At 72.4% G+C, this 56,021-nt stretch carries 53 protein-coding genes and 4 tRNA genes (1 of these 57 running past the window's edge); 48 read left to right on the top strand and 9 right to left on the bottom strand.

From position 1 onward, the window contains the following. The 10 genes from ACIGXM_RS01350 to ACIGXM_RS01305 all read left to right on the top strand — a co-directional run. Nucleotides 1-75, top strand: the end of a protein-coding gene (locus ACIGXM_RS01350) for a 4Fe-4S binding protein (RefSeq protein ID WP_396557320.1). The gene continues 411 nt to the left of window position 1, outside the view; only the last 75 of its 486 coding nucleotides appear in the window; the start codon falls outside the window, past its left edge; it ends in the stop codon at nt 73-75. Between the two features lie 5 nt (nt 76-80). Further along, nucleotides 81-728 carry an NADH-quinone oxidoreductase subunit J gene (locus ACIGXM_RS01345; RefSeq protein WP_396557318.1) on the top strand — a complete coding sequence of 216 codons (648 nt, stop codon included), beginning with the start codon at nt 81-83 and terminating at the stop codon, nt 726-728. 6 nt (nt 729-734) lie between these two features. Then, nucleotides 735-1,106 (top strand): NADH-quinone oxidoreductase subunit NuoK, encoded by a 372-nt coding sequence (gene nuoK, locus ACIGXM_RS01340; protein WP_396555580.1) that lies wholly within the window; start codon nt 735-737, stop codon nt 1,104-1,106. Then, nucleotides 1,103-3,076 (top strand): NADH-quinone oxidoreductase subunit L, encoded by a 1,974-nt coding sequence (locus ACIGXM_RS01335; protein WP_396555578.1) that lies wholly within the window; start codon nt 1,103-1,105, stop codon nt 3,074-3,076. The genes nuoK and ACIGXM_RS01335 overlap by 4 nt, the downstream gene beginning before the upstream one ends. 61 nt (nt 3,077-3,137) lie before the next feature. Next, on the top strand, nt 3,138-4,700 hold the full coding sequence (locus ACIGXM_RS01330) for a NuoM family protein (RefSeq protein WP_396555576.1): 1,563 nt from the start codon (nt 3,138-3,140) through the stop codon (nt 4,698-4,700). A 12-nt stretch (nt 4,701-4,712) separates the two neighbouring features. Then, entirely contained in the window at nt 4,713-6,302 is a 1,590-nt protein-coding gene (locus ACIGXM_RS01325) for an NADH-quinone oxidoreductase subunit N (RefSeq protein ID WP_396557316.1), read from the top strand. Nucleotides 6,303-6,439: 137 nt separating this feature from the next. Continuing rightward, nucleotides 6,440-7,300, top strand: coding sequence for a zinc metalloprotease HtpX (htpX, locus tag ACIGXM_RS01320; protein ID WP_396555574.1), 861 nt, complete (start codon nt 6,440-6,442; stop codon nt 7,298-7,300). Between the two features lie 63 nt (nt 7,301-7,363). Continuing rightward, nucleotides 7,364-7,660, top strand: a complete 297-nt coding sequence (locus ACIGXM_RS01315) for a YciI family protein (RefSeq protein ID WP_396555572.1) — start codon at nt 7,364-7,366, stop codon at nt 7,658-7,660. A 137-nt stretch (nt 7,661-7,797) separates the two neighbouring features. Then, on the top strand, nt 7,798-9,387 hold the full coding sequence (locus tag ACIGXM_RS01310) for a CehA/McbA family metallohydrolase (protein WP_396555570.1): 1,590 nt from the start codon (nt 7,798-7,800) through the stop codon (nt 9,385-9,387). A gap of 172 nt (nt 9,388-9,559) precedes the next feature. Beyond that, nucleotides 9,560-11,755 carry an alpha-N-acetylglucosaminidase gene (locus ACIGXM_RS01305; protein WP_396555568.1) on the top strand — a complete coding sequence of 732 codons (2,196 nt, stop codon included), beginning with the start codon at nt 9,560-9,562 and terminating at the stop codon, nt 11,753-11,755. A 64-nt stretch (nt 11,756-11,819) separates the two neighbouring features. Here ACIGXM_RS01305 and ACIGXM_RS01300 read toward each other — a convergent pair whose 3' ends face one another. Beyond that, nucleotides 11,820-12,221: a YccF domain-containing protein gene (locus ACIGXM_RS01300; RefSeq protein WP_396555566.1), complete on the bottom strand. Its 402-nt coding sequence runs from the start codon at nt 12,219-12,221 to the stop codon at nt 11,820-11,822. 231 nt (nt 12,222-12,452) lie between these two features. On the opposite strand from ACIGXM_RS01300, the gene ACIGXM_RS01295 reads away from it, so the two are divergent. From ACIGXM_RS01295 to ACIGXM_RS01270, 6 genes are all read left to right on the top strand, one after another. Next, a complete protein-coding gene (locus ACIGXM_RS01295; RefSeq protein ID WP_396555564.1) occupies nt 12,453-12,632 on the top strand; it encodes a hypothetical protein in 180 nt (59 codons plus the stop codon). A gap of 260 nt (nt 12,633-12,892) precedes the next feature. Next, complete coding sequence (locus ACIGXM_RS01290; RefSeq protein ID WP_396555562.1) at nt 12,893-13,777, top strand: helix-turn-helix transcriptional regulator; 885 nt, start codon at nt 12,893-12,895, stop codon at nt 13,775-13,777. A 251-nt stretch (nt 13,778-14,028) separates the two neighbouring features. Continuing rightward, entirely contained in the window at nt 14,029-14,778 is a 750-nt protein-coding gene (locus ACIGXM_RS01285; RefSeq protein WP_396555560.1) for an AAA family ATPase, read from the top strand. Then, on the top strand, nt 14,775-15,788 hold the full coding sequence (locus ACIGXM_RS01280) for an AvrD family protein (protein WP_396555558.1): 1,014 nt from the start codon (nt 14,775-14,777) through the stop codon (nt 15,786-15,788). The genes ACIGXM_RS01285 and ACIGXM_RS01280 overlap by 4 nt, the downstream gene beginning before the upstream one ends. Then, nucleotides 15,785-16,804 carry a beta-ketoacyl-ACP synthase 3 gene (locus ACIGXM_RS01275; protein WP_396555556.1) on the top strand — a complete coding sequence of 340 codons (1,020 nt, stop codon included), beginning with the start codon at nt 15,785-15,787 and terminating at the stop codon, nt 16,802-16,804. Before ACIGXM_RS01280 ends, ACIGXM_RS01275 begins: the two co-directional genes overlap by 4 nt. A gap of 48 nt (nt 16,805-16,852) precedes the next feature. Then, nucleotides 16,853-17,080, top strand: coding sequence for an acyl carrier protein (locus ACIGXM_RS01270; protein ID WP_396555554.1), 228 nt, complete (start codon nt 16,853-16,855; stop codon nt 17,078-17,080). A 35-nt stretch (nt 17,081-17,115) separates the two neighbouring features. Here ACIGXM_RS01270 and ACIGXM_RS01265 read toward each other — a convergent pair whose 3' ends face one another. Continuing rightward, complete coding sequence (locus ACIGXM_RS01265; protein WP_396555552.1) at nt 17,116-17,556, bottom strand: nuclear transport factor 2 family protein; 441 nt, start codon at nt 17,554-17,556, stop codon at nt 17,116-17,118. 94 nt (nt 17,557-17,650) lie between these two features. Between ACIGXM_RS01265 and ACIGXM_RS01260 the strand changes: the two genes are divergently transcribed. Further along, nucleotides 17,651-18,634 (top strand): GlxA family transcriptional regulator, encoded by a 984-nt coding sequence (locus ACIGXM_RS01260; RefSeq protein WP_396555550.1) that lies wholly within the window; start codon nt 17,651-17,653, stop codon nt 18,632-18,634. Nucleotides 18,635-18,717: 83 nt separating this feature from the next. Here the strand turns inward: ACIGXM_RS01260 and mug are convergent, their stop codons facing one another. The 3 genes from mug to ACIGXM_RS01245 all read right to left on the bottom strand — a co-directional run bounded on the left by mug (nt 18,718) and on the right by ACIGXM_RS01245 (nt 21,383). After that, nucleotides 18,718-19,302 (bottom strand): G/U mismatch-specific DNA glycosylase, encoded by a 585-nt coding sequence (mug, locus tag ACIGXM_RS01255; protein ID WP_396555548.1) that lies wholly within the window; start codon nt 19,300-19,302, stop codon nt 18,718-18,720. A 64-nt stretch (nt 19,303-19,366) separates the two neighbouring features. After that, entirely contained in the window at nt 19,367-20,560 is a 1,194-nt protein-coding gene (locus ACIGXM_RS01250) for a phosphatase PAP2 family protein (protein ID WP_396555546.1), read from the bottom strand. A gap of 334 nt (nt 20,561-20,894) precedes the next feature. Then, nucleotides 20,895-21,383: a YajQ family cyclic di-GMP-binding protein gene (locus ACIGXM_RS01245; protein ID WP_396555544.1), complete on the bottom strand. Its 489-nt coding sequence runs from the start codon at nt 21,381-21,383 to the stop codon at nt 20,895-20,897. A 195-nt stretch (nt 21,384-21,578) separates the two neighbouring features. On the opposite strand from ACIGXM_RS01245, the gene ACIGXM_RS01240 reads away from it, so the two are divergent. Beyond that, a tRNA-Tyr gene (locus ACIGXM_RS01240) sits at nt 21,579-21,659 on the top strand. Nucleotides 21,660-22,134: 475 nt separating this feature from the next. On the opposite strand, the gene ACIGXM_RS01235 is transcribed toward ACIGXM_RS01240, so the two are convergent. Next, a complete protein-coding gene (locus ACIGXM_RS01235) occupies nt 22,135-23,487 on the bottom strand; it encodes a hypothetical protein (RefSeq protein ID WP_396555542.1) in 1,353 nt (450 codons plus the stop codon). A 466-nt stretch (nt 23,488-23,953) separates the two neighbouring features. On the opposite strand from ACIGXM_RS01235, the gene ACIGXM_RS01230 reads away from it, so the two are divergent. From ACIGXM_RS01230 to ACIGXM_RS01170, 13 genes are all read left to right on the top strand, one after another. Then, nucleotides 23,954-24,472: a universal stress protein gene (locus ACIGXM_RS01230; RefSeq protein WP_396555540.1), complete on the top strand. Its 519-nt coding sequence runs from the start codon at nt 23,954-23,956 to the stop codon at nt 24,470-24,472. A gap of 11 nt (nt 24,473-24,483) precedes the next feature. Further along, nucleotides 24,484-24,708, top strand: coding sequence for a hypothetical protein (locus ACIGXM_RS01225; protein ID WP_396555538.1), 225 nt, complete (start codon nt 24,484-24,486; stop codon nt 24,706-24,708). Between the two features lie 346 nt (nt 24,709-25,054). Next, entirely contained in the window at nt 25,055-25,879 is an 825-nt protein-coding gene (locus ACIGXM_RS01220; protein WP_396555536.1) for an SDR family NAD(P)-dependent oxidoreductase, read from the top strand. Nucleotides 25,880-25,941: 62 nt separating this feature from the next. Further along, nucleotides 25,942-26,019: a 50S ribosomal protein bL37 gene (locus ACIGXM_RS01215; RefSeq protein WP_396557314.1), complete on the top strand. Its 78-nt coding sequence runs from the start codon at nt 25,942-25,944 to the stop codon at nt 26,017-26,019. Between the two features lie 209 nt (nt 26,020-26,228). Then, on the top strand, nt 26,229-28,109 hold the full coding sequence (locus ACIGXM_RS01210; protein ID WP_396555534.1) for an APC family permease: 1,881 nt from the start codon (nt 26,229-26,231) through the stop codon (nt 28,107-28,109). Nucleotides 28,110-28,236: 127 nt separating this feature from the next. Then, nucleotides 28,237-30,228: an APC family permease gene (locus tag ACIGXM_RS01205; RefSeq protein WP_396557312.1), complete on the top strand. Its 1,992-nt coding sequence runs from the start codon at nt 28,237-28,239 to the stop codon at nt 30,226-30,228. 339 nt (nt 30,229-30,567) lie between these two features. Further along, the gene (gene kdpF / locus ACIGXM_RS01200) at nt 30,568-30,657 is read left to right on the top strand and encodes a K(+)-transporting ATPase subunit F (protein WP_396555532.1); all 90 of its coding nucleotides are present in this window, start codon (nt 30,568-30,570) and stop codon (nt 30,655-30,657) included. A 1-nt stretch (nt 30,658) separates the two neighbouring features. Beyond that, on the top strand, nt 30,659-32,320 hold the full coding sequence (kdpA, locus tag ACIGXM_RS01195; RefSeq protein ID WP_396555530.1) for a potassium-transporting ATPase subunit KdpA: 1,662 nt from the start codon (nt 30,659-30,661) through the stop codon (nt 32,318-32,320). After that, a complete protein-coding gene (gene kdpB, locus ACIGXM_RS01190) occupies nt 32,320-34,428 on the top strand; it encodes a potassium-transporting ATPase subunit KdpB (RefSeq protein WP_396555528.1) in 2,109 nt (702 codons plus the stop codon). Before kdpA ends, kdpB begins: the two co-directional genes overlap by 1 nt. A 19-nt stretch (nt 34,429-34,447) precedes the next feature. After that, nucleotides 34,448-35,086 (top strand): K(+)-transporting ATPase subunit C, encoded by a 639-nt coding sequence (gene kdpC / locus ACIGXM_RS01185; RefSeq protein ID WP_396555526.1) that lies wholly within the window; start codon nt 34,448-34,450, stop codon nt 35,084-35,086. 109 nt (nt 35,087-35,195) lie between these two features. After that, a complete protein-coding gene (locus ACIGXM_RS01180; protein WP_396555524.1) occupies nt 35,196-37,760 on the top strand; it encodes an ATP-binding protein in 2,565 nt (854 codons plus the stop codon). A gap of 43 nt (nt 37,761-37,803) precedes the next feature. After that, nucleotides 37,804-38,487, top strand: a complete 684-nt coding sequence (locus ACIGXM_RS01175; RefSeq protein ID WP_396555522.1) for a response regulator — start codon at nt 37,804-37,806, stop codon at nt 38,485-38,487. A 239-nt stretch (nt 38,488-38,726) separates the two neighbouring features. Further along, on the top strand, nt 38,727-40,274 hold the full coding sequence (locus ACIGXM_RS01170; protein ID WP_396555520.1) for a hypothetical protein: 1,548 nt from the start codon (nt 38,727-38,729) through the stop codon (nt 40,272-40,274). A 6-nt stretch (nt 40,275-40,280) separates the two neighbouring features. Here the strand turns inward: ACIGXM_RS01170 and ACIGXM_RS01165 are convergent, their stop codons facing one another. Continuing rightward, a complete protein-coding gene (locus ACIGXM_RS01165) occupies nt 40,281-41,636 on the bottom strand; it encodes a hydrolase (protein WP_396555518.1) in 1,356 nt (451 codons plus the stop codon). A gap of 268 nt (nt 41,637-41,904) precedes the next feature. On the opposite strand from ACIGXM_RS01165, the gene ACIGXM_RS01160 reads away from it, so the two are divergent. From ACIGXM_RS01160 to ACIGXM_RS01125, 8 genes are all read left to right on the top strand, one after another. Next, nucleotides 41,905-41,977: transfer RNA gene (locus ACIGXM_RS01160), tRNA-Thr, on the top strand. 44 nt (nt 41,978-42,021) lie between these two features. Continuing rightward, nucleotides 42,022-42,094, top strand: a tRNA-Met gene (locus tag ACIGXM_RS01155). Between the two features lie 83 nt (nt 42,095-42,177). After that, nucleotides 42,178-42,342 (top strand): 50S ribosomal protein L33, encoded by a 165-nt coding sequence (gene rpmG, locus ACIGXM_RS01150; protein ID WP_006604855.1) that lies wholly within the window; start codon nt 42,178-42,180, stop codon nt 42,340-42,342. Between the two features lie 113 nt (nt 42,343-42,455). Beyond that, nucleotides 42,456-42,917 carry a MaoC family dehydratase N-terminal domain-containing protein gene (locus ACIGXM_RS01145; RefSeq protein ID WP_396555516.1) on the top strand — a complete coding sequence of 154 codons (462 nt, stop codon included), beginning with the start codon at nt 42,456-42,458 and terminating at the stop codon, nt 42,915-42,917. A 2-nt stretch (nt 42,918-42,919) separates the two neighbouring features. After that, complete coding sequence (locus tag ACIGXM_RS01140) at nt 42,920-43,342, top strand: MaoC family dehydratase (RefSeq protein WP_396555514.1); 423 nt, start codon at nt 42,920-42,922, stop codon at nt 43,340-43,342. A gap of 83 nt (nt 43,343-43,425) precedes the next feature. Then, the gene (locus ACIGXM_RS01135; protein ID WP_396555512.1) at nt 43,426-44,007 is read left to right on the top strand and encodes a TetR/AcrR family transcriptional regulator; all 582 of its coding nucleotides are present in this window, start codon (nt 43,426-43,428) and stop codon (nt 44,005-44,007) included. An 84-nt stretch (nt 44,008-44,091) separates the two neighbouring features. Further along, nucleotides 44,092-45,534, top strand: a complete 1,443-nt coding sequence (locus ACIGXM_RS01130) for a DHA2 family efflux MFS transporter permease subunit (RefSeq protein WP_396555510.1) — start codon at nt 44,092-44,094, stop codon at nt 45,532-45,534. A gap of 74 nt (nt 45,535-45,608) precedes the next feature. Further along, nucleotides 45,609-46,649, top strand: a complete 1,041-nt coding sequence (locus tag ACIGXM_RS01125; protein WP_396555508.1) for a UDP-N-acetylmuramate dehydrogenase — start codon at nt 45,609-45,611, stop codon at nt 46,647-46,649. Nucleotides 46,650-46,682: 33 nt separating this feature from the next. Here the strand turns inward: ACIGXM_RS01125 and ACIGXM_RS01120 are convergent, their stop codons facing one another. Together ACIGXM_RS01120 and ACIGXM_RS01115 are read right to left on the bottom strand one after the other, a co-directional pair. Further along, nucleotides 46,683-47,714 carry an adenosine deaminase gene (locus ACIGXM_RS01120; protein WP_396555506.1) on the bottom strand — a complete coding sequence of 344 codons (1,032 nt, stop codon included), beginning with the start codon at nt 47,712-47,714 and terminating at the stop codon, nt 46,683-46,685. Nucleotides 47,715-47,812: 98 nt separating this feature from the next. Continuing rightward, the gene (locus ACIGXM_RS01115) at nt 47,813-49,051 is read right to left on the bottom strand and encodes a pyridoxal phosphate-dependent aminotransferase (protein WP_396555504.1); all 1,239 of its coding nucleotides are present in this window, start codon (nt 49,049-49,051) and stop codon (nt 47,813-47,815) included. A gap of 223 nt (nt 49,052-49,274) precedes the next feature. Between ACIGXM_RS01115 and ACIGXM_RS01110 the strand changes: the two genes are divergently transcribed. From ACIGXM_RS01110 to rplL, 9 genes are all read left to right on the top strand, one after another. Beyond that, a tRNA-Trp gene (locus ACIGXM_RS01110) sits at nt 49,275-49,347 on the top strand. Nucleotides 49,348-49,499: 152 nt separating this feature from the next. After that, nucleotides 49,500-49,853: a preprotein translocase subunit SecE gene (gene secE / locus ACIGXM_RS01105; RefSeq protein ID WP_396555502.1), complete on the top strand. Its 354-nt coding sequence runs from the start codon at nt 49,500-49,502 to the stop codon at nt 49,851-49,853. Between the two features lie 211 nt (nt 49,854-50,064). Next, the gene (gene nusG / locus ACIGXM_RS01100) at nt 50,065-50,967 is read left to right on the top strand and encodes a transcription termination/antitermination protein NusG (protein WP_396555500.1); all 903 of its coding nucleotides are present in this window, start codon (nt 50,065-50,067) and stop codon (nt 50,965-50,967) included. Between the two features lie 157 nt (nt 50,968-51,124). Continuing rightward, nucleotides 51,125-51,559 carry a 50S ribosomal protein L11 gene (gene rplK, locus ACIGXM_RS01095; protein ID WP_396555498.1) on the top strand — a complete coding sequence of 145 codons (435 nt, stop codon included), beginning with the start codon at nt 51,125-51,127 and terminating at the stop codon, nt 51,557-51,559. Nucleotides 51,560-51,654: 95 nt separating this feature from the next. Beyond that, nucleotides 51,655-52,377, top strand: coding sequence for a 50S ribosomal protein L1 (gene rplA, locus ACIGXM_RS01090; RefSeq protein WP_396555496.1), 723 nt, complete (start codon nt 51,655-51,657; stop codon nt 52,375-52,377). A 299-nt stretch (nt 52,378-52,676) separates the two neighbouring features. Further along, on the top strand, nt 52,677-53,522 hold the full coding sequence (locus tag ACIGXM_RS01085) for a hypothetical protein (protein WP_396555494.1): 846 nt from the start codon (nt 52,677-52,679) through the stop codon (nt 53,520-53,522). 71 nt (nt 53,523-53,593) lie between these two features. Beyond that, complete coding sequence (locus tag ACIGXM_RS01080) at nt 53,594-54,433, top strand: hypothetical protein (protein WP_396555492.1); 840 nt, start codon at nt 53,594-53,596, stop codon at nt 54,431-54,433. A 379-nt stretch (nt 54,434-54,812) separates the two neighbouring features. Continuing rightward, nucleotides 54,813-55,385 carry a 50S ribosomal protein L10 gene (gene rplJ, locus ACIGXM_RS01075; RefSeq protein WP_396555490.1) on the top strand — a complete coding sequence of 191 codons (573 nt, stop codon included), beginning with the start codon at nt 54,813-54,815 and terminating at the stop codon, nt 55,383-55,385. 109 nt (nt 55,386-55,494) lie between these two features. Continuing rightward, nucleotides 55,495-55,878 (top strand): 50S ribosomal protein L7/L12, encoded by a 384-nt coding sequence (rplL, locus tag ACIGXM_RS01070; protein WP_396555488.1) that lies wholly within the window; start codon nt 55,495-55,497, stop codon nt 55,876-55,878. The last annotated feature ends 143 nt before the right edge of the window (nt 55,879-56,021 follow it).

Below are 56,021 nucleotides of genomic sequence, written 5' to 3'. Positions count from 1 at the left end.
GAGCCCAAGGAGATCGCGGTCGCCCGCAAGGCCGCCGACAAGCTGGCCGCCGCCGCGGGAGGTGACGCCGCGTGAGCGCGCTGCTGCTCGCCACCGGCTCGCTCGCGCCCGCGAGCCGGGGATTCCTCTCACCGACCGGTGTCGAGATCGTCTTCGTCCTGGTCGGCCTGGCCGTGCTGGGCTCGGCGCTGATCTCGGTGACCACCCGCCAGCTGGTGCACGCCGCGCTCTGGCTGGTGGTCGCGCTGGGCGGCCTGGCCGTCGAGTTCCTGCTGCTCACCGCCGAGTTCGTGGCCTGGGTCCAGGTGCTGATCTACCTGGGCTCGGTGGTCGTCCTGGTGCTGTTCGGGCTGATGCTCACCAAGGCGCCGATCGGGCGCTCGCCGGACGCCGACTCGGGCAACCGCTGGGTCGCCCTCGGTGTGGCGCTGGCCGCCGCCGGGACGTTGGTCACCGTGGTGGTGGACGCCTTCCGGACGTCCTGGATCGACCTCGGCGCGGGCGGCGGCAGCGCCCAGGCGACCGGGACCGCCCTGTTCCGGACCTGGGTGCTGCCGTTCGAGGCGCTCTCGGTGCTGCTGCTGGCCGCCCTGGTCGGCGCGATCGTGCTCTCCCGGAGCGGGAAGTCCGACACCTCCGGGCCCCGCCCCGGCCGGCTGCGGACCAGCCGTCCGATCGGCGCCCCCCGCCCCGGCAGCCAGCGGCAGCCTCAGAAGCAGGAGAGCTGACCGCCGATGCATCTCGCCTACCCCGCCGTCCTCGCCGCGCTGCTGTTCAGCATCGGCGTCTACGGCGTGCTCGCCCGGCGCAACGCCGTCCTCGTCCTGATGTCCGTCGAGCTGATGCTCAACGCGGTCAACCTCAACCTGGTCGCCTTCGACGCCTGGCTGCGCGACTCGCTGCACGCCGGCCAGGCGCTCACCCTCTTCACCATCACCATCGCCGCCGCCGAGATCGGCCTCGGGCTGGCCATCGTGCTGCTGCTCTTCCGGGCCCGCGGCACGGCCGACGTCGACCGGATCACCGCGCTCGGCGACCGGGCCGCGGAGGTCCCGGCGGTGGATCCGGAACCCGCCGCAGCGTCGAAGGGCCAGGACGTCTCGTGAACATCGCGCTCCCCGCGCTGGTCCCGGCGCTGCCCGCGCTCGGCGCCGCCGCCATCCTGGCCACCGGCCGCCGGGCGCCCGGCTTCGCCCGTCCGCTGGCCATCCTGCCGGTCGCCGCGGCGGCCGTGCTGGCGCTGGCCACCGCGCTGCAGCTGGGTACCGGCCACACCCTGGACGCGGCCACCCGGCTCGCCCCGACCGGCGGCCCGGACCTCTCGCTCGGCCTCCACCTGGACGGCTACAGCACGCTGATCGCGGTGCTGGTCGGCCTGGTCGCCACCTGCGTGCAGGTCTACTCGACCGCCTACCTGCGCGAGGACCCGCGCTACCCGTCGTACGCGGCGCTGGTCTCGCTCTTCACCGCCGCGATGTTCCTGGTGGTCTACTCGGGCGACCTGATCGTGCTGCTGGTCGGCTGGGAGATCATGGGCATCTGCTCGTACTTCCTGGTCGGCCACCACTGGGAGACCGCGGACGCCCGGGCCGCCTCGCTGAAGGCCTTCCTGGTCACCAAGCTCGGCGACGTGCCGTTCCTGTTCGGCCTCTTCCTGCTGGGCAAGGACGCCGGGACGTTCCGGATCAGCGGCGTGCTGGCCGCCGCGGCGCACGGGCAGCTGGCCCACCCGACGCTGATCGCGCTGCTGCTGCTGGCCGGGGTGGCCGGCAAGAGCGCCCAGTTCCCGCTGCACACCTGGCTGCCGGACGCGATGGCCGGCCCGACCCCGGTCTCCGCGCTGATCCACGCCGCCACCATGGTCGCGGCCGGCATCTACCTGGTGGCCCGGCTGCTCCCGGTCTTCCTGCTCTCCGGCGCCGCGCTGATGGTGCTCGCCGTCATGGCGGCGGTCACCATGATCGGCTCGGCGCTCTGCGCGCTGGCCCAGGACGACATCAAGCGGGTGCTCGCCTACTCCACCGTCGGTCAGCTCGGCTACATGGCCGGCGCGCTGGCCTGCGGCGACCGCGAGGCGGCGGTGTTCCACCTGGTCAGCCACGGTGCGTTCAAGGCGCTGCTGTTCCTCTCGGCCGGCGTGCTGATCCACGCCGCGCACACCAACTCGCTCTCCGCGATGTCCCGGTTGCCCGGCCTGCGCGACCGGGTGCCGGACGCCCGCTGGACGCTCGGCATCGGCCTGGTCGCGCTGGCCGGCCTGCCGCCGTTCTCCGGCTTCTTCAGCAAGGAGGCGGTCTTCGGCGCGGCCGAGCACGCGGCCCGGCACGACGCCCTGACCAACGGCGTCGGCCCGGCCGGCGCGGTGCCGGTCGCGGCCGGCTGGACGGTGCTGATCGCGGCCGGCCTCACCGCGCTGCTCACCGCGGCCTACGCGACCCGGCTCTGGCTGCTCGCGTTCCCGGCCCGGACCGCCGCGCGGCCCACCGTGGAGGTCGCCGCCGAGCCGGGCGCGCCCTACTCGCCCGAGCTCGACGAGGTCTCCGCCGGGCAGGCCGAGCCGCACGCCATGCGCTGGCCGCTCTGGGTGCTGGCGGTGCCGACCATCGGCTTCGGCGTCGCCGGCCTGCGCCCGGACTGGCTGCCCGCGCTGCTGGACGGCGGTTCGCTGCGACCCTCGCTCGCCACCGCGCTGGCCGGCACCGGCCTGGCGCTGGCCGGCGGGCTGGTCACGTACGCCGTCCACCGCTCGGCCAGCGCCCGGGCCGCCGCCGGAGCCACGGTGACCACCGACCCCGGCCGGCTGCTGCTCGGCCCGCTCTACCGCCCGGCGCAGCACGGCTTCGCCGTCGACCGGCTGTACCACCTGCTCTTCGTCCGGCCCGTCGCCGGCGCCGCGCAGCTGGTGACGTTCCTGGACCGCGAGGTGGTCGAGGGCTACGTGCAGGCCTCCGGCGTGGCGGCCAGGATGCTCGGCTGGCTGGTCCGGCGCAGCCAGACCGGCAACGCGCAGACCTATCTGAGCGCGCTGCTGGCCGGCGTCGTCCTGCTCGCGGTCTTCGTGGCGGTCGGCACATGACCCGCCCACCGAACCGCCGTCCCGTCCGTCCGTCCACCGCAGCAAGCCCAGGGAGTCCCCGATGAACGCGGTCCTCATCGCCCTGCTGCTGCTGCCGCTGCTCGGCGCCGCCGTCACGCTCGCCCCGGCCACCGCGTTCGGGCCGGACCGGGAGACCCAGGAGCGTCGCGCGCTGGGCTTCAACGCGCTGGTCACCGGCCTGGTGCTGGTGCTGGCCGTGGTGCTGGCGGCCGGCTTCGACCACGCCCACCCGTCCCGGATGCAGGCGGTCACCGACGTCTCGTGGATCCCGGCCATCGGGGTCCGCTTCCACCTCGGAGTGGACGGCATCTCGCTGCCGCTGGTGGTGCTCACCGCGCTGCTGACCTTCCTCTGCGCGGTCTACTCGCTGCGGCGCCGGCCGGGCGGTCCGGACGCCCCCTCGGCCCGGACCTTCGCCGGTCTCTTCCTGCTGCTGGAAGTCGGCATGCTGGCCACCTTCACGGTGCTCGACCTGCTGCTCTTCTTCCTGGCCTTCGAGATCGTGCTGATCCCGATGTACTTCCTGATCGCCCGCTGGGGGAGCGGTGCCCGGGTGGCCTCGGCCAACCGGTTCATCCTCTACACGCTGCTCGGCTCGGCGCTGATGCTGCTCGGCTTCCTGCTGGTCGGCCTGAAGGCGGGCACCTTCGACATGACCGCGCTGGCCGCCGTGCACGGCCACGGCCTGTCGCACACCACCCAGGTGCTGGCCGCGCTGGCGATCGGCCTGGGCCTGGCGGTCAAGGCGCCGGCCTGGCCGCTGCACAGCTGGCTGCCGGACGCGCACACCTCGGCCCCGACCGTCGGCTCGGTGCTGCTGGCCGGCGTGCTGCTGAAGATGGGCACGTACGGGCTGGTCCGGGTGCTGCTGCCGGTGGTCCCGGGCGGCGCCGCGACCCTCGCGCCCTACCTCGGCGCGCTCGCCGCGGTCGGCATCCTGTACGGCTCGCTGGCCTGCCTGGCGCTGGCCCGGCCGGGCGGCGGGGGCGACCTCAAGCGCCTGATCGCCTACTCCTCGGTCGGCCACATGGGCTTCGTGCTGCTGGGCATCGCCTCGCTGACCCCGGTCGGGGTGAACGGCGCGCTGTTCGCCAACATCGCCCACGGTCTGGTCACCGGCCTGCTCTTCTTCCTGGTCGGCGCGCTCAAGGACCGGTACGGGACGGCCGACCTGGACACCCTGGCCGGCCGCAGCGGCGGCGCGCTGTACGGGCGGGCGCCGCGGTTCGGCGCGCTGCTCGCCTTCGCCGCGGTCGCCAGCCTGGGGCTGCCCGGGCTGGCCGGCTTCTGGGGCGAGGTGCTGGCGATGTTCGGCGCCTTCGACCCGGCCGCCGGGCTCTCCCGGCCGGCCTTCGTCACCTTCATGGTCTGCGCGGGCCTGGGCACCCTGCTGACCGCGGCCTACCTGCTGGTCATGGTCCGCCGGGTCTGCATGGGCGATCCGACCGAGCCGGCCGCCGTCCCCGAGGTCGCCGACCTGCGCGGCTACGAGGCGGTCAGCTGGACCCCGCTGGCCGCGCTGACCCTGCTGGCCGGGCTCTGGCCGGCCCTGCTGCTGGGCCTGTCCGACCCGGCCGTGCGCAGCCTGCTGGGGAGCGGCTGACCGATGACGTCCATGACCCTTGGCCACCAACTCCTGGGGCAGCCCGCCGTGAACTCCACCACCCTCCTCGCCGCCGCGCACCAGGGCTCGCTGATCCAGTCGGTCGACTGGGTGGCGATCGCCCCGCCGCTGATCGCCGCGCTGGCCGCGCTGGTGGTGCTGGTCGCCGACCTGTTCCTGCCGGCCGCCCGCAAGCGGCTGCTCGGCCCGCTCACCGCGGCCGGGCTGGTGCTGGCGCTGCTCGCCCTGCTGCCGCTGACCGGCCGGACCCGGGCCACCTTCTGCGTGTCCGGTGTACCCGGCCCGGCCGGCACCGCGGGCTGCAGCTACGTCGCCGACCACTTCGCGCTGGTCTTCCAGCTGCTGGCGCTCGGCGGCGCGCTGATCGCCGCACTGCTGTCGGTGCACACCGTGGACGAGCAGCGGCTGCCCTCGGGGGAGTACTGGTTCCTGCTGCTCAGCAGCGCCACCGGGGCCGCGCTGCTGCCCGCCTCGCGGGACCTGGCCACCCTGGTGGTGGCGCTGGAGGTGGTCTCGCTGCCCTCGTTCGCGCTGGTCGCCCTGAAGCGGGACGGGCGCGGCGGCGAGGCGGCGCTGAAGTTCTTCCTCTCCTCGGTCACCGCGACCGCGGTGATGCTGCTCGGCGTCAGCTTCGTCTACGCGGCCACCGGCAGCCTGCACCTGTCCGCGATCGCCGACGGGCTCGGGCACGTCCCCGGGCAGCTGAAGCCGCTGGCCGAGGCGGGCGCCATGCTGACCCTGGTCGGCTTCGCCTTCAAGGTCGCGGCGGTGCCGTTCCACTTCTGGGTGCCGGACACCTACACCGGCGCGCCGCTGCCGGTGGCCGGCTACCTGTCGGTGGTCGGCAAGGCGGCGGGCTTCGCGGGGCTGGCGCTGATCACCAACCTGGCGTTCCGTCCGTACGGGCACACCTGGGGCCTGCTGCTGGCGGTGCTGGCGGCGGTCACCATGACGGCCGGCAACGTGGCCGCGCTGCGGCAGCGGTCCGACTCGGCGCAGGGCGCGGTCCGACTGCTCGCCTGGTCCTCGGTCGCCCAGGCGGGTTACCTGCTGGTGCCGCTGGCGGCGGCCGGGTACGCCGGGACGGACCACCCGCTCGGCGCCACCGTCGCGTACGCGCTGATCTACGGGCTGGTCAACCTGGGGGCGTTCGGGGTCGCCGCGCTGGTCGGACGGACCAGTGCGGCCAACCGGTTGGACGACTACCGGGGGCTCTTCGCCCGGGACCGCTGGGCGGCGCTGGCGCTGGCCTTCTTCCTGCTCTGCCTGGCCGGGCTGCCGCCGGGCGTGGTGGGCCTGTTCGGCAAGGTGGTGGTCTTCCGGGCCGCGGTGGACGCCGGACTGGGCTGGTTGGCCGTGGTCATGGCCGTCAATGTGGTGATCGCGCTGTACTACTACCTGCTGTGGTTGGCGAAGCTCTTCACCCCGGCGGAGCAGCCGACCGCCGAGGCGACGCCGGTCACCACGGGACGGCTGCCGGTCTCGCTGAGCGGCACGTTGGCGCTCACCGCGGCCGTGGCGGTGGTGCTCTCGGTCGCCCCGCAGCTGGTCCTGCGGGTGGTGAGCGGCAGCCTGTTCTGAGCCCGGACGGCCGCCCGCCGGGCTGCGGGTCGCCCGGCCGCGTGCGACAAGGGAACCAGGACCCGGCATCCCACCGTTGACCAGGACAGAGGGATGTGAGCAGAGGGCTTCCCACCGCACCACTTGGAGGGGCTGCCGTGCACCGCCAGCACAACGGTTTGAGGACCGCCGTACTCCTCGGTGGGCTGTCGGCACTGATCCTCGTGATCGGCAGCTTCTTCGGCCGGACCGGGCTGCTGGTCGCCCTGGTGGTCGCACTCGCCACCAACGGCTACGCCTACTGGAACAGCGACAAGCTGGCGCTGCGGGCCATGCGGGCCCGCCCGGTCAGCGAGATCGAGGCGCCCTGGCTCTACCGGATCGTCCGCGAGCTCTCCACCTCGGCCCGGCAGCCGATGCCCCGGCTCTACCTCTCCCCGACGCCCGCGCCCAACGCCTTCGCGACCGGCCGCAACCCGCGCAACGCCGCGGTCTGCTGCACCGACGGCATCCTGCAGCTGCTGGACGAGCGCGAGCTGCGCGGCGTCATCGGCCATGAGCTGAGCCATGTCTACAACCGCGACATCCTGATCTCGTCGGTGGCCGGAGCGCTGGCCTCGGTGATCATGTTCCTGGTGAACTTCGCCTGGCTGATCCCGTTCGGCCGCAACGAGGACGACGACGGACCCGGGCTCTTCGGCATGCTTGCCATCATGATCCTGGGCCCGCTCGCCGCCACGCTCATCCAGCTGGCCGTCAGCCGCTCCCGGGAGTACCAGGCGGACGCCGACGGCGCGCGGATCACCGGGGATCCGCTCGCCCTGGCCAGCGCGCTGCGCAAGCTGGAGGACGGCACCCAGCGGCTGCCGCTGCCACCCGAGCCGCAGTTGCAGACGGCCAGTCATATGATGATCGCCAGCCCGTTCCGCCGTGGTGAGGCGGGCACCCGACTCTTCTCCACCCACCCGCCGATGGCCGAGCGGATCGCCCGCCTGGAGCGGATGGCGGGCCGCCGGTGACCCCGGCCGTCCGGTCCCGTTCGGTTGGCCCCACCAGGCCGGAGTCCCCGGAGACCTCCTGACATGTTCGTCGTGACCCTGACCTACACCGTTCCGCTGGACAAGATCGACCTGCTGCTGCCCGAGCACATCGGTTGGCTCGACGAGCAGTACGCCGCGGGGGTGATCCTCGCCTCGGGCCGCCAGGTGCCGCGGGTCGGCGGGGTGCTCCTGGCCCAGGCCGCCGACCGCGCGACGCTGGAGGCGATCCTGGCCACCGACCCGTTCGCCGAGGCCGGCGCGGCGAGCTACCAGGTCACCGAGTTCCTGCCGACCCGGACCGTCCCGGAGCTGGCCCACCTGGGCGTCGGTCCGGCCTGACCCCGTCACCCGCCCGAGGGGCCCCGTCCGGGTGCGGCTCGCCCGCGGTTCACCGCGGGGTCGCCTCCCGTGGGAAGGCCTGTCGCGAGGGCCGGTGCCGCCCGGGCGCCGGCCGCCGCGCCGAGCGGGAGGTCGCCATGTGCGCGAACGAGGACTGCCTGCACCACCCATCCGACGAGTTACCCGAGCCGACCCCGCTGCTGGACCGTCGGACCCTGCTGCGGGCCGGCTCGGCGCTGGGCGCCGCGACCGCCGTGACGCTCGCTCCGCTCTCCTTCGCGGCGGCCGCCACCCCCGGTGGCAGCGCCACCCGGCAGATCTCCGGCCAGCTCCCCACCGGCGCCGCCGACTTCGTCTACCTGCCGGTCGAAGTCCCGGACGGGGTACGGGAGATCGCCGTCTCCTACAGCTACGACAAGCCTGACGTGCCGGCCGGTACCCCCGGCAACTCCTGCGACATCGGCGTCTTCGACCAGCGTGGCACCGACCTCGGCGGCCCTGGATTCCGCGGTTGGTCGGGCGGGTTCCGGACGTCCTTCGCGATCAGCCGGGGCGACGCCACCCCCGGCTACCTGCCCGGCCCCGTCGGGGCGGGCACCTGGCACGTGGTGCTCGGCCCGTACCAGGTGGCACCGCAGGGCCTCGACTACCAGGTCCAGGTGACCCTGCGGTTCGGCGACCCAGGGCCGGAGTTCACCCCGCACTACCCGCCGGACCGGGCCCGTGGCCGGGGTCGGTCCTGGTACCGCGGCGACTGCCATCTGCACACCGTCTACTCGGACGGCCGTCGGCTGCCGGCCGAGGTGGCCGCCGGCGCCCGGGCCGCCGGGCTGGACTTCATGGTCTCCACCGACCACAACACCTCCGCCTCGCACGGGATCTGGGGCCCGCTCGCCGGCCCCGACCTGCTGATCATCACCGGTGAGGAGGTCACCACCCGCAACGGCCACTGGCTGGCGCTGGGTCTGCCGCCCGGCGACTGGATCGACTGGCGCTACCGCGCCCGGGACGACGCCTACCCGCGCTTCGTCCGCCAAGTACAGGGCGCCGGCGGCCTGGTGGTGCCGGCCCACCCGTACTGCCCGTACGTCGCCTGCCAGTGGAAGTTCGGCTACCAGGGCGCTGACGCGGTCGAGGTCTGGAACGGCCCGTGGACCTACGACGACGAGTCGGCGGTGGACAGTTGGGACTCCCGGCTGGCCGAGGACCTGCGCCACGGCCGGCCCTGGCTGCCGGCGTTGGGCAACAGCGACGCGCACAGCGTGCCGCAGGTGATCGGGCTGCCGCACAACGTGGTGTCGGCCGACGACCTGACGCGGGACCAGATCATCGCCGGGCTGCGCGCCGGGCGGAGTTGGATCGCCGAATCCGCCACCGTGCGACTGGAGTTCACCGCCACCGGGAACGGCCGGCAGGCCGGCATCGGGGAGCGGCTGACCGTCCCGGCCGACGCGCCGGTGGACGTCCGGCTGGTGGTCTCCGGAGTGCCGAACGGCACCGTGCGGTTCGTCACCGACGAGGGGCAGCTGCACCAGGAGTCGCTGCCGGCCGGTGGCGGCGGAACGGTGGTCTGGCGCACCACCGCCTCGCTGGCCGGTTACGTACGGGCCGAGGTGCGCCACCCGAGGAGCGACGGCACTCCCGGTCAGGGCAACACCATGGGACCGGACCTGCCCTGGGGTCCGATGGCGGCGCTCACCAACCCGATCCTGCTGACCATCGGCTGAGCTGCTGATCGGTCCTGTCCACTGGTCGGTCCGTCTGCTGATCGGTCTGTCTGTCGATCCGCCTGTCCACTGATCGCTCTGTCCGCTGATCGGGGGGCGGCTCTGGTACAGCGAGGTGAAGCCCGCCGCGCGCCGGAGCCGCCCCGGCGCGGCGGGCGGCAGGGTGGGCGGCATGCCGCACCGCCGCCCGCTCCGACCCGCCGCCCTCGTCCCGGCGACCCTGGCCGCCCTGCTCGGCGCGAGCCTGGCCACCCCGGCGCGGGCGGACGCCGCCTTCGACGTCGCCCCGGCCGCGGCGAGCCTGACCCGGCTGCTGCCCGACCGCGCCGCGCAGTTCACCCTCGTCCCGGCCGCCGCCGGGCCGACCGGTGCGGACTTCTTCACGCTCTCCGGCCCGGCGGGCGCGATCCGGGTGACCGGTACCACGCCGGCCACCCTGCTGACCGGCGTGGGCTGGTACCTGGCGCACGTCGCCGGGGTGGACCTCGGCTGGCCCGGCCAGAGCACCGGACGGCTGCCGGCCACCCTGCCCGCGGTGCCCGGGCCCATCACCCGTTCGGCCGCGGTGCCGCACCGCTACGCGCTCAACGACACCGACGCCGGCTACTCCGGCGCCTACCGCGACCTCGCCGCCTACCAGCACGAGATCGACCTGCTCGCGCTGCACGGCGTCAACGAGGTCTTCGTCCAGGTCGGCGCCGAGTACCCGTACTACCGGGCGCTCCAGGGCTTCGGCTACCGCCCGGACGAGCTGCGCTCCTGGATCCCGGCGCCGGCGCACCAGAGCTGGTGGCTGCTGCAGAACCTGAGCGGCTTCGGCGGCCCGGTCTCCGGGCAACTGCTGCGCGCCCGGGCCGCGCTCGGCCGTCAGGTCGCCGACCGGCTCCGCGCGCTCGGCATGACCCCGGTGCTGCCCGGCTTCTACGGCACCGTGCCGCCCGGGTTCGCCGCCCGCAACCCCGGCGCCCGGACCATCCCGCAGGGCGACTGGGTCGGCTTCCAGCGTCCCGACTGGCTGGACCCGGCCGGCCCGGTCTTCGGCCGGCTGGCCGCCGCGTACTACGCCGCCCAGCGGGCCGCGTTCGGCGACAGCACGGTCTACAAGATGGACCCGCTGCACGAGGGCGGCCGGGAGCAGGGCGTCGACCTGGGCGCGGCGGCCCGCGCCGTGCAGGACGCGCTGGAGAGCGCCCACCCGGGCGCGGTCTGGGCCATCCTCGGCTGGCAGGACAACCCCGCGCCCGCCCTGCTGGCAGCCGTCGACCGCAGCCGGTTGCTGGTCCTGGACGGCCTGTCCGACCGCTACGACACGCTCGACCGTGAGCGCCAGTGGGACGGCACCCCGTACGCCTTCGGCGCGATCGACAACTTCGGCGGGCACACCAGCCTGGGCGCCAACGCCGAGGTGTGGGCGGCCCGGTTCCCGCAGTGGCTGGGCCGGCCCGGCAGCCGGCTGGCCGGCCTCGCCTACCTGCCGGAGGGCACCGGGAGCAACCCGGCCGGCTTCGAGCTGTTCACCGAACTCGCCTGGCAGCCAGGCGGGTTGGACCCCGCTGACTGGTTCGCCCGGTATGCCGCCCGCCGCTACGGCGGTGCCGACCCGCACACCGCCGCCGCCTGGGAGTTGCTCCGCCGCGGGCCGTACAGCCTGCCGTCCGGCACCTGGAGCGAGCCGCAGGACAGCCTCTTCACCGCCCAGCCGAGCCTGACCGCGACCTCCGCCGCCAGCTGGAGCCCGCCCGTCCTGCGCTACGACCCGGCCACCGTGCGCGACGCGCTGGACGAGCTGCTCCGGGCCCCCGCCGAGCCGCGGGCCACCGACGCCTACCGCTACGACCTGGTGGACGTCGCCCGGCAGGCGCTGACCAACCGGAGCCGGGTGCTGCTGCCCGCGATCGCCACCGCGTACGGCGCCCGCGACCTGGCCGGCTTCCGTGCCCTGGTGGCGCGGTGGAACGCGGACGAGGCGCTGCTGGACCGGCTGGTCTCGGCCGACCCGCGCTTCCTGCTCGGCCCCTGGCTGGCCGCCGCCCGCTCCTGGGGCGCCACCCCGGCCGAGCGCGACCAGCTGGAGTACGACGCCCGCTCGATCCTGACCACCTGGGCCGGCCGCACCCCCAGCGAGGCCGGGGTGCACGACTACGCCAACCGCGAGTGGTCCGGCCTGGTCCGCGACCTCTACGCGCCGCGCTGGGCCGCCTACTTCGCCACCCTGGACGCGGCCCTGACCACCGGCACGCCCCCGACCCCGATCGACTGGTTCGCCCACGACGACGCCTGGGCCCACCGCACCGATCCCTACCCCACCACCCCGACCGGCGACCCCCTCGCCCTCGCCACCGAGGTCCGCGCGACCCTCGACGAGTGACGCGCCGTCATGGCACGCCGTCATGGGCCGCCGCTGGCACGTCGTCCGGTGCCGCCGGCCGTGCTCAGCGGCCGGCGAACCCCCGATCACTGGGGACGATCTCCCGGCCCAGCGGCATCAGCGAGACCGGGATCAGCTTCAGATTCGCCCAGCCGAACGGGATTCCGACGATGGAGACGAACAACGGGATGCTGGTGGCGATGTGCGCGAGCGCCAACCACCACCCCGCGAAGACGAACCAGATGACGTTGCCGATCAGCGACGGCACCCCCGCGTCCGGCCGTGCCACGGTGGTCCGCCCGAACGGCCACAGCACGTAGCCCGAAATTCTGAAGCTCGCCACGCCGAATGGGATGGTAATAACAAGCAGGCAGCACACGATTCCCGCGATGGCATATCCAATGGCCATCCAGATGCCGCAGAGAACCAACCAGATCACGTTGAGGACGAAGTCGATCACCTTCATGGTGCAATCGTCCCATGCCCGGCACCCCCCAACCACTGCCGCGCTGTTGAACTCGAACGTGTGATGTCGGCCTGGTCGCAGATCAGTTGTCGGTGATCCGGCCGGCGCCGGACGCTCCCGGGTTTCGTTCACGGCTCTCGCCGGGTGGTCGAGGTCGGCTCGGCCTGGGCCGCTCCCCGTACCGAGGTGCGTGTGTGCGCACACACCAAGCATCGTGTGCGTGTACACGCAATGGATATCCGTCCAGCCGCTCCCTCCGCACCGAAAGCCCGCACCGAGCACAGCTGGACCCTGCCCGAGACCGACGAGCGGTACCTGCGCCTGTCCCGTTTCGAGGTCGCCGCCCTCGAGCCGTTCACCCCGGTCACCGCCGAGGAGGCCCTGGCCGCCTTCGAGGCGACCCGTCAGTAGTCAGGCCGGTGGCGGGGGGGGGGGGGGGGGGGGGGGGGGGGCGGCCCCCCCCCCCCCCCCCCCCCCCCCCCCCCCCCCCCCCCCGGCGGTCACCGCTGACCTGCGGTGACGGGCCGGGGGAAACCGGTCCGGCAGTTCGGCCGGGCAACTCGGTGGTATCGCGCCGAGCCCGTCCCAATGACTCCCGGGTATATTTCTACTTCTCGGTAGATATTCGCGCGCCGGTTTCTCCGGAAAGTGCCGAGGCTAGACTGAATATCATGGGAAACGTTTCGAGCGGGTGGAGTTCCTCGCGCACCAGGCGAGCGGAACTTCGGGACTTTCTGCGAAGTAGACGTGCCGCGCTCAAGCCGGAGGAGGTCGGCCTGTCCTCGGTCGGTCTGCGCCGCACGCCCGGCCTCCGGCGCGAAGAGGTGGCGGTGCTCGCGGGTATCGGGGTGTCCTGGTACACGTGGCTCGAACAGGGTCGGGACATCAAGGTCTCGCCGAGCGTGCTGGACGCGGTGAGCCGGGCGCTGCGGCTGGACGAGCCGGAACGCGCCCACCTGCACCGGCTGGCGGGGCTCCACTCGCCGCTGCCCCGTGGCGCCGACGCCGGTCGGGTCTCGCCCAGGCTCCAGCGCATCGTCGACCGCTGGATGCCCTTCCCGGCGAAACTGGTCGACCGTTACGGCAACATCCCGGTGTTCAACAGCGCGGCCGGCGAGGTGTTCGGGCTGGCCGACGGAAACGTCAACGAGGTGGTCCGCTTCTTCCTGGACGACGAGTGGCGGACCAGATTTCCGGACGCCGAGGCCGTCGCCAGCGAGTTGATCGGTTTCTTCCGGGCGCAGGCCGCGCGTTATCCGGAGGACCGTGGTTTCACCGAGCTGGCCCGCCGGCTGCGCGCCGAGAGCCCGATATTCGAAAGGCTCTGGCAGCGGCACGAAATCAGCCTGGCCCCCCGGGAGAGCAGGGTCGTCGAGCACCCCAGGTTCGGCCGGATGACCTTCGAGCACACCTCCCTGGAGCTCACCGAGGCCCCCGACCTCCGGCTCCACCTCTACGCGCCGGACCAGGAGACCGCGACGGCGACCAAACTCAAGTTCGCCATGCGGCAGTTCGAGATGCGGCGGTTCGATCGGTCGGACGATCGGGCGGCATGACTCCTCGACGGATCCGGGCCGTTCCTCTTCGTGGGGGCGGGTGACGCCACGTGCGTCGCCCGCCCCCGTTCCGTCCGTCCGGTCGCCGGCCCCCGGTGCCTGGTGGTCCTGGCACCACCATGATCCGACACTGCCGTCCCCGGGTGAGCGCGAACTAACGTCGGAGGCGGCGGCGGGACCGGCCCGCTCGGCGCGGATGCCGGGACCACTCGACACGTTGCCGTCCGACCACCCGGAATGAGGGTGCGAAGGTGAGGTTGTCAGTCTCGGGTACGTACTCCTCCGGCAAGACCCTTACGGTGCTGGCACTTTCGCACCTGACGGGCCTGCCGCGGACGGTCGCCAGGACGATGCGGGAGATCCTCCCCGAAGCGGTGCCGGGGAAGCCGCTGGCGGAGTGCACCTGGCCGGAGTTCCTCCAGTTGGTGATGCGACGTCACGTCGAGCGCGCGGTGCACGAGCGCCTGCTCGGTGACGGGTTCGTGTCCGACGGGTCCTCCCTGCAGGAATGGACCTACGGGACCCTGCGGGTGTCGGAGGGCGTCAACCCGACCGCCACGGCCCACCTGGCGGAGGGCGAAGCGGTGCCCCGGACACCGGAGACGGACTTCTTCGAGCAGGTGATGATCCAGTACGGCGTCGCGTTCAAGCAGCACGTCGCGCGGACCTACGACTGCTTCGTGCACCTGCGCGACGAGCTGCCGATCGTCGCCGACGGCCACCGCCCGATGAACGCGCGGTTCCGCCGGCGCTGCGACGAGCTGCTGCTGCGCACCCTCGACGAACTGGGAGTGCCGTACCACGTCGTCGGCGGCCCGGTCGAGCAGCGCCTGGAGCGCATCACCGAGCTGTTCGACCTGCCCCGGCTCATCCCGACGGCCGAGGCGGTCCGGCGGGCGCGGGCCGACTACGACCGGCAGGACCTGCGGCTCGAGACCGAGCGGATCCGCCCCGACCGACCAACGGAGAAGTCCAGCTACCACACACGGGGAGTGAGATGACCGGCACCACAGCAACGTCCGAGGTGTTGCACCGGGCCACGGTGGACGACTACCTGGGGCCCGGTGAGCGCCGCTTCTTCGGCGGCGGCTACCGGCGGGCCGAACAGCGCCTGGCGGACATCCGGTTGACGCCGGGGCCGGACGGCGGGGGCACCGGCAGCGCCCGGGCGTCGGTCGGCTACCCGCAGGACTGGTCCCGGAAGGGCGACGCCGACCGGGTTCCGCACCTCAGCAGCGTCGACGTGCTGCTGATCGCGGGTGAGATGGCCGAGCTCCACCTGACCCACGCGCTGGGGCTGGACCTGCGGCAGCGCGGCGAACTCCGCCTGAGACGGGTCCGGATCCAGGCCGGGACGAACCCGGTCGAGAAGGAGCTGGCCGACTTCCAGGTCCACGCGGCGGCCACGCCGCAGACCGAGCGGACCACGCTGGTGCACTGCCGGGTGGGCGCGCTGCGGGTGCGGTGCGAGGTCGAGCACCCGCCGCGCCCGGCCGTGCCCACCGTGGCACCGGCCCACCACCACCATCCCGACGCGCTGCTCGGCCCGGCCAGGCTGCGCCCCTTCGCCGCCGCGCACCGCACCAAGACGCAGCTCGTCGAGGACCTCCGGGTGGACCTGGCCGCCGGCCGGGCGACCGCGCTGGTCAGCACCCGTTCCACGGCGCCGGCGGGCCTGCCGGTCCAGGGCCTGGAGAGCTACAGCCACGGCGCGACCTCGATCCTCGACGCCTTCGTCGCCGGGATCCAGCTGGGCCAGATCCTGCTCTACGGGCTGGACTCGGTCAGCCGGGCCGAGAGCGACACGCTCTGGATGCGACAGGCCGTCCTGGAGATCGGCGATCCGTACCGGCCGGTGCGCCGCGCCGAACTCGCGGTCCGGCTGGCCGAGCCGCGGCTGCTCACCACCCGGAGCGGTGAGACCTGGCGGACCGTCGACGTCGTCGGGGAGCTCGAGCACCTGGGCTTCCGGTGCTCGGCGACCCACCGGTTGCCCGGCGGTGCGTCGTGACCCGCGCCGCCGTACTGCAGGGGATCGGCGGCATGGTGCCGCCGCGGATCGTCTCCAACGCCGAGCTCGCCGAGCTGGTCGGCGGCGACGACGCCTGGATCCGCACCCGGACCGGGATCCACCAGCGCCACTGGGCCGACCCCGGCACGGTGACCGGCGACCTCGCGGTGGCGGCCGGGGAACGGGCGCTGGAGTCGGCCGGAGCCGACACGGTCGACCTGGTGATCCTGGCGACCAGCACGCCCGACCAGCCGATGCCCGCCACCGCACCCGAGATCGCGACCAGGCTCGGCGTGGGCGCCCCGTGGGCCTACGACCTCTCGGCGGCCTGTGCGGGCTTCGTCTACGGCCTGGCCAACGCGGCGGGCGCGATCGCTGCCGGCACGGCGGAGCGGGTGCTGGTGATCGGGGCGGACATCTGGTCCACCCGGCTGAACCACGAGGACCGCGCCTCGGCGGTCATCTTCGGCGACGGCGCCGGCGCCGCCGTGCTCAGGGCCGGTGACCCGGCCGAGCCGGGCGCCTTCCAGGGCTTCGACCTCGGCGGCGACGGCCGGTTCAGGGAGTTGGGGCTGCTCGCGGCCGGCGGCTCCCGGCAGCGCTCGCACCGGGAGCCGCCGCGGGACGAGGACAACCTGCTCCTCCTGCGCGGCAAGGACATCTTCACCCACGCGGTGAAGCACATGAGCGCCTCCTCGGCCCGGCTGCTCCGGCGGGTCGGCTGGGAGGCGGCGAGCGTGGACCGATTCGTCGGGCACCAGGCGAACGTCCGGATCCTCCGGACGGTCGCCGAGCTGCTGGCGGTCGACCGCGAGCGGGTGCTGGTCCACCTCGACCGGGTCGGCAACACCTCGGCCGCGTCGATCCCGTTGGCCCTGACCGACGCGGCGGCCCGCGGCACGCTCGGCACCGGTGACCGGGTGCTGCTGACGGCCTTCGGTGCCGGGCTGAACTGGGGTTCCGCCGCCGTGAGTTGGCCGGACATCAAGGTCGCCCCAGTGCTCGGCGACCGGTAGCCGGTCCCTGTGGACACCACTCGACCGTCATCGAAAGGCGAAGAGATCATGAGTGCTGTTGCCGACCGCATCGTCGGAATCCTGGCGGAGAGGTTCTCGATGGACGAGGCCATCACCCCTTCGACCGGCTTCTTCGAGATCGAACTCGACTCCCTGGTGATGCTCGAACTCTCCGTGATCCTGGAGAGCGAGTACGGCATACGCATCCCCGAGGACGACCTCCTGGCGGCGGGCAGTGCGGACGCCGTGGCCGCGCTGCTGGAGGTCGGCCGCTGACGCCGCCGCCCGCCACCCCGCCGCCGGCTCCTCGGTCAGTCGAGGAGCCGGCGGTCGGCGGGGTCGATCGCCAGGTCGTTGATGCTGGCGTAGCGGCGGCGCATCAGGCCGTGCTCGTCGAACTCCCACTGCTCGTTGCCGTAGCTGCGCCACCACTGCCCGGGCGCGTCGTGCCACTCGTACTCGAAGCGGACCGAGATCCGGTTGCCGGTGTACGACCACAGCTCCTTGCGCAGCCGGTAGTCGAGCTCGCGCTGCCACTTGGCGCGCAGGAACGCGACGATCTCCGCCCGGCCGCGCAGGAAGAGGTCGCGGTTGCGCCACTCGGAGTCCTCGGTGTAGGCGAGGGCGACCCGTTCGGGGTCGCGGCTGTTCCAGGCCTCCTCCGCGGCCCGCACCTTCTCGCGGGCGGTGGCCTCGGTGAACGGGGGGAGGGGCGGTCGTTCGGTCGGTCGCTGGGTCGGTCGCTCTGTCATGGCTCGACTCTCGCAGCGCGGCCGGTCGCCCGGCCATGACCGGATGGACACCATGCCCACAGATCCGGCCATCGCCGCGGCCTATCCTCGAAGGATGACCAGCAGGCAGAGCCCACCACCCGCCCGGCGGCGACCGTTGGTCGCGGTCCTCGGCTACGACGGGGTCCGGCTGCTGGACGTCGCCGCGCCGCTGGAGGTGTTCGACACCGCCGGCGGGTACCAGGTGGTGCTCTGTTCGCCGGGCGGGGGCCCGGTCACCGCCGCGACCGGCACCGTCCTGGCGGTGACCGCCGACGCCTTCGCGGTTCGGGCGGACACCGTGCTGATCCCCGGTGCGCCGACCCTGCCGGACGGCCTGACCGGCCTCGCCGCCGGCGAGGTGCTGGCCGCCGCGGTCGCGCTGGCCGGCTCCGCGCGCCGGGTGGCCTCGGTCTGCACCGGCGCCTTCGTGCTGGCCGAGGCCGGTCTGCTGGACGGCCGCCGGGCCACCACGCACTGGCGGCACGCGGCCGCGCTGCGCCGGCGCTACCCCCGGATCACCGTCGAGCCGGACGCCATCTACGTCCGCGACGGCCGGGTGCTGACCTCGGCCGGCGTCACCGCGGGGATCGACCTGGCGCTGGCCCTGGTCGAGGAGGACCGCGGCCCCGAGGCAGCCCGTGAGGTCGCCCGTGACCTGGTGGTCTTCATGCAACGGCCGGGCGGGCAGTCACAGTTCTCGGTCCCGGCGCGCACCCCGCGGCCGCGGCACGACGCGCTGCGCGCCGTGCTGGACGCCGTCCTCGCCGACCCGGCCGCCGACCACTCGACCACCTCGCTGGCCGCCCTGGCCGGTCTGAGTGTCCGTCAACTCACCCGGCTGTTCCGGGCCCAACTGGACAGCACGCCGGCCGGCTACGTCGAGCTGGTCCGACTGGAGGCCGCCCGTGGGCTCCTGGAGGGCGGCGAGACGGTGGCCGGCACGGCTCGGCGGTCGGGGTTCGGCAGCGACGAGACGCTGCGCCGGGTCTTCCTGCGCCACCTCGGCGTCCCGCCGTCCGGCTACGCGGCCCGGTTCCGCGGAACTCACGTGCGGTAGGCGGAAGTTCAGGACGGGGTGCCGACCTGGACGATCATCTTGCCGGTGTTGGCGCCACCGAGCATCCCCTTCATGGAACTCGCCTACTCGGCCGGCAGCGCCTCGCGCAGCTCGCGGAACCGCTCGGCCAGCGCGTCCAGGCTGTAGTGCGCGTTGAGCCCGCTCGGGTTGGGCAGCACCCAGACCTCGGTACCGCCGGCCCCGCCGCCCAGCTCGTCCGGGAGCTGGTCGGCCGGCTGCCGCCCGATCCTCGCGCGCGGCCGGCCGAAGGCCGTCCGGTAGGCGCCGATCCCGAGCACCGCCAGCGCCCGTGGCCGCAGCCGGGTCACCCGTTCGGCCAGCGCGGCGCCGCCCTCGCGCAGCTCGTCCCAGGTCAGCTCGTCGGCCTTGGCGCTGGCCCGGGCGACCACGTTGGTGATGCCCAGCCGCAGGCCGAGCAGCTCCTGCTGCTGCTCGGGCCGCAGCTGGGCCGGGGTGAAGCCGGAGCGGTGCAACGCGGGCCAGAAGCGGTTGCCCGGGCGGGCGAAGTGGTGGCCGGTGGCGCCGGACCACAGGCCGGGGTTGATGCCGCAGAACAGCACCTGCAGGTCAGGGGCGGAGACGTCGGGGATGGTGACGTCCTGGGCGGCGGCGAGCTGTTCGGCGGTGGGGCGAGGAGAAGTGGGCACGCGTCCAGTCTGCCCGCCCGCCCCGCCACGGCCCCAGGGGGTGCCCAATTCCCGCAGGGGCCGCTCAGCGCCGTTTCAGCAGCTCACGTTCGTTCAACAGCACCGCGGGCTCGTCGTCCCCGCCCTCGTCCTCGTGCCCGGCCTCGTGCGCGGCCTCGTGATCCGTCGCCGTCCGCGCGGCCGTTCCGTGGGCCAGCTGCCGCAGCTCCTCCCGTCGGCCGTCGCCCTCCCCTCCGTCCACCGCCGCCTTCGCGGCCTTGCGGGCGGCCCGGCGGTCCAGCAGCCGGTTCAGCCCGAGGACGATCACGGTGGCGTACAGCCAGCCCATCAGGATGTCGATCACGAAGTGCTCGGCGCCGTACACCAGGCTGAACGCCATCGCCAGCGGGTACGCGACCAGCAGCACCCGCAGCTTCCGCCCGGCGGTGGGCCAGAAGAAGAGCGCCAGCATCATCGGGTAAGCGGCGTGCAGCGAGGGCATCGCGGCCACGTCGTTGTCGAACTGGCTGCCGTTCTCGAAGATCGATCCGGCCCGCGGCAGCCCGCTCTGCGTCAGCACGTCCGAGACGACCCGGGTGACGGCCGGGATGTGCCCGGCCTGGCTGGTCAGCCACGGCGGGTCGGCCGGGTAGAGGATGTACGTCGCGAACCCGGCGAAGGTCAGCGCCAGGTAGAGGGCCACCAGCCGGGTGAAGCGGTCGTGCCGCCGGCGCCAGAGCACCGCCATCACCACGAAGACGGTGAAGAAGTGCGACATGTAGACCGTGGTGACCACGTAGTCGTACCAGTGCGGGTGGCCGGGCGTGTACAGCCAGTGCTGCAGCCGTACGGTCCACACCTGCCCGAAGCCGACCGCGCGGTCGAAGGCCAGCTGCGGCGCCCAGTGCACGGCCCACGGCGTGTGCGCGCCGTACCCGCGCAGCAGCGAGTACGCCCAGACCGCCGCCATCACCGGTATCCAGTCGCGCAGCACCCGCAGCCAGCCGAACCGCCGGCCGCTGTGCACGGCGGCGGCGCTCAGCGCGCCGATCAGCCAGAGGAAGACCACGTCGTTCTGGTACGGCAGGCCGTTGTCGGCGATGTACCGCCAGAGCGAGTAGAAGTAGACCGGCCAGGCCAGCATCCGCAGGTACTGGGCCTTCTGGCGGGCGTAGGCCAGTCGGGCTCTCCACCCCGCGGCGGCGGGCTCGGTGGCACGCAGCGGCTCCGGCCGGATCGAGGCGGCCGACTGGCGAGCGGAGCGGAACAGGCTGGTCACCGGTGGCGTCCCCTTCACGAGGTCAGGTGGGGCGAGCCGGGTCAACGTAGCAGTGGATTCTTTAAGAATCACTGAGTACGGCACACCCATTTTTCGCGCACCGACCGACTTGGTCGGTCCCAGGGACCCTTGCCCTGCGGCGGGCCCGGCGGCGCGGCACATGCAATTCTCAGGAAACGCCGTGGCCGACCGGCCCGCCACAGCGGGCGAGGGCGCCGCGACCGCGCCGCCCTCCGCGCCGCCCTTGCCCAGGAACGCTCCCCGGCCGGCCGTCGGCGTCACCCTGGTCGCTACGCCGACCGGGGTAGCCGACCGTCAGAAGTTCAATCCCGGTTCACCGGTAGTTCACGAACTGGACGGCGAAATCCAGGTCCTTGCCCTTGAGCAGCACCTGCACGGCCTGCAGGTCGTCGCGGCTCTTCGAGGACACCCGCAGCTCGTCGCCCTGGATCTGCGCCTTGACGCCCTTCGGGCCCTCGTCGCGGATGATCTTCGAGACCTTCTTGGCGTCCTCCTGGGAGATGCCCTCCTTGATGGTCGCGAAGATCTTGTACTCCTTGCCGGACAGCTGCGGCTCGCCGGCGTCCAGCGCCTTCAGCGAGACCTTCCGGGCGATCAGCTTGGACTGGAGGATGTCGAGGATGGCCTTGACCCGCTCCTCGCCGTCGGCCTTCATCTCGATCTTGTCGCCGGTCCAGCCGATGGTGGCCCCGACGTTCTTGAAGTCGTAGCGGGTGGCGATCTCGCGGGAGGTCTGGTTGATCGCGTTGTCGACCTCCTGCTTCTCGACCTTCGAGACGATGTCGAAACTGGAGTCGGCCATCTGTGGTGGTCTCCTTGTGGTGTCGGCGGCATGGTCCCCGCACGTGCGGGGCAGGTCACGGGCCCAGCCTATCCAGCCCCACCCGGCCCCAGCGTCTTGATCATCGCGTGACCAATCGAGTGGCGGAGCACCCCCACTCATCAGGTATCGTTTACCGAGTCGAACGGGGCAAGGCCCCCGGGAGACACCAATCCTGGCTGGTTGCCCGAGCGGCCAAAGGGAGCAGACTGTAAATCTGTCGCGCAAGCTACGCAGGTTCGAACCCTGCACCAGCCACAGGATAGAGAACGGCCCCTGATCTGCGGAAACGCGGATCAGGGGCCGTTCTGTTGGGTGCTCCGGGTCCCGGGCGAGCAACGGGCTCGCTCGCCGGGCGCCTCGGCGAACCGCCCGTCCCGTCGCCTCCATGGCGCCGTCCGGGCACTTGGCACGGGCCGTCGGTCCAGGTCCGTACCGCCTGCCGGCCGAGCCGGCGACCAGGTCGGGTTCCCTCCCCGTGTCGGGAGCAGGACCGCGCACTTCCCGTCGGAGCGGAACGGGCCCGACCGGCCCCCAGGTCGGACCGCCAACTGCCTTCGGGCAACGAGGTCTTCGTCTCCCGGGGTGATCGGCCGCATCGGCATCGACACCCTCCCCGCGCGGCAACGGCGGTCCCCGAGAATCTGGTCTCGGGGACCGCCGTCACTCACGCCCGGATACCCGGATCACCCGGATCAACTCACGTCCCGGATCGACAGCATCGGGCCGCTGGTCAGCCCTGTGCCTTCGCGCGCCGGCGCTGGGCGTAGAGGACCGCGCCGGCGCCGAGCACGACGAGGGCTCCACCCACGCCGAGCAGGGCAGGGGTGTCACCGGCACCGGTGTAGGCGAGGTTGGCGGCGGCGGGCGTGGTGGTGTCGCTGGCGAGCGTGGTGGTGGTCGGGGCGGAGGGGGAGTCCGACGCCGGAACGACCGGCGCGGCGGACGTCTGGGTCGGGCCGGAGGCGGCCACGGGGGCCGGGGTCGTGGCGGAGGTGTCCGAGACCGGGGCGACCGGCTTGCCGGTCGTGGTGGTCGGCGAGGTCGGCGAGGTCGGGCCCGGCTGCCCGGTCTGGTCGCCGGAGGAGGGCGAGAGGGGGGTGCCGTTCACGGTCAGCAAGGCCTTCGCGTCGACGTCCACCGAGCCCTGGTTGGTGTCCGGGGTGAGGCTGAGCCAGTCGAGGAGGGTGGTCCCCGGCCCGGTGAAGCTGGTGAGCGAGAGCCGCAGCTTGTACTGGTGGCTCGCGCCCTTGGCGAGACCGGCGGTCACCGGCGGCAGCTGCCAGAGGGCGCCCGAGCCCGGGACCGAGACCCACCTGTCGTCCTGCCACACCTCCAGGCCGAAGGTGGCCTGGACCGGCTGGGTGGCGCCGAAGCGGAGAGTGGGGTTGATCGCCGAGTCGATGTCCGAGCCGTTGTTGGTCAGGATGAGGTCGGTCTCGAACGGCTTCTGGTACGAGACGGTGCCCGAGAAGTTCGAGAAGCTCTGGACGAGCGCACCAGCGGGGGCGGCGATCGGCAGCGTCACGGGGTCACCGTTGGTGCTGTCGTCCACGTCGTTCGCCAGGCTGAGCTTGAGGGCGATGTCATCCGAGGGGAGGGCGGCCGTCACACCGAAGGAGACCGACCAGCTGTAGGTCTCGTGGGCCGGCACCATGAAGGGCGACGAGGTCATGTGGTGGTCGGGCACGACGTAGCCGTGGAACCCGTCGTTCCGCCAGTTCGACTGGGCCCAGGTGGCCGGCGCGGAGATCGCCTTGGCGTCGAAGTTGATCCAGTCCAGTCCACTCGCGGGGGAGCCCACCGGCGTGGCGGCGACCGACGGGTTGAACGGCTGCGCCTGGTCGGAGTTGTTGGTGACGGTCAGCGTCAGGGCCTCGGTGCTGCCGCCGCGGGTCAGCGGGGTCACCGACGAGGGCGCCGACAGCTGGGCGACCAGGGGCTTGGCGTCGCTCTGCGCGGGAGCACCGGGGGCCGGGGTGGCGGCGAAGGCGGTCGCGGGTGCGAGCGCGGCGGTGCCGGTGGCGAGGACGAGCGCGGTGGCGGCCAGCAGGCGGGAGCGGCGAGCGAACGGGCGTGCGAGCATGGTGATTTCCCCCCGGAAATTCGTTGCGGATGAGCGCGGAGTCAGTGCGCTGCGAATGAGCGCGGGGTGACCCGCTGCTCGTTCGTGGGACTCGGCGGCTGCGATGTGAAGATCCTGTCAGAGGAATGGTTCGCCCACCATCCTGGAACCGTCACCGCCATGTAACAGCCCGTCCGGCACGACCTGACGCTTCGTCCGCTCCTCGGCGGGGCCCGGGACGTCGCGGGGCGGGGTCGACGGTGCGCAGCCTCCGGGCTGGGTCCATCCGAGCTGATCGTCTTCCCAACCGGCGCCCGCCGGGACTTCCGGCTCGCCCCGCCCCTTCGATTCCTGCTTCCAGCCGCCGTCAGAGCGGCGTTCGGAAGGCCGCCGTGGCCGTCAGGGAAGCGTCAAGGGCGCTTCACCGCCCGCGGTTCCCCGGTTTGCTGGAGGCATCGCGTCCAGAGCGACCAGGAGGAGGGCGGCCATGTCCGAGCAGCGGCGGATCGTCGTCGGTGTGAGCGGTTCGCTGGGGAGCCTCGCGGCGCTGCACCGGGCCGTGGCCGAGGCCCGCCGGACGGACGCCGCGCTGCTGGCCGTGCTCGCCTGGGTCCCGCCGGGCGGCGAGTACAGCTTCCGCCGCTCGCCCTGCCCACCACTGGTCTCGGCCTGCCGCGACGCGGCCGTCGAGCGGATGCTGGCCGCGGTGACGGAGGCGTTCCCCACCGGCGACCCGGGTGTCCCGCTGGAGTGCGTGGCGGTTCGCGGCGAGCCGGGCGTGGTGCTGGTGGGGGCCGCCGACCGGTCGGACGACCTGTTGGTGGTCGGCGCGGGCCGCCCCGGCCCGCTGTGCCGGCTGCTCCGCCCGTCGGTGACCTCCTACTGCGTGCGCCGGGCCGGCTGTCCGGTGCTGACCGTGCCACGGCTCGCGCTGCAAAGGGAGTTGGCCGAGGTCCAACGGCGCAACACCTGGCACCTGCCGCTCGAACCGGCCCCGAGTCGCTGAGTCGGCCGCCGATGAACCCCTCGGCCCGTCCCGCCCGCGGCCCGTTGATCGGCGGGGTCGGCTGGCTCTTCTGCAACGGGCTCGCGGCACACCGCCACGCCACGCTCGGCCGGGCCGGGCACGGCGTCGAGCCGTTGCGCATGGGCCTGTTGACGGGCGCGGCGCTGCTGGCCGCGCTCCCGGCCGTGCTGCCGCGCCGCCGGATCCGGGCCGGCCACCGGCACTGGGCGGGGTGAAGGGGCGGGGCCGGCGTCAGGGTTCTGTCAGGGGCGGCGCGTCGGACTTGTCCGGCCGCCCGCAATGTCCTTGGATGGAAGGCATGTTCCGCGTCGCCCGCCATCATGACCGCCCGCCGCATCCGCGGGCGCTGGCTGGCCTGCGCGCGCTGACCGAGGTCGCCCGCTGATCAGCCGGCGCGGTCACGCCAATCAGCTGGCGCGTCCAACTGCCTTGCCAGTTAGCTGAGTTGGCCACAGCTGTCAGATCCGGCACGACCGCGCCCGCGTCGAACGCGCGGCACCCTTCGGCGGTCCGGTGTCAACTCCGGTCCGCGTCAAACCACTTCACCCTTGGATGGGTTCGATGTCCGTCTCTTCCCCTGCCCTGCCCACCCGGGGCGCCCTGGTCACCGGTGCCTCCTCGGGGATCGGCTGGGAGACCGCCCGGCTGCTGGCCGAGGCGGGCGCCACCGTCGTCGTGCACGCCCGGACCGAACGGGAGGGCGTGGACGCCGTCGCCCGGCTCGTCGCGACCGGCCTGCCGGAGGACCGGTTCCACCTGCTGGCCGCCGACTTCGCGCGGCTCTCCGAGGTGGCCGGGCTGGCCGCCGCGGTCGCCGAGGCGTTCCCGGCGCTCGACCTGCTGGTCAACAACGCCGCGGTGATGGCGCCCGAGCGGTGCACGTTGACCGACGACGGCAACGAGATCTCGTTCCAGGTCAACTTCCTCGCCGCCCACCTGCTGGCGAAGCTGCTGCGGGCGCCGCTCGCCGCGGCCGGCGCGGCCCGGATCGTCAACGTCTCCTCCTCGCTGCACCGCACCGCCGCGATGAACTGGAACGACCCCAACCGGGTGCGCAAGTACTCCCGGGTCGCCGCCTACGCGCAGTCACAACTCGCGCTCACCATGGCCACCCGCGACATGGCGCCCGAGGACTCCGGGGTGACCGCGGTCAGCGTCAACCCGGGTCTGTGCGACACCGCGCTGCTGCCGCTGTACGGACGGGTCGGCGCACCGCCGGCCGAGGGCGCGGCGGCCGTGGTCCGGCTCTGCGACCCGCGCTTCCCGCTCACCAACGGCGCGTACTACGACGGCGGTGACATCGCGCCGACCGCGCAGATCGTGCAGGAGGAGCGCTCGCAGCGCCGGCTGGCCAAGCTCGCCGACCTGTTGGAGACCCGGGCCTGAGCGGGCTGACGGCACGGAAGCCCGAACGGGGAACACGGACCACCGAACGAGGAGGAGAGTCGATGTCCAAACGGGCCCGCAAGAAGAAGGACCGCCGGCGGAAGAAGGCAAACCACGGCCGCCGCGCGGGCGGCCGCTGAACGCTCCCGCGGGAGCGCCCCGGAGCGCCCCCGGCGCCGAGTGCCACCGGCGTCGGGGGCTTCACCACGCGCACCGCGCGGGCCGGTGGCCCGGCGTCAGAGCACCGTCAAGGAACCCCGGTCCGGCGTATCGAACGCGTATCGGGCGGACGGCGGTCCCGGAGCCGCGGAGACGATTCCACGCGTACCCGAGCGCGGAGGTCCGCCCGATGTCACCCACCCCCGACGAAGCCACCGGCCACGTCCTCACCGCGGACCCCGCGGCCGGCCCCGCCGAGCGCCCGGCCGCCGGTCCCGAGCACGACCGCGACCGCGACAAGCTCACCGCGCTGGGCGGCCTGGCCGCCCTCTCCCTCGACGCGATGGCCTCGGTGGCGTACGGCCCGGAGTCGATCGTGCTGGTGCTCGCCGCGGCCGGCGCCTACGGCCTCGGCTTCGCCCTCCCGATCACCGCCGCGATCGCCCTGCTGCTGGCGGTGCTGACCGCCTCCTACCGTCAGGTGATCGCGGCCTTCCCGGACGGCGGCGGCTCGTACGCGGTGGCCAAGACCCACCTCGGCCGGCGCACCGCGCTCACCGCCGCCGCCTCGCTGGTGATCGACTACATCCTGAACGTCGCGGTCTCCGTCACCGCCGGGGTGGCCGCGCTGACCTCGGCGTTCCCCGGCCTCTACGCCGACCGGGTCTGGCTCTGCCTGGCCGTGCTGGTCGTGGTCACCGCGGTCAACCTGCGCGGCATCGCCGAGTCGGCCCGCTGGTTCATGGCACCCACCGCGGTCTTCGTGCTGTCGATCATGGCGATCATCGTGGTCGGCCTGTTCCGCTCGGCGCCGGCCAGCACGGCGGCCGCCGCCGGCCACGCCTCGGTGCTGGCCGGCAACGCGACGAGCGTGGGCGCGCTGCTGCTGCTCAAGGCCTTCGCCTCCGGCTGCTCGGCGCTGACCGGGGTGGAGGCGGTGGCCAACGCCGTGCCGTCGTTCCGCGCGCCGCGGGTCAAGCGGGCCCAGCACACCGAGCTCGCACTGGGCGCGCTGCTCGGCCTGATGCTGATCGGACTGGCGGTGCTGATCGGCCGCTTCCACCTCCAGCCGGTGGAGGGAGTGACCCTGCTCGCCCAGCTGGCGGACGCCTCGCTCGGCCACGGCTTCGGCTTCTACCTGGTGCAGTTCGCCACCGTGGTCCTGCTCGCGCTGGCGGCCAACACCTCCTTCGGCGGGCTGCCGGTGCTGATGCGGCTGCTGGCCCGCGACAACCACCTGCCGCACGTCTTCGCGCTGCGCGCCGACCACCAGGTGCACCGGCACGGCGTGCTCTTCCTGGCGCTGGCCTCGGCGGTGCTGCTGGTCGGCTCGGGCGGCGACGTCAACAGCCTGGTGCCGCTCTTCTCGATCGGCGTCTTCGTCGGCTTCACGATCTGCCAGGTCGGCATGGTGAAGCACTGGTACCTGACCCGGGCGGCCGGCTGGCGGGGGAAGGCCCTGCTGAACGGCTTCGGCGCGGTGCTGACCGGGGTCGCGACCCTGGTGGTCACCGGCACCAAGTTCACCGAGGGCGCCTGGGGGATCGTGGTCGCGCTGCCGCTGCTGGTGCTGCTCTTCGAGGCGGTGCACCGGGCGTACGCACGGATCGGCGAGCGGCTGGAGCTGGGCCGGATCCCCGGCCCGGTCACCCGGCAGCGCTCGCTGGTGGTGGTGCCGGTGATGGGGATCTCCCGGATGACCAGGGACGCGCTCTCGGCGGCCGTCTCGCTCGGCGACGAGGTGCTGGCGGTGACCGTCGTGCACACCGAGCCGGACTCCGAGGACCAGCAGGCCACCGACGCGCTGCTGCGCGACTGGGACCTCTGGCAGCCCGGTGTGCCGCTGGTCCGGGTGCCGGACGCGCACCGGCGGCTCGGCCGGCCGCTGGTGGGCTTCGTCAACGAGCTCGGCGCCGAGCACGCGTACGACCGGATCACCGTGCTGATCCCGGAGGTCGAGCCGGTCCGGCTCTGGCAGCGGGCGTTGCAGAACCAGCGCGGCGCACTGATCGACCGGGCGCTGCGCCGTGGCACCGACGCGGTGGTCTGCCGACTGCGGCTGCGGATGTAGTGGCGCGCCGGGCCTCTCCGGCGGCCGGCCCCCGCGCGTCTGCCATTACCCAAGCGGCACGGACGCTTACGCTCCGCTTGTGTTCAACGTCCCCGCCGCGCTCAAGCGCCTCGTCATCGGCCGGGCCATGCGCAGCGAGGAGCTGGGCGAGACCCTGCTCCCCAAGCGCCTGGCCCTGCCGATCTTCGCGTCCGACCCGCTCTCCTCGGTGGCCTACGCCACCGAGGAGATCCTCCTGGTGCTCACCATCGGTGGCACCGTGTTCCTCCACCTGACCCCGTGGATCGCGCTCGGTGTCGTCGTGCTGATGGCGGTGGTGGTGATGTCCTACCGCCAGGTCGTGTACGCCTATCCGGACGGCGGCGGCTCCTACGAGGTGGTGAGCAGCAACCTCGGCCCGCGGGCCGGCCTGGTGGTGGCCGCCGCGCTGCTGGTCGACTACGTGATGACGGTGGCGGTCTCGGTGGCCTCCGGGGTGGACAACATCATCTCGGCGTTCCCCAGCATCGGCGGCGCCCGGGTGGGGATGGCGATCGGGTTCGTGGTGCTGCTGGCCGCGATGAACCTGCGCGGGGTCCGGGAGTCCGGCAAGACCTTCGCCGCCCCGACCTACCTCTTCATCTTCGGCATCCTGCTGATGGTGATCACCGGTCTGGTCCAGGCGGCGCTCGGGCACCCGCCGGTGGCCGCCAGCGCCAAGTACCCGATCACCCCGGAGGGCAGCGCCAACACCCTGGCCGGGGCCGCCCTCGTCCTGCTGGCCCTGCGCGCCTTCGCCTCCGGCTGCACCGCGCTCACCGGGGTCGAGGCGATCTCCAACGGGGTGCCGGCCTTCCGCAAGCCCAAGTCGCGCAACGCCGCCACCACGATGACGGTGATGGGCCTGACCGCCGTGGTGATGTTCGCCGGGATCACCGCGCTGTCACTGGTCGCCAAGGTCCACAAGACCAACGACACCTGCCAGCTGGTGGGCTTCCCGGGCGACTGCCACACCGCCTCGCAGCCGACCGTGATCGCCCAGCTGGCCTCGTCGATCTTCGGCGGTGACCACAGCCCGCTCTTCTTCTACATCCAGGCGGCCACCGCGCTGGTCCTGATCCTGGCGGCGAACACCGCGTTCAACGGGTTCCCGCTGCTCGCCTCGATCCTCGCCCAGCACCGCTACCTGCCCCGGCAGCTGCACACCCGCGGCGACCGGCTGGCCTTCTCCAACGGGATCATCGCGCTGGCCGTGGTCAACGCCGGCCTGCTCTGGCTGTACGGAGCCAACGTCACCAGCCTGATCCACCTCTACATCCTGGGCGTCTTCACCTCCTTCACGCTCTCCCAGATCGGCATGGTCCGGCACTGGAACGAGACGCTGGCGACCGAGACCGACCCGGCCGTGCGGGGCGCCGCCCAGCGCTCCCGGGTGATCAACGGCTTCGGCGCGGTCGTCACCGCGCTGGTGCTGGTGATCGTGCTGATCACCAAGTTCACCCAGGGCGCCTGGCTCGCCGTGCTGGCCGCGGTGGTGCTCTGGGTGATGATGCGCGGCATCCGGCGGCACTACGACGCGGTCGCCGACGAGCTGGCGGTGGTGGACCCGAAGGCCGAGTCGGTCCACCCGTCCAAGGTGCACGGCATCGTGCTGGTCTCCACGCTGCACAAGCCGACCCTGCGGGCGCTGGGCTACGCCGAGGCGTTCCGGCCGGACACCCTGGAGGCGGTCACCGTCGCGGTGGAGAAGGAGTCGATGGACGAGCTCAAGCAGAAGTGGTCGGACTACGACGTCCGGGTGCCGCTCAAGGTGCTGGACTCGCCGTACCGGGAGATCACCAAGCCGGTGGTCGGCTACGTCCGTTCGGTCAAACGCGACAGCCCGCGCGACGTGGTCGCCGTCTTCATCCCCGAGTACGTGGTCGGCCGCTGGTGGGAGCACCTGCTGCACAACCAGTCGGCGCTCTGGCTGAAGAGCCGGCTGCTCTTCACCCCCGGCGTGATGGTGATCAGCGTGCCCTGGCAGCTCTCCTCGGCCCCCCGCGCCGACCATCCGGCCCGCCGCGCCCCCGGGGCGGTCCGCCGCGGCGAGCCCGCCGGCCCCGAACGCGAGCCGATCCGCACCGGCAAGCAGGGCTGAGCCAGTACCCGCCCGCACCGGCCCCGGACGACGCGATCGTCCGGGGCCGAGTGCGTTATCGCCGTGTTATCCCCCCGTGACCGCGCCGAACGGGACCGTATGAGGGCCGTCAACAATCGAACGGGGCCCGTATGGAGGGCGTCAAGAACCTTCTGCGGCCCGGATCCGGACGGTTTGCTACTGGGGCCGGCCTGCCGCCGGTGTCGTGAAGCCCCGCGTGGAGGTACACGGCCAGGTCCCAACCACCTTGGTGGAGCCCATGCTCGACTTCGTCTTCGTCGGCCTCACGGTTGTCGTGTTCGCCGTCCTCGCTCTGATCGCCCGGGGGGTGGAGAAGCTGTGAGCGTCGAGAACATCGCAGGTCTCGTCATCGCCGTCGCGCTCATCGGCTACCTCGTCGTGGCGCTGATCTACCCGGAGAAGTTCTGACATGAGCTCCACTCTCGCGGGTTGGTTGCAGGCCCTTGCCCTGGTGGGCGCGCTGGCCCTGTGTTACCGCCCTCTTGGCGACTACATCGCCAAGCTCCTCACCACCGCCAAGCACCTGAAGGTGGAGCGCGGTCTGTACAAGGTGATCGGGGTCGACGGCGACGCCGACCAGCGCTGGCCGAGCTACCTGCGCTCGGTGCTGGCCTTCTCGGCGGTCTCGGTCGTCTTCCTCTACGCGTTCCTGCGGCTGCAGGACAAGCTGATGCTGAGCCTCGGTTTCAAGGGGATGGCTCCGCACAGCGCGTGGAACACCGCGATCTCGTTCGTGACCAACACCAACTGGCAGGACTACGGCGGCGAGTCGACGCTGGGCCACCTGGTGCAGATGGCCGGCCTGGCGGTGCAGAACTTCGTCTCGGCCGCCGTCGGCATCGCCGTGGTGGCGACGCTGATCCGGGGCTTCACCCGCTCCAAGACGGACCGGGTGGGCAACTTCTGGGTGGACCTGACCCGGATCGTGCTGCGCCTGCTGCTGCCGCTGTCGATCGTCTTCGCGCTGGTCCTGGTGGCCAACGGTGCGATCGAGAACCTGCACGGGTTCCACCAGGTGACCACGCTGGCCGGCGACACCCAGTCGATCCCGGGCGGTCCGGTGGCCTCGCAGGAGGCCATCAAGGAGCTGGGCACCAACGGTGGTGGCTTCTTCAACGCCAACTCGGCGCACCCCTTCGAGAACCCGACCGGTTTCACCAACTGGCTGGAGATCTTCCTGCTGCTGGTGATCTCGTTCTCGCTGCCGCGCACCTTCGGCAAGATGGTCGGCGACCACCGCCAGGGCTACGCGATCGTCTCCGTGATGGGGCTCTTCTGGGTCGCCTCGTCCGCGGCGCTGACCTTCTTCGAGACGCACCCCGCCGGTGTGGCGCTGAAGGCGGCCGGTGGGGCGATGGAGGGCAAGGAGGTCCGCTTCGGCCTCTGGGCCTCCAGCCTCTTCGCCTCCTCGACGACGCTGACCTCGACCGGTGCGGTGGACGCCGCGCACGACTCGCTCACCCCCGGCGGTGGCGGCGTGACGATCTTCGACATGATGCTCGGCGAGATCGCCCCCGGCGGCACCGGCTCGGGCCTGTACGGGATGCTGATCCTGGCGATCGTGGCGGTCTTCGTGGCCGGCCTGATGGTCGGGCGCACCCCGGAGTACCTGGGCAAGAAGCTCGGCGGCCGGGAGATGAAGTTCGCCTCCCTCTACATCCTGACCACGCCGGCGATCGTGCTGATCGGCGCGGGTGTCGCGATCGCGCTGCCCGGTGAGCGGGCACAGATGCTCAACTCCGGTGCGCACGGCTTCTCCGAGATCCTGTACGCGTTCACCTCGGCGGCGAACAACAACGGTTCGGCGTTCGGTGGTCTGACGGTGAACACGCCGTGGTACGACACCGCGCTCGGCCTGGCGATGGTCCTGGGTCGGTTCCTGCCGATGGTCTTCGTGCTGGCGCTGGCCGGCTCGCTCGCCCAGCAGCAGCCGGTTCCCGCCACCCCGGGCACCCTGCCCACCCACAAGCCGCTGTTCGTGGGCCTGCTGTCGGGCGTCGTCCTGATCGTCGTCGGCCTCACCTACTTCCCTGCCCTGGCCCTCGGGCCGCTCGCGGAGGGTCTGCACTGATGTCCACCCCCACTCTCACCGTTCCCCCGCAGCAGGAGGAAGTGGTCCCGCACCGGGCCGCCAGCAACCTGCTCGATCCCAAGGTCCTCCTCGCGGCGGTCCCCGACGCGGTCAAGAAGCTCGACCCGCGGGTCATGGTCAAGAACCCGGTCATGTTCGTGGTCGAGGTCGGTTCGGTGGTCACCACCGTCTCCGCGATCGCGCACCCCTCGGTGTTCGCCTGGGCGATCACCGTCTGGCTCTGGCTGACCACGGTCTTCGCCAACCTGGCCGAGGCCGTCGCCGAGGGCCGCGGCAAGGCGCAGGCCGACACGCTGCGCCGCACCAAGACCGACACGATGGCCCGGCGGCTGGTCAACTGGCCCGCCTCGCAGGCCGAGGAGTCGGTGGCCGGTACCGAGCTGCGGCTCGGCGACCACGTGGTGGTCGAGGCCGGCGAGATCATCCCCGGCGACGGTGACGTCGTCGAGGGCGTCGCCTCCGTGGACGAGTCGGCGATCACCGGTGAGTCCGCTCCCGTCATCCGCGAGTCGGGTGGTGACCGCAGCGCGGTGACCGGTGGCACCAAGGTGCTCTCCGACCGGATCGTGGTGAAGATCGCCTCCGAGCCCGGCAAGTCGTTCATCGACCGGATGATCGCGCTGGTCGAGGGCGCGGCCCGGCAGAAGACGCCGAACGAGATCGCGCTCAACATCCTGCTGGCCTCGCTGACCATCGTCTTCCTGGTCGCGGTGGTCACCCTGCAGCCGATGGCCTCCTTCGCGGGGGCGCCGCAGACACTGATCGTGCTGGTCGCGCTGATCGTGGCGCTGATCCCGACCACCATCGGCGCGCTGCTCTCCGCGATCGGCATCGCCGGCATGGACCGACTGGTGCAGCGCAACGTGCTCGCCATGTCGGGCCGCGCGGTCGAGGCGGCCGGTGACGTCAACACCCTGCTGCTGGACAAGACCGGCACCATCACGCTGGGCAACCGGCAGGCCGCCGAGTTCCTGCCGGCCGGGGGCGTGAACACCGACGACCTGGCGAACGCCGCCCAGCTCTCCTCCCTCGCGGACGAGACGCCGGAAGGCCGCTCGATCGTGGTGCTGGCGAAGACCGAGTACGGTCTGCGGGCCCGCGTCCAGGGCGAGTTGACGCACGCGACCTGGGTCCCGTTCACCGCGCAGACCCGGATGTCGGGTGTCGACCTGGACGAGGCCGACGGTCTGCACCAGGTCCGCAAGGGCGCGGCCGGCTCGGTCGCCAACTGGGTCACCGAGAACGGCGGCACGGTCGGCGGTGACATCAACGAGCTGGTGGACCGGATCTCCGGCGCCGGCGGCACCCCCCTGGTGGTCGCCGAGCGCAGAGGCAGCGCCGCCCCCCGGGCCCTGGGCGTCATCTACCTGAAGGACGTCGTCAAGGAGGGCATGAAGGAGCGCTTCGACGAGCTGCGCCGGATGGGCATCAAGACCATCATGATCACGGGTGACAACCCGCTGACCGCCAAGGCGATCGCGGACGAGGCCGGGGTGGACGACTTCCTGGCCGAGGCCACGCCCGAGGACAAGATGGCCTTGATCAAGAAGGAGCAGGAAGGTGGCAAGCTGGTCGCCATGACCGGTGACGGCACCAACGACGCTCCCGCGCTGGCCCAGGCGGACGTGGGCGTGGCGATGAACACCGGCACCATGGCGGCCAAGGAGGCCGGCAACATGGTGGACCTGGACTCCAACCCCACCAAGCTGATCGAGATCGTCGAGATCGGCAAGCAGCTGCTCATCACGCGTGGCGCGCTCACCACCTTCTCGATCGCCAACGACGTCGCGAAGTACTTCGCGATCATCCCGGCCATGTTCGCCAGCGTGTACCCGGGCCTGGGGCACCTGAACATCATGGCGCTGCACAGCCCGAAGTCCGCGATCACCTCGGCGATCATCTTCAACGCCCTGGTCATCATCGGCCTGATCCCGCTCGCCCTGCGTGGGGTGAAGTACCGGCCATCGGACGCGAGTTCGTTGCTGCGGCGGAACATCGGGATCTACGGTTTCGGTGGTCTGATCGTGCCGTTCATCGGGATCAAGGCGATCGACCTGGTCGTCCAGTTCATTCCCGGCCTGCGCTGAGAGACGGAGGAAAGCCATCATGCCCAAGCCCCTGCCCACCTCCGTTCGCACCCACTTCACCGCGCTGCGGATGCTGCTGGTGATGACCGTGATCTGCGGTGTCGCCTACCCGCTGCTGGTCACCGGGATCAGCCAGGTCGCCTTCAGCCAGAAGGCGAACGGTTCGATCGTCAAGAACGCGAGCGGCCAGGAGATCGGGTCCAGCCTGCTGGGCCAGAACTTCAACCTGCCGAAGAAGAACCCGAACGACCCCAACGAGCAGGCCCAGCCGGACCCGAAGTGGTTCCAGCCGCGCCCCTCGGCGGCCGGTACCGGCTACGACCCGACGGCGTCGGGCCCCACCAACCTGGGTCCGAACAGCGACAAGCTGCTGAAGTCGGTCCAGGACGCCCGTCAGGCCGTCGCCCAGTTCGACGGCGTCGACCCGGCCACCGTGCCGGCCGACGCGATCACCTCCTCGGGTTCCGGCCTGGACCCGGACATCTCGGTCGCCTACGCCAAGGAGCAGATCAACCGGGTCGCCAAGGCCCGTGACCTGCCCACCGACGTGGTCGCCAAGCTGGTCGACAAGTACACCGAGAGCCGCTCGGTCGGCTTCCTCGGTGACCCCGGGGTGAACGTCCTCCTGCTCAACAAGGCACTCAGCGAGACGAAATGACGCTTCGTCAGATCGAGTGAAGCGGCCGGCCCGGGCCCGGGGATGATCTCCCCGAGCGTCCGGGCCGGCCCGCCCACGTTTCCGCCCATCCTGCGTGAAAGAGACCTCCATGGCTCGCGATCTCGGCCCCGGCGCCTCGGCACGGCGCGGCCGGCTACGGGTGTACCTCGGTTCGGCCCCCGGTGTCGGCAAGACCTACCGGATGCTGGACGAGGCCCGTCGCAGACAGGAACGCGGGGCGGACGTGGTGGTGGGCTGGATCGAGTGCCACGGGCGCAAGCACACCGCGGCCATGCTGGACGGCCTGGAGATCGTCCCGGCACTGCACCGGATCTACCGGGAGACCGAGTTCCGCGAGATGGACCTGGACGCGGTGCTCGCCCGCCGGCCGTCCGTGGCGCTGGTCGACGAGCTGCCGCACACCAACATCCCCGGCGGCCGCAACGCCAAGCGCTGGCAGGACATCGAGGAACTGCTCGCCGCCGGCGTCGACGTGATCACCACCGTGAACATCCAGCACCTGGAGAGCCTGAACGACGTCGTCCAGAAGATCACCGGGATCCCGCAGCGGGAGACGGTGCCGGACGAGGTGGTGCGCCGGGCCGACCAGATCGAACTCGTCGACATGGCTCCGCAGGCGCTCCGGCGCCGGATGGCCCATGGCAACGTCTACAAGGCCGAGAAGGTGGACGCCGCGCTCACCAACTACTTCCGGGTCGGCAACCTGACCGCGCTGCGCGAGCTCGCCCTGCTCTGGGTGGCCGGGCGGGTCGACGAAGGGCTGCGCGAGTACCGGTCCACCCACCGCATCGACCGGGTCTGGGAGACCAGCGAACGGGTCGTGGTCGCGCTCACCGGCGGGCCGGAGGGGGAGACCCTGATCCGCCGCGCCGCCCGGATCGCCGACCGCACGATCGGCGGCCAGGGCGACAACCGGCTGCTGGCGGTGCACGTCACCCGCAGCGACGGGCTGGCCGGTGCCTCACCGGCGGCGCTGGCCACCCAGCGCCAGCTGGTGGAGACCCTGGGCGGCAGCTACCACGTGGTGGTCGGGGACGACATCCCGAGCGCGCTGCTCGCCTTCGCCCGCGCCAACGACGCCACCCAGCTGGTGCTCGGCACCAGCCGGCGCGGCCGGGTCAACCGCTTCCTGACCGGCCCGGGCATCGGCGAGACCACCGTCGACCAGTCCGAGGACATCGACGTCCACATGGTCACCCACGAGTTCACCGGGCGTGGCCGGCTGCCCTCGCTGGGGCGCCGGCACTCGCGGCGGCGGACCGTGGCCGGCTTCGGCTCCGGCCTGCTGCTGCCCTTCGCACTGACCGCGCTGCTCTCCCAGCTGCACCACACGGTCAACCTGACCACCGACGCGCTGCTCTTCCAACTCGGAGTGGTGGCGGTCGCGTTGCTCGGTGGCGCGGTCTCCGCGCTGGTGGCCGCGCTGGTCGCCTCGCTGCTGCTGAACTACTACTTCATCCCGCCGGTGCACACCTTCACCATCGGCGAGACCAACAACTGGATAGCGCTGCTGGTCTTCGCGGCGGTCGCGCTCACCGTCTCCACCGTGGTGGACCGGGCCGGCCGGCAGACCAGCCGGGCGGCCCGGGCCACCGCCGAGGCCGAGACGCTCAGCACGCTGGCCGGCAGCGTGCTGCGCGCCCGGGAGAGCAGCAGCGGCGGCAGCGGCTCGGCCATCCCGACCCTGCTGGAGCACTCCCGGACCACCTTCGGCCTGGACTCGGTGGCCCTGCTCTCCCGCGCCACCGGCGAGGTGATCGCCCGCAGCGACGGCTCGGGCGAGCAGGCCGCAGAGCGGGACACCACCGAGGTGCCGGTCGGTTCGGACGCGCTGCTGATCCTGGCCGGCCGTCGGCTGCCGGCCGACGAGCAGCGGGTGCTGACCGCCTTCGCCGCGCACGTCGCCGCAGCGCTGGAGCGCGACCGGCTGGCCGCGGTGGCCGCCGAGGTCGAGCCGATCAAGGCGGCGGACCGGATGCGCACCGCGCTGCTCGCCGCCGTCAGCCACGACCTGCGCACCCCGCTGGCCGCGGCGCTGGCCTCGGTCGGCTCGCTGCGCAGCCCGGACGTCGAGTTCTCGCCCGAGGACCAGGCCGAGCTGCTGGCCACCGCGGACGAGTCGCTGGTCAAGCTGAACCGGCTGGTGGACAACCTGCTCGACATGAGCCGGCTGCAGGCCGGCGCGCTCACCCTCAACCTGGCCGCGGTGCACCTGGAGGAGGTGCTGCCGCGGGCGCTCGACTCACTGCCCGACCCGCAGGTCCCGGTGCAGCCGCTCGACCTGGACCACGTGCCCGCGGTGCTGGCCGACCCGCCGCTGCTGGAGCGGGTGCTGGCCAACGTGATCACCAACGCGCTGCGGCACAACGCGCCGGGCGCGCCTGTGCTGGTCACCGCCAGCGCGCATCAGGACCAGGTGCAGATCCGGATCGCCGACCGCGGTCCCGGCATTCCGCCCGCCGACCGCGACCGGGTGTTCCTGCCCTTCCAGCGGCTCGGTGACACCGACAACACCAGCGGCGTGGGCCTGGGCCTCGCGCTCTCCCGCGGCCTGGCCGAGGCGATGGGCGGCACCCTGGAGGTCGAGGACACCCCCGGGGGTGGCACCACGATGCTGCTCACCCTGCCGGTAGCCGAGGAGGGGACCCTGTGAACCAGCCGACCGACCCGCGCCGCCGGCCGTTCGAGGTGCCGGCATGAGCCACATCCTGGTGGTGGACGACGAGCCGCAGCTGCTGCGCGCGCTGCGGATCAACCTGCGGGCCCGCAAGTACGACGTGGCCACCGCCGACACCGGAAGCGCCGCGCTGGACTCGGCCGAGCGGACCAGGCCGGACGCCGTGCTGCTCGACCTGGGCCTGCCGGACCTGGACGGCGTCGAGGTGATCCACCGGCTGCGCAGCCGGCTGCCGGTGCCGATCATCGTGCTCTCCGGCCGCAGCGGTGCCGACGACAAGATCCAGGCGCTGGACGCCGGCGCCGACGACTACGTCACCAAGCCCTTCCTGATGGACGAGCTGTTCGCCCGGCTGCGCGCGGTGCTGCGCCGCCCGGCCGCCCCCGCGCCCGGCACCCGGGCCGTGCTGGGCGACCACCTGATCGACCTGGCGGCCTGCACGGTGGTGCGCGCCGACGGCGCTGAGGGCCAGCTGCGGCTCACCCCGACCGAGTGGCGGATCCTGACCATGCTGCTCAGCAACCCGGGCCGGCTGCTGCCCGGTCGGCAGATCCTCCGCACGGTCTGGGGGCCGGACCACGAGGAGCGCGGCAACTACCTGCGGGTCTACTTCGCCGGCCTGCGCCGCAAGCTGGAACAGGATCCGGCCCGACCCCGGCACCTGATCACCGAACCCGGCATCGGCTACCGCTACGAGCCCTAGGACCCCACGGGCGCTAAGGGTGCGTCAAGACCGGCGCTCGCGGCGCCAAGGGGGCGTCAGGACGGAGCAGAATCGATCGCCTCGGGCCTAGCGTCAGTCGTGAGGAAACGGTTCCGCTCCGCTCCGTGGGGGAGCCCGGTCCCATACCGGGTCAGGAGCTGGACCGCGCCGGACACGGCGGACCCCGACCGGGGTCCGTCCCGACCGGCGGCCAGGTGATGGGGAGGGGACGCGCGGCCATGGCAGCGGGAGCAGGAGCGACGGTCGTACCGGGGGAGAGCCTGTCGGCGGAGACGGGCTCGGGTACGGCCGGGGCGGCTCCCGCGCCGCGCGATCCCCGCACCGGTCCCTCCGCCGCGGCACCGGGCCGGACCAGGAACCGGCTGCTCACCGACGCCTACTGGACCACCCCGCGCCGGGTCCGCGCGCTCACCGGCCTCAGCCTGGCCGGTCTGCTGGCCTTGGCGGCCGTCGCCGGCACCGTCCTGGGCGGCGCCCGGGACAGCATCGACACCATCGGCCACCGCGCCGCGCCGCAGGCCGAGCGGGCCTCCGACCTCTACTTCGCGCTCAGCGACCTGGACGCCCAGGCGGCCAACCTGCTGCTGGTCGGCGCCGCCCCGGCCGACTCCGCCGAGCGCCAGGCGGTCGAGAACACCTACCAGCAGCGCCGGGCCCAGGCCGACCAGGACCTCCAGCAGGCCGCCGAGGCCAGCGCCGACGACCCCTCCGGGCAGCAGGCGGTCGCCGCCGTGCTGGGCGCGCTGGGCCAGTACGAGGCCCTGGTGGCCCGCTCCGACCTGGAGGAGAGCACGGCCGAGGCGCAGCCCGGCAAGCCGCCGGCCGACGCGCTGGCCGACTACCAGCAGGCCACCGACCTGCTCCGGCAGCGGCTGCTGCCCGCGGCCGACCAGGTGGCCAACAGCAACGCGGCCGTCGTGGACGGGAGTTACCGCTCCCAGCGGGCCGCACTCGGCTCCGGCTGGTGGTGGCTGCTGATCGTCGGCCTGCTCGCGCTGACGGCGCTGCTGGCCCTGCAGCGCACGCTGGCGGTCCGGTTCCGCCGGGTGGTCAACCCGCCGCTCGCGCTGGCCACCGTGCTCACCGCGGCCGGCCTGGTCTACCTGCTGTCGCTGGCCTCCGGAGCCGACCAGCACCTGGTGGTGGCCAAGAGCAACGCCTACGACTCGGTGATCGCGCTCAGCCGGGCCAAGGCGGTGGCCTACGACAGCAACGCCGACGAGAGCCGCTACCTCACCGACCCCTCCCGGGCCGTCGCCTACCAGCAGAGCTTCTTCGACAAGACCCAGTCGATCGTCCAGATCGACGGCGCGACCCTGGACAGCTACGACGGCCGACTCGCCCCGCTGACCGCCGCCGTGCTGGCCGATCCGGCCAAGGTCGGGTTCGGCGGCTACCTCGGCGACGAGCTGCGCAACATCACCTTCCCCGGCGAACAGGCCGCCGCGGACAAGGTGTTGACCTCGTTCCAGACCTACCAGGCGGACGACCGGAAGATCCGCTCGCTCCAGGCCGAGGGGGAGCTGTCGGACGCCATCGCCTTCGACACCGGCACCGCGCCCGGCCAGTCCGACGGCGACTTCACGGTGCTGAGCAACGCCTTCGACAACGTGATCGGGATCAACCAGCACGCCTTCGACCAGGCAGTCTCGGCCGCCGACGGCGACCTGGGCACCGGCACCACGGTGCTCGGCGGGGTCCTGCTGCTGCTCGTGGTCGGCCTGAGCGTCCTCGGGGTCCGCCCCCGGCTGCGCGAGTACCGCTGAGCCGGTTCAGCGGTGCCCGCTCTGCCGGGGCAGGGCGAGCGCCACGGTGTCCGCGAACTCCCGTACCGCGCTGGTCCGGGAGACCACCCGGCCGCTGTGCACCACCAGCCGGCTGTGTCCGCCGGCCAGCGCCCCGGCCAGGCTGTCCCCGCGCACCGCGAGCAGCTCGGCCGGGAACCCGGCATCCACCCGGACCGGCGGCAGGCCCATCACCAGCCGGGCCTGGTTGCTCACCGCCTCGTAGGCCGCCACCGTGCCCAGCCCGCCGCCCGCCGCCAGTAGGTAGGCGGCCTCCAGCGGGTCCGCCCGGCCGACCGGGTTGGCCAGGTCGCGCAGCGCCCCGCTGCCGGCCGCCAGGGCGATCTGACGGTCGATCAACTCCCTCACCAGCAGGGGACTCAATCCCTCGGGCTGACCGTCCACCCCGCAGCAGGAGCCGCTCTGCGGCAGGCAGACCACCCGAACTCCGGCCGTCCGCAGAACGGTTGCCCCGCCGGGCGTCAGCCGGTCGCACGGCGCGAATGCCACCCGCGGTCGCAGCGGCGCCAACGCCGCCGTGATCCTGGCCAGTTGGGCCTGGTCGGCGGCCCGGGTGTGCAGATCGACCGGGCAGTCGAAGTCCAGCGCCGCGCCGGCCAGCGTCTGCACGTAGCCGACCGGGTCCGGGTCCAGCTCGGGGCAGCCGCCGATCGCGTCCGCGCCGAGCCGGAGCGCCTCGCGCAGCCGGGCCCGGCCGTCCGCGCCGGCGACCCCGGTCAGCAGCCGCGGGACGGCCACCACCTGCAGCTCCGCCAGCCCGCGCAGCGCCTGCCGGGCGGTGAGCACGGCCTCCAGTCGGCGCAGCCCGTGCACGTCGCCGATCCGGACGTGGGTGCGCTGCGCGGTGGCGCCGTAGCCGAGCGAGGTGAGCGCGGCCTCGGTGACCCGGCGGACCAGCTCCGTCGGGGTCTCCGGATCGCCCGGGGCGGCGGCCGGCGTCGCGGGCGGCGCGGCCGGCAGCGCGGTGGGCGGCGGCACGGTGGCGGAGAAGGCGCTGTCGTGGTGCGCGTGCGGCTCGGCCGGGGCGGGCAGCAGCAGGTAGCCGGTGAGGTCGATCCGGGCACCGGTCACCGTCGCGCTGCCGCAGGGCAGGGCGCTCTGCGGCAGCGGGCCGAGGCTGCCGGCGGTGCCGACCGCCTGGATCCGGGTGCCGCTGATCCGGACGTCCACCAGGCGCCCGTCGACCAGCCGGGCGCCGGCCAGCAGCAGCACCGGCCCGTGGCTGAGCGGCCCCTCCGGGCCGGTGTGCGGCGGCGAGGGCGGGCCACCGGGGCCGGTCGGGCCGGGTTCTGGTCCGTCGGCGGGTGCGCTGTTCGCGCTCATCGGCCGGCTCCTCCCAGTCCTGCTGTGCCCGTCGCCCTGCCGCCCCCGTCCCGCGGGCCGGAACGGTCGGGGCAGAGCGATCACTGGCGGCCGAGCCTATGGTCCGCGCGGGTACGGAGCCGGGAGGCTCGCGCGAGTCGCCGGTCGGCCGAACGCCCGGCCTCGCTCCGCCCGCCCGTGCGGCCCTCGGACCTGCGATCTTCCGGCCCGGATACGGATTTCATCTCTGGGCCGGAACCGTGTAATGTCTTCCTCGTTCGACCGGTTCGCCCCTATAGCTCAGTCGGTAGAGCGTCTCCATGGTAAGGAGAAGGTCTGCGGTTCGATTCCGCATGGGGGCTCTGGTGAGCGGGATTTCCACTTCGCTGGGATCTCGATCATCCAAAGCGGTGTAGCTCAGTTGGTAGAGCAAGCGGCTCATAATCGCTGTGTCACCGGTTCAAGTCCGGTCACCGCTACCCCGCGTAGTCGATCGGGAGGTCGTACTCCCGATCGGCTACTCTTGTCGTGTCATCACCCATTGTCCAAGGAAGGCACTCCCGTGGCTGCCACCGACGTCCGCCCGAAGATCACGCTGGCCTGCGTGGAGTGCAAGGAGCGGAACTACATCACCAAGAAGAACCGGCGCAACGACCCGGACCGTCTTGAGATGAAGAAGCACTGCCCCCGCTGCAACTCGCACACCGCCCACCGCGAGACCCGCTGACCCCGCAGGGAGTCATCGGGCCCGTGTGAGCACCAGGTCCTCGCCTTCAGGCCGCATCCCGTCGGGGTGCGGCCTGAAGTCGTATTCGCACCACGGAATCTGAGGAGTAGTCCATGCCGCTCGACCCCTCCTTCATCGGGCGGACGTATCCGCCCACCGAGCCGTACGAGGTCGGTCGGGAGAAGATCCGCGAGTTCGCCACCGCGATCGGTGACGCCAACCCGGCCTACCGGGACCCGGAGGCGGCCAAGGCCCTCGGTCACCCGGACGTGATCGCCCCGCCGACCTTCCCGTTCGTGCTGAGCTACCGGGCGGCGGCCCAGGTGGTCGAGGATCCCGAGCTGGGGCTGGACTTCAGCCGGGTGGTGCACGGCGACCAGAAGTTCGCCTACACCCGCCCGGTCCGCGCGGGCGACCGGCTGAGCGTGGTCATCTCGATCGACGCCATCAAGTCGCTGGCGGGCAACGATGTCCTGACGGTCCGCGGCGAGCTGCTGGACGACGGCGGCGAGCACGTGGTGACGTCCTTGATGACGCTGGTCGCGCGGGCGGCCACCGATGAGGCGGGGGAGTAACGATGGCCGTCAGCTTCGACGAGGTCGAGGTCGGGACCGAGCTCCCGGCCGGCAGCTTCCCGGTGACCCGGGCCACCCTGGTCCAGTACGCCGGTGCCTCGGGCGACTTCAACCCGATCCACTGGAACGAGAGGTTCGCGCTGGAGGTCGGCCTGCCCGACGTCATCGCGCACGGCATGTTCACCATGGCCGAGGCGATCCGGGTGGTCACCGACTGGACCGGCGACCCGGCCTCGGTGGTCGAGTACGGCTGCCGCTTCACCAAGCCCGTGGTGGTCCCGAACGACGGCGTGGGCGCGGTGATCGAGGTCACCGGCAAGGTCGCCGCGCTGCTGGAGGACCGCCGGGTGCGGGTGGACCTGGTCGCCACCAGCGCCGGCCAGAAGGTGCTCGGGATGAGCCGCGCGGTGGTCCAGCTGGCCTGACGGGCGACGACGGGCGGGCCCCGGGTGGGCCCGCCCGTTTTTCCCGCTTGACCAAGTAGTGATTGGCCACTAACTTATCGCCCATGGCAAGGGCGAGCATCCGGATGACGGCCGAGGAGCGGCGCGAGAGCGTCATCCGCGCGGCGCTGATCGAGTTCGCCCGGGGCGGCTACCACGGCACCTCGACCGAGGCGATCGCCCGCCGGGTCGGGGTCTCGCAGCCGTACCTCTTCCGGCTCTTCCCCGGCAAGCAGGCGATCTTCATCGAGGCCTGCCGGCGCTGCTGCCGGGACGTCTGGCAGGCCTTCGACCGGGCCTCGGAAGGGCTGACCGGCGCCGAGGCGCGGGCTGCGATGGGTGCGGCCTACCTGGAGTTCATCGCCGACCGTGACCAGCTGCTGATGCAGATGCAGATGCAGGTCGCGGTGGCCGGCGCGGAGGCGGGCGGTGACGTCGAGCTCGGCGAAGCGGTCCGGGCGTCCTGGGTCGAGCTCTGGGAGAACAGCCGGCTGCGGATGGGCGGTGACCACCTCGGCGCCGCCGAGTTCTTCGGTCAAGGGATGCTGATCAACGCCCTGGTCGCGATGGGCTTCCCGATGGAACACCCGATCTGGGCCTTCTACGACGAGGGGGACGAGGAGAAGGCCGAGCAGTCGGCCGAGTAGCCGGAGAAGGGCCCGCGGGAGCGGGCCCTTCTTTCGACCCACAGAAGTTATTGATCAATAACTACTAATAGGGGGAAACCTCCGATGCAGGACAGCACCGACCGCACGCCGGGCTTCGGCCGCACCGCGGTCTGGACCCTGGTGATCACCAGCGTGGCCGGCTTCATGGCCTCGCTGGACAACCTCGTCGTCACCACCGCCCTGCCGTCCATCCGGGCCCACCTCGGCGGCGGCCTCTCCGACCTGGAGTGGACCGTCAGCGCCTACACCCTCACCTTCGCGGTGCTGCTGATGCTCGGCGCCGCGCTCGGTGACCGGTTCGGCCGCCGCCGGTTCTTCCTGGCCGGCCTGACCGTCTTCACCGCGGGCTCGGCCGCTGCCGCGCTCGCCCCGGGCATCAACGCGCTGATCGTCGCCCGGGCCGTGCAGGGCGCCGGCGCCGCGGTGATGATGCCGCTGACGCTGACCCTGCTCACCACCGCGGTGCCGGAAGCCCGGCGCGGGGCGGCCTTCGGGATCTGGTCCGGCGTCAACGGCCTGGCCGTCGCCACCGGCCCGCTGATCGGCGGCGCGCTCACCCAGCACCTCTCCTGGCAGTGGATCTTCTGGCTGAACGTGCCGATCGGCCTGCTGCTGCTCCCGTTCGCCCTCCGCCGGCTCACCGAGAGCCGGGGCACCGGCCGGGCGCTGGACGTGCCGGGCACCGTACTGGTCAGCCTCGGCCTGTTCGGCGTGGTCTTCGCCCTGGTCCGCGGCAACGCCGACGGCTGGACCAGCGCGCCGGTGCTCACCGGCCTGGTCGCCGGCGCGGGCTTCCTGGCCGGCTTCGTCCGCCACGAGCTGCGCGCCGCGCACCCGATGCTGCCCATGCGGCTCTTCCGCGGCCGCGCCTTCACCGCGGTGAACGTCGCCAGCCTGCTGATGTTCCTGGGCATGTTCGGCTCGATCTTCCTGATCAGCCAGTACCTGCAGAGCGTGCTGGGGACCACTCCGACCGAGGCCGGCGTGCGGATGCTGCCCTGGACCGGGATGCCGCTGCTGGTCTCGCCGCTCGCCGGCGCCCTCTCCGACCGGATCGGCGGCCGGCCCATCGTGGTCACCGGGCTGGCACTGCAGGCGCTCGGCCTGGCGATGTTCGCCACCATCGCGCACCACAGCAGCTCGTACGGCGCCCAGATCCCCACCCTGGTGGTCTGCGGGGTCGGCATGTCGCTCTACTTCGCGCCCACCGCCAGTCTGGTGATGGCCAGCGTCGCCCCGCACGAACAGGGGATCGCCTCCGGCGCCAACAACGCGATGCGCGAGGTCGGCGGGGCGCTCGGGGTGGCCGTGCTCTCCTCGGTCTTCTCCGCCCGGGGCGGCTACGGCACCGCCCACACCTTCGTCGACGGCCTGGTCCCCGCGCTGTACACCGGCGCCGCGGCGGTCGCGGTGGCGGCCGTCGCCGCCACGTTGCTCCCGCGCCGCCGGCCGGGCGACGCCCCGGCCGGGCCGGCCCCCGTGCCGCTCGAGCGCGTCGAGGCCTGACCGGCCACCGGGGGATACCGCGTCCGGCCGCCGCCGCGGGCGGTCGGTCGCGGCGGTCCCCGTACGCTAAGGGCGTGCAGGTACTCGAAAACGCCCCCCTCGCCCCGCTGACCACCCTCCGGCTCGGCGGCCCGGCCCGCCGCCTGGTCGTCGCGGAGACCGACGCCGAGGTGATCGACACCGTCCGCGCGGCCGACGACGCCGGCGAGCCGCTGCTGGTGATCGGCGGCGGCAGTAACCTGGTGATCGGCGACGCCGGCTTCGACGGCACCGTGCTGAGGATCGCCACCACCGGCTTCACCCTGGACGGCACCGCGCTGGAGCTGGCCGCGGGCGAGGTCTGGGCCGACGCGGTGACCCGCACGGTGGAGGCGGGCCTGGCCGGCATCGAGTTCCTGGCCGGCATCCCCGGCTCGGCCGGCGCCACCCCGGTGCAGAACGTCGGCGCCTACGGCCAGGAGGTGGCCGGCAGCATCACCGAGGTGGTCGCCTACGACCGCGAGCTGGGGGAGACGGTCACCCTCGGCAACGCCGACTGCGCCTTCTCCTACCGGCACAGCCGCTTCAAGGCCACCCCCGAGCGCTACGTGGTGCTGCGGGTCCGGTTCGGCCTGGAGCGGGCCGACGGTGCCTCCAGCCCGGTCCGGTACGCCGAGGTGGCCAGGACCCTCGGCGTCGAGGCCGGTCAGCGGGTGCCGCTGCGCACCGCCCACCAGACCGTGCTGGCACTGCGCGGCGGCAAGGGCATGGTGCTGGACCCGGCCGACCACGACACCTGGTCGGCCGGCTCGTTCTTCACCAACCCGATCCTCACCCCGGACGAGTACCAGGCGTTCCTGAGCCGGCTCGGCGACCTGGCCGCGCCCGCCTACCCCGCGCCGAACGGTCACACCAAGACCTCCGCCGCCTGGCTGATCGACCGCTCCGGCTTCGGCAAGGGCTACGGCAAGGGCCCGGCGACCCTCTCCACCAAGCACACCCTGGCGCTCACCAACCGCGGCCGGGCCACCACCGAGGACCTGCTCGCACTGGCCCGGGAGATCCGGGACGGCGTCCGGGCGTCGTTCGGCGTCGAGCTGGTCAACGAGCCGGTCCTGGTCGGCGTCGAGCTGTAGGGAGTCGAGCCGTAGGAAGGGGACAGGCCCCGGCTACTCGGCCGCCAGCCAGGCGTCGATCTCGGCCAGCAGCTCCTTGCGGGTCTCCTCCGGCGCCCGGGTGGCCCGCACCGACTGCCGGGCCAGCTCGGCGAGTTCGGCGTCGGAGAAACCGTGCACCCGGCGGGCCAGCTCGTACTGCTCGGCCAGCCGGGAGCCGAAGAGCAGCGGGTCGTCCGCGCCCAGCGCGAGCGGCACGCCCGCCTCGAAGAGCGTCCGCAGCGGCACCGCCTCGGCCTTCTCGTAGACCCCGAGCGCCACGTTGGAGGCCGGGCAGACCTCGCAGGTGATCTGCCGGTCGGCCAGTCGCTGGAGCAGCCGCGGGTCCTCGGCGGCCCGCACGCCGTGGCCGATCCGGCCGGCCCCCAGGTCGTCCAGGCAGTCCCGGACCGACTCCGGGCCGGCCAGCTCGCCGCCGTGCGGGGCGGCCAGCAACCCGGCCTTCCGGGCGATCGCGAAGGCCCGGTCGAAGTCGCGGGCCAGCCCGCGCCGCTCGTCGTTGGAGAGGCCGAAGCCCACCACGCCCTGGTCGGCGTAGCGGACGGCCAGCCGGGCCAGCGTCCGGGCGTCCATCGGCGACTTCATCCGGTTCGCCGCGACCAGCACCCGGATCCCCACCCCGGTGGCGGCGGAGGCCTCCCGCACCGCGTCCAGGATCAGCTCCAGCGCCGGGATCAGCCCGCCCAGCCGGGGCGCGTAGGAGGTCGGGTCCACCTGGATCTCCAGCCAGCGCGAGCCGTCCGCCAGCTCGTCCTCGGCGGTCTCCCGGACCAGCCGGCGGATGTCCTGCTCGTCCCGCAGCACCGAGCGCGCGGTGTCGTAGAGGCGCTGGAAGCGGAACCAGCCCCGCTCGTCGGTGGCCCGCAGCCTGGGGGGCTGCCCCGAGCTCAGCGCCTCGGGCAGCCGCACCCGGTGCTTCTCGGCCAGTTCCAGCAGGGTGGCCGGGCGCATCGAGCCGGTGAAGTGCAGGTGCAGATGGGCCTTCGGCAGCTGCCGGAGGTCGCGGGAGCCTGACAGGTGGTCCATTCGCTGATCCTGCCGCATCCACCCCCGGAACGGGAAGCGCCCCCTTCAGGTCCCCCGAAGGGGTGAAGGGGGCGCCACGTTCCGGGGGACCGCCGGGATCAGTCGCGGGCCTCGCCCAGCAGCTTCTGCATCCGGCCGACGCCCTCGGCCAGGTCGGCGTCGCCCAGCGCGTAGGAGAGCCGCAGGTAGCCCGGGGTGCCGAAGGCCTCGCCCGGGACGACGGCCACCTCGGCCTCCTCCAGGATCAGGCTCGCCAGCTCGGCCGAGGTCTGCGGACGGCGGCCGCGGATCTCCTTGCCCAGCAGCGCCTTGACCGACGGGTAGGCGTAGAACGCGCCCTCCGGCTCGGGGCAGTAGACGCCCTCGATCTCGTTGAGCATCCGCACGATGGTGCGCCGGCGGCGGTCGAAGGCGGCCTTCATCTCGTCCACCGCGGACAGGTCACCGCTCACCGCCACGAGTGCCGCCCGCTGCGCCACGTTGTTGACGTTCGAGGTGGCGTGCGACTGGAGGTTGGCGGCGGCGGCCACCACGTCCTTGGGTCCGATCAGCCAGCCGACCCGCCAGCCGGTCATCGCGTAGGTCTTGGCCACCCCGTTGACCACGATGCACTTGTCCGCCAGCTCCGGCAGCAGCGCGGGCAGCGAGCTGAACTCGGCGTCCCCGTAGACCAGGTGCTGGTAGATCTCGTCGGTGAGCACCCACAGGCCGTGCTCGGCGATCCAGCGGCCGATCGCCTCGGTCTCGGCCCGGGTGTAGACCGAGCCGGTCGGGTTGGACGGCGAGACGAAGAGGACGACCTTGGTGCGCTCGGTCCGGGCGGCCTCCAGCTGCTCCACCGAGACCTTGTAGTTGGTGGTCTCGTCGGCCACCACCTCGACCGGCACGCCGCCCGCGAGCCGGATCGACTCCGGGTAGGTGGTCCAGTACGGCGCCGGGACGATGACCTCGTCACCCGGGTCGAGGATGGCCGCGAAGGCCTCGTAGATCGCCTGCTTGCCGCCGTTGGTCACCAGCACCTGCGAGGGGTCCACCTGGTAGCCGCAGTCGCGCAGCGTCTTCGCCGCGATGGCCGCCTTGAGCTCGGGCAGCCCGCCGGCCGGGGTGTACCGGTGGTTCTTCGGGTCCTGGCAGGCCTCGACGGCCGCCGCGACGATGTAGTCCGGAGTGGGGAAGTCAGGCTCGCCGGCGCCGAAGCCGATCACCGGGCGGCCGGCGGCCTTGAGAGCCTTGGCCTTGGCGTCGACGGCGAGGGTCGCGGACTCCGCGATGGCGCCGATCCGAGCGGAGACCCGGCGGTCGGCGGGGGCAGTGTGGGCGGAGGAAGAAGCGCTCATACCTGCATGGTCGCAGAACCCGCAGGGCGCGTGCGGCGGGGTTTCACGATCCGTACCTGCGGATCCGTCGGAGGGGTTGCTCCGGAAGAGGTTCGACCAAACGCCGAGGAACCCGTACACTCACTGATCGATGGCTCCGGCCGCACCGCATCACCCGGGCGTTCACCGCGCAGGGGGATCGATGGGGTAGGTTGGGGACATCTCAAGTGCCGTGAGGCACTGTAGGGCACTAGCTCAATTGGTAGAGTCCCGGTCTCCAAAACCGGTGGTTGGGGGTTCGAGTCCCTCGTGCCCTGCTGCTTTTTCCGTGTCAGCCCGTTCGCTCCACCAGAGCGAGCGGGCTTGATGCAGAGAGGGCCCTGTTCAGTACTGCCTTTCGCCGGATCGCCCGTACTCACCAGGAGTACGTCAGTGACACTCGGCAGGACCCGGATTCAGGTGAGGACGAGTGACGGAGACCACGGGCTCCACCGCAACGCCTGAGAGCGGCAACCACGAGGGCGCCGACGCGGCGTCGGACGGTGTCGCCGAGGGCGCCGAGAAGACCCTCTCGCGGCGCGAGCGCAAGCGCGCCGGCGGTGGCGACAAGAAGTCGGGCAAGCGCGCCAAGCGCGGCCTGTTCGCCCGCATCGGGCTGTACTACCGGCAGATCATCGCGGAACTCCGCAAGGTCGTCTGGCCCACCCGCGGCGAGCTGATGAGCTACACCAGCGTCGTGGTCGTGTTCGTCGCCGTGATCATCGGCGTGGTGGCCGGGCTGGACTCGGGCTTCGCCAAGCTGACCTTCCTGATCTTCGGCTGATCCGCGCGGACAGCCGCCGCAGCACCCCCCACGACCCGGGCCGGACCAACGGCCCGGGTCGCGCTGTCGGCGTCGACCGGACGAGCCCGCTACCGTTGACTCGGTACTGTTGAGACGTCGAGCCGTAACCCACCACGCCCGCGTCGCCGGCGCGAGCGGTTGCGGCGCGGACGCGTACCATCTCCACCCCTCCAGGAAAGAAGCAGCCACCGTGTCTGAGTCCCCCCTGTACGACGCCGACGAGACCGTCCGCGAGGCGGCTGCGGATGTCGCCGCCGAGGATGCGGCTGAGGCTGCCGACGACGCCGAGGCCGGCGCCCGCACCGCGGACGCCGAGCAGATCGTCGACGCCGTGGACAGCGACGAGGACGAGGTCCAGGCGGCCGACGAGGCCGAGGCCGGCCTGCCGGCCGAGCAGGCCGCGATGCACGAGGTGACCGAGGAGGAGCTGGTCGCCGAGTCCGCCGAGGCCGGTGACGAGGCCGCCGTCGAGGAGGCCGAGGTCGAGACCGACCCGGTCGCCAAGTTCCGCGAGGAACTCAAGGGCATGTACGGCGAGTGGTACGTGATCCACACCTATGCCGGCTACGAGAACCGGGTGAAGCAGAACCTGGAGCAGCGCGCCGTCTCGCTCAACGTCGAGGACTACATCTTCCAGGCCGAGGTGCCGCAGGAGGAGGTCGTCCAGATCAAGAACGGTGACCGCAAGACCATCCGGCAGAACAAGCTCCCCGGTTACGTGCTGGTCCGCATGGAGCTGACCCCGGAGTCCTGGGGCGTGGTGCGCAACACCCCGGGTGTCACCGGCTTCGTCGGCAACGCCTACGACCCGTACCCGCTGACCCTGGACGAGGTCGTCAAGATGCTCGCCCCCGACGTCGAGCGGGCCGCCGCGAAGGAGGCCGGCAAGGCCTCGCCGGTCCGCCCGGTCGAGATCCAGGTGCTCGACTTCGAGGTCGGCGACTCGGTCACCGTCACCGACGGCCCGTTCGCGACCCTGCAGGCGACCATCAACGAGATCAACCCGGACTCGAAGAAGGTCAAGGGCCTGGTCGAGATCTTCGGCCGGGAGACCCCGGTCGAGCTGTCGTTCGACCAGATCCAGAAGAACTAGTCCAGATCTTCGGGTTCGGGGTGGGGCCACGGCCCCACCCCGAACCCGTTTTGGTCCAGCGACGCGCAAGCGTTAGCCTGGTCAGCTGTGTGTACCCACAGCCGGGTGTCGCCCCGGAGCCGTACGCACACCCATCGAAGGAAGGACCCGGAGAGACATGCCTCCCAAGAAGAAGAAGGTCACGGGGCTTATCAAGCTCCAGATCAACGCCGGTGCGGCCAACCCGGCCCCGCCGGTCGGCCCCGCGCTGGGTCAGCACGGCGTCAACATCATGGAGTTCTGCAAGGCCTACAACGCCGCGACCGAGTCGCAGCGTGGCATGGTCGTGCCGGTGGAGATCACGGTCTACGAGGACCGCAGCTTCACCTTCATCACCAAGACTCCGCCGGCCGCCAAGCTGATCCTCAAGGCCGCGGGCGTGGAGAAGGGCTCCGGCGAGCCCCACAAGACCAAGGTCGCGAAGCTCACCAGCGCCCAGGTCCGTGAGATCGCCACCACCAAGCTCCCCGACCTGAACGCCAACGACCTGGACGCCGCGGAGAAGATCATCGCGGGTACCGCCCGGTCCATGGGCATCACCGTCGAGGGCTGACCTCCTTCCCCATCCCTGGGACTGACGCGAGCCAGTCCCGCGTGGTAGGGCCGGCGCGGCCCGTACACCACGACTCCAAGCAATCAGGAGCAGCAGTGAAGCGCAGCAAGGCCCTCAAGGCCGCCGACATCAAGGTCGAGCCCGGCCGCCTGTACGCCCCGCTCGAGGCCATCCGCCTCGCCCGGGAGACCTCCACCACCAAGTTCGACGCGACCGTCGAGGTTGCCATGCGCCTGGGTGTCGACCCGCGCAAGGCCGACCAGATGGTCCGCAGCACCGTCAACCTGCCGCACGGTACCGGTAAGACCGCCCGGGTCCTGGTCTTCGCGACCGGCGACCGTGCCGCGGCTGCGGAGGCTGCGGGCGCCGACATCGTCGGCTCCGACGAGCTGATCGACGAGGTGGCCAAGGGTCGTCTGGACTTCGACGCCGTCGTCGCCACCCCGGACCTCATGGGCAAGGTCGGCCGCCTGGGCCGCGTGCTCGGTCCCCGTGGTCTGATGCCGAACCCGAAGACCGGCACCGTCACCCCGGACGTGGCGAAGGCTGTCACGGAGATCAAGGGCGGCAAGATCGAGTTCCGCGTCGACAAGCACTCGAACCTGCACTTCATCATCGGTAAGGCCTCCTTCACCGACGAGCAGCTGGTCGAGAACTACGCCGCGGCGCTGGACGAGATCCTCCGGGCCAAGCCGTCCGCCGCCAAGGGTCGCTACATCAAGAAGACCGCGGTCTCCACCACCATGGGCCCCGGCATCCAGGTGGACCCGAACCGCACCCGCAACCTCCTCGTCGAGGAGGACCCGGCGTCGGTCTGACACCGAGCGAGCTTGCGAGCGAGGTGGCAGGACCAGCCAGGAAGCTCAGCGTCGGTCTGACGCCGAGCGAGCTTGCGAGCGAGGTGGCAGGACCAGCCCATGGGCACAGCGTCGGTCTGACCCACCTGGTCCGAACCACAAGGTTCTGAAGCACCGTCAGGGCCCGTACCCCTTCCCGGGGTACGGGCCCTTCGGCGTTCCCGCGCCCGGGAACCGAATCCCCCCGCCCGGCAGTCCGTTCTCTCGACTGGAGTCCGCTGTCGTCCGAGATGAGCAATTCAGCTCAAAAGGGGATGTTCGTGCGAGTTGTACGGATCGCTTCGACGGTTACCGCCACCGCGCTGCTGCTGGGTGCCCTGTCGGCCTGCGGGAGCAGCGCCAAGAGCCCGGCGCCGGCCGCCGCCTCGTCGGCCGGCGCCGCTGCTCCGGCCGCCGGGAGCGCCGCCGGCAGCCCGAAGGTGGCGCTGCTGGCCGCCGCCGCGCAGATGCAGAAGCTCGGCAGTGCCAAGGTCACCCTGGGCGCGCCGTACAACGGCAACGGGGTGTACTCCTGGCAGGGCCAGGGCGACCTGGACGTCACCATGACGGAGGCCGGCCAGCCGGTCCAGGTCCGGGTGGTCGACGGCCAGCCCTACCTCGGCGCCGACGCCCAGCAGGCCGCGCTGACCGGTGGCAAGCACTGGCTGAAGCTCTCCACCGCCGCCGGCGGCCAGGGCGCCCAGCTGCAGGCGATGACCGCGCTGCTCGACCCGGCCCTCCAGCTCGGTGCCGCCACCCAGAGCGGCGAGCTCAGCGCGGTCGGCGCGGAGACCGTGAACGGTGTGCCGACCCAGCACTACCGGAGCACGGTGCCGGCCCAGACCCTGGTGGACGGGCTGACCGCGCTGGACGCCGCCCACCGCCAGGCCGTGCTCGCCCTGCTGCAGCCCGGTTCGACCGTCACCACGGACTTCTGGCTGGACGCCAAGGGCGAGCTGGTCCAGCAGAAGGAGAGCAGCTCCGGCGGCTCCGCCCAGGCGGCCCCCGTGGCGCTCACGGTCGGCTACACCGACTTCGGCACCGCGGTGAGCGTCGCCACTCCGGCCTCGAACGACCTGATCAGCCCGGCGGACGCGGCCAAGCTGGTGGGCGCGCTGGGCGGCTGACCCGGCCCGCCCGGAGCTGCTGAGCGGTCGCGTGGCAACCTGAAGGGACGGAACGGGACCAGGAGGCGGACGTGGCAGCACGGCGGAGGGCGGCGGCGCTGGTGGTGGCCGCCGGGCTGATCGGCGGCCTGGCCGCCTGCGGTGGCTCGTCGCACCGGGCCGGCCCGTCCCCCTCCCCGTCCACCGCCTCGCCGTCCCCCACCGGGGCCCGGCCCACCGACCGCTCGCCGCGCGGGGTGATGCTCTCCTCCGCGCTGGAGCTGCAGTCGGCCCGTCGGGCCAAGTTCAGCTACCAGTTCACCGGTCCGGCGGCCACCGACGTGGACAGCGCGGACGGGGTGCTGTTCTGGGCGCCGCGCACGGTGATGCAGCTGACCCACACCACCCCGGGCGCCACCGACCAGCTGATCGTCCTGGACACCGTGGCCTACCAGGGCGGCGACGCGGCCACCGCGGCCAAGCTCGGCGGCAAGCACTGGCAGAAGACCGACGAGACGACAGGCCCGGACGGCCGCCCGGAGATCCCGTTCTCCACCCTGATCGACCAGATCAACCCGTTGTACGCGGTGACCGCCGCGGCAGCCGCCCCCGACCTCCAGCTGCTGGGGGAGGAGAAGGTCGGCGACGCCAGCACCGAGCACTACCAGGCCACCGTCACGGTGGCCGACTACGCCGCCGCCCAGCAGGCGCTGCTCACCCCCGCCCGCTCCCAGGCGCTGGCCGGCGCGCTCTCCCAGGGCGGCGTGACCACCCTGACCCTGGACCTCTGGCTGAACGACAAGGACCAGCCGGTCCAGCTGCACCTGCTCGGCAGCGGCAGCCAGGGCACCCTGGAGCACACCGTCGACTACAGCGACTACGGCGGCGCCTTCGCGGTCCAGGCCCCGGCCGAGAGCGACACCCAGGACTAGGACAGGGCCAGGATCCGTCCGGCGGGCGGGTCCTGGCCCCAGGTGCCGGTGATGCGGTGATTTGGTCGAGGTTCCCGGGATGGGGTACAGTCGTCCAAGCCAAAGACCGCTGGTTGTCGCCGCGTGTCCGCAAGGAGACGGGTGGCCGAAGGATCTGCGCTTCGTCGCAGGCAGCCCGCGCAGGAGTGTTTGGAGCTTGGACTTCCGGTCCGCGCGGCTTGCCGTGCCACCGTCGAGGTTCTCTTGAGCCCCGTGCGCCTGCGCACCGGGGCTCTCACTGTTTTGTGCAGGAGCTTCCTTCTCCGTGCGGTCCGAGGCGCAGTAGGTCGACTGGTCCAAGGTCGGCCGACCTCGACATCACGGAAGGAGGCGTAAGCCTATGGCAAGGCCCGACAAGGCCGCTGCCGTCGCGGAGATCGCGGACAAGTTCCGCAGCTCCAACGCGGCCGTGCTGACCGAGTACCGCGGTCTCACGGTGAAGCAGATCAAGACCCTGCGTCGCTCGCTGGGCGAGAACGCCCAGTACGCCGTGGTGAAGAACACGCTGACCAAGATCGCTGCCAACGAGGCCGGGATCAACGAGCTCGACGACCTGTTCGCGGGTCCGACGGCTGTCGCCTTCGTCGCCGGTGACCCGGTGGAGTCGGCGAAGGCTCTGCGTGACTTCGCCAAGGAGAACCCCGCTCTGATCATCAAGGGCGGTGTCCTTGATGGCAAGGCGCTGTCCGCCGATGACATCAAGAAGCTCGCGGACCTCGAGTCCCGCGAGGTGCTGCTCGCCAAGCTGGCCGGCGGCCTGAAGGCGTCCATGGCCAAGGCCGCGGCTACCTTCCAGGCTCCGCTGGTGGAGTTCGCCCGCACTGCCGAGGCGCTCCGGGCGAAGGTCGAGCAGGGCGGTGCCGGTACGCCGGCTCCCGCCGAGGCCGAGGACACCACCGAGGCTGCCGAGTAATCAGGCTCCGGCCTGAACGCTCAGCGTCCGGTACCTCCGGTCGCAGCGGGCCCGTACGCCCGCCATCCCGTACATCCGGCACCTGCCGATTTAGTGGAAGGACGCCATCATGGCGAAGCTGTCCCAGGAAGAGCTGCTCGAGCAGTTCGCCGAGCTGACCCTCATCGAGCTCTCCGAGTTCGTCAAGGCCTTCGAGGAGAAGTTCGACGTCAAGGCTGCCGCCCCGGCCGCCGTCGCCGTCGTCGGTGGCCCGGCCGCCCCGGCCGAGGCCGCTGAGGAGCAGGACGAGTTCGACGTCATCCTCGAGAGCGCCGGCGACAAGAAGATCCAGGTCATCAAGGAGGTGCGCGCCCTGACCTCCCTCGGCCTGAAGGAGGCCAAGGACCTCGTTGACGGCACCCCGAAGCCGGTCCTGGAGAAGGTTGCCAAGGACGCCGCCGAGAAGGCCAAGGCCGCCCTCGAGGCCGCTGGCGCCAAGGTCACCGTCAAGTGACCCAGCGCTCCTGACGGAGCTCTTCGGGCCGGGGGGGGGGGGGGGGGGGGGGGGGGGGGGGGGGCGGGGGGGGGGCGCGCCGGGGCCCGCGCGGGGGGGGGGGGGGGGGGGCGGGGGGGGGGGGGGCCCCCCCCCCCCCCCCG

Source organism: Kitasatospora sp. NPDC052896, from assembly GCF_044547075.1.
Lineage (GTDB): Bacteria > Actinomycetota > Actinomycetes > Streptomycetales > Streptomycetaceae > Kitasatospora.
This window is presented reverse-complemented; position numbering and strand designations above follow the sequence as displayed.

Bases quoted from the DNA above. Each gene is read 5' to 3' on its own strand.
- nuoK (WP_396555580.1), top strand. From the start codon at position 735: ATGCATCTCGCCTACCCCGCCGTCCTCGCCGCGCTGCTGTTCAGCATC.
- ACIGXM_RS01330 (WP_396555576.1), top strand. From the start codon at position 3,138: ATGAACGCGGTCCTCATCGCCCTGCTGCTGCTGCCGCTGCTCGGCGCC.
- ACIGXM_RS01325 (WP_396557316.1), top strand. From the start codon at position 4,713: ATGACCCTTGGCCACCAACTCCTGGGGCAGCCCGCCGTGAACTCCACC.
- ACIGXM_RS01315 (WP_396555572.1), top strand. From the start codon at position 7,364: ATGTTCGTCGTGACCCTGACCTACACCGTTCCGCTGGACAAGATCGAC.
- ACIGXM_RS01310 (WP_396555570.1), top strand. From the start codon at position 7,798: ATGTGCGCGAACGAGGACTGCCTGCACCACCCATCCGACGAGTTACCC.
- ACIGXM_RS01305 (WP_396555568.1), top strand. From the start codon at position 9,560: ATGCCGCACCGCCGCCCGCTCCGACCCGCCGCCCTCGTCCCGGCGACC.
- ACIGXM_RS01300 (WP_396555566.1), bottom strand. From the start codon at position 12,221: ATGAAGGTGATCGACTTCGTCCTCAACGTGATCTGGTTGGTTCTCTGC.
- ACIGXM_RS01295 (WP_396555564.1), top strand. From the start codon at position 12,453: ATGGATATCCGTCCAGCCGCTCCCTCCGCACCGAAAGCCCGCACCGAG.
- ACIGXM_RS01290 (WP_396555562.1), top strand. From the start codon at position 12,893: ATGGGAAACGTTTCGAGCGGGTGGAGTTCCTCGCGCACCAGGCGAGCG.
- ACIGXM_RS01280 (WP_396555558.1), top strand. From the start codon at position 14,775: ATGACCGGCACCACAGCAACGTCCGAGGTGTTGCACCGGGCCACGGTG.
- ACIGXM_RS01270 (WP_396555554.1), top strand. From the start codon at position 16,853: ATGAGTGCTGTTGCCGACCGCATCGTCGGAATCCTGGCGGAGAGGTTC.
- ACIGXM_RS01265 (WP_396555552.1), bottom strand. From the start codon at position 17,556: ATGACAGAGCGACCGACCCAGCGACCGACCGAACGACCGCCCCTCCCC.
- ACIGXM_RS01260 (WP_396555550.1), top strand. From the start codon at position 17,651: ATGACCAGCAGGCAGAGCCCACCACCCGCCCGGCGGCGACCGTTGGTC.
- ACIGXM_RS01245 (WP_396555544.1), bottom strand. From the start codon at position 21,383: ATGGCCGACTCCAGTTTCGACATCGTCTCGAAGGTCGAGAAGCAGGAG.
- ACIGXM_RS01235 (WP_396555542.1), bottom strand. From the start codon at position 23,487: ATGCTCGCACGCCCGTTCGCTCGCCGCTCCCGCCTGCTGGCCGCCACC.
- ACIGXM_RS01230 (WP_396555540.1), top strand. From the start codon at position 23,954: ATGTCCGAGCAGCGGCGGATCGTCGTCGGTGTGAGCGGTTCGCTGGGG.
- ACIGXM_RS01225 (WP_396555538.1), top strand. From the start codon at position 24,484: ATGAACCCCTCGGCCCGTCCCGCCCGCGGCCCGTTGATCGGCGGGGTC.
- ACIGXM_RS01220 (WP_396555536.1), top strand. From the start codon at position 25,055: ATGTCCGTCTCTTCCCCTGCCCTGCCCACCCGGGGCGCCCTGGTCACC.
- ACIGXM_RS01215 (WP_396557314.1), top strand. From the start codon at position 25,942: ATGTCCAAACGGGCCCGCAAGAAGAAGGACCGCCGGCGGAAGAAGGCA.
- ACIGXM_RS01210 (WP_396555534.1), top strand. From the start codon at position 26,229: ATGTCACCCACCCCCGACGAAGCCACCGGCCACGTCCTCACCGCGGAC.
- ACIGXM_RS01205 (WP_396557312.1), top strand. From the start codon at position 28,237: ATGCGCAGCGAGGAGCTGGGCGAGACCCTGCTCCCCAAGCGCCTGGCC.
- kdpA (WP_396555530.1), top strand. From the start codon at position 30,659: ATGAGCTCCACTCTCGCGGGTTGGTTGCAGGCCCTTGCCCTGGTGGGC.
- kdpB (WP_396555528.1), top strand. From the start codon at position 32,320: ATGTCCACCCCCACTCTCACCGTTCCCCCGCAGCAGGAGGAAGTGGTC.
- kdpC (WP_396555526.1), top strand. From the start codon at position 34,448: ATGCCCAAGCCCCTGCCCACCTCCGTTCGCACCCACTTCACCGCGCTG.
- ACIGXM_RS01180 (WP_396555524.1), top strand. From the start codon at position 35,196: ATGGCTCGCGATCTCGGCCCCGGCGCCTCGGCACGGCGCGGCCGGCTA.
- ACIGXM_RS01175 (WP_396555522.1), top strand. From the start codon at position 37,804: ATGAGCCACATCCTGGTGGTGGACGACGAGCCGCAGCTGCTGCGCGCG.
- ACIGXM_RS01170 (WP_396555520.1), top strand. From the start codon at position 38,727: ATGGCAGCGGGAGCAGGAGCGACGGTCGTACCGGGGGAGAGCCTGTCG.
- ACIGXM_RS01165 (WP_396555518.1), bottom strand. From the start codon at position 41,636: ATGAGCGCGAACAGCGCACCCGCCGACGGACCAGAACCCGGCCCGACC.
- ACIGXM_RS01145 (WP_396555516.1), top strand. From the start codon at position 42,456: ATGCCGCTCGACCCCTCCTTCATCGGGCGGACGTATCCGCCCACCGAG.
- ACIGXM_RS01140 (WP_396555514.1), top strand. From the start codon at position 42,920: ATGGCCGTCAGCTTCGACGAGGTCGAGGTCGGGACCGAGCTCCCGGCC.
- ACIGXM_RS01135 (WP_396555512.1), top strand. From the start codon at position 43,426: ATGGCAAGGGCGAGCATCCGGATGACGGCCGAGGAGCGGCGCGAGAGC.
- ACIGXM_RS01130 (WP_396555510.1), top strand. From the start codon at position 44,092: ATGCAGGACAGCACCGACCGCACGCCGGGCTTCGGCCGCACCGCGGTC.
- ACIGXM_RS01120 (WP_396555506.1), bottom strand. From the start codon at position 47,714: ATGGACCACCTGTCAGGCTCCCGCGACCTCCGGCAGCTGCCGAAGGCC.
- ACIGXM_RS01115 (WP_396555504.1), bottom strand. From the start codon at position 49,051: ATGAGCGCTTCTTCCTCCGCCCACACTGCCCCCGCCGACCGCCGGGTC.
- rplK (WP_396555498.1), top strand. From the start codon at position 51,125: ATGCCTCCCAAGAAGAAGAAGGTCACGGGGCTTATCAAGCTCCAGATC.
- rplJ (WP_396555490.1), top strand. From the start codon at position 54,813: ATGGCAAGGCCCGACAAGGCCGCTGCCGTCGCGGAGATCGCGGACAAG.
- rplL (WP_396555488.1), top strand. From the start codon at position 55,495: ATGGCGAAGCTGTCCCAGGAAGAGCTGCTCGAGCAGTTCGCCGAGCTG.